The organism is Amycolatopsis rubida, assembly GCF_900115345.1.
Classification (GTDB): Bacteria; Actinomycetota; Actinomycetes; order Mycobacteriales; family Pseudonocardiaceae; genus Amycolatopsis; species Amycolatopsis rubida.
In genome coordinates this window covers 1-57,671 of the sequence record NZ_FOWC01000013.1, presented here as the reverse complement: position 1 = coordinate 57,671, position 57,671 = coordinate 1, and the positions used below count along the sequence as shown (strand labels likewise).

General features: G+C 69.6%; 45 protein-coding genes, 3 tRNA genes, 1 rRNA gene and 2 pseudogenes (1 of these 51 running past the window's edge). 30 read left to right on the top strand and 21 right to left on the bottom strand.

The features are described 5' to 3' along the window. The 4 genes from BM362_RS35340 to BM362_RS35325 all read right to left on the bottom strand — a co-directional run. Positions 1–2,709, bottom strand: the 5' portion of a protein-coding gene (locus BM362_RS35340) for an NAD-glutamate dehydrogenase (RefSeq protein WP_093576115.1). It extends 2,274 nt beyond the left edge of the window; the window shows 2,709 of its 4,983 coding nt (coding positions 1–2,709); it begins with the start codon at positions 2,707–2,709; its stop codon lies off the left edge, out of view. Positions 2,710–3,354: 645 nt separating this feature from the next. Continuing rightward, positions 3,355–5,946: a hypothetical protein gene (locus BM362_RS35335; RefSeq protein ID WP_093576114.1), complete on the bottom strand. Its 2,592-nt coding sequence runs from the start codon at positions 5,944–5,946 to the stop codon at positions 3,355–3,357. Positions 5,947–5,964: 18 nt separating this feature from the next. Beyond that, positions 5,965–7,641: an energy-dependent translational throttle protein EttA gene (gene ettA / locus BM362_RS35330; protein WP_093576113.1), complete on the bottom strand. Its 1,677-nt coding sequence runs from the start codon at positions 7,639–7,641 to the stop codon at positions 5,965–5,967. 102 nt (positions 7,642–7,743) lie between these two features. Then, a complete protein-coding gene (locus BM362_RS35325; RefSeq protein WP_208865430.1) occupies positions 7,744–9,762 on the bottom strand; it encodes a bifunctional copper resistance protein CopD/cytochrome c oxidase assembly protein in 2,019 nt (672 codons plus the stop codon). A gap of 156 nt (positions 9,763–9,918) precedes the next feature. On the opposite strand from BM362_RS35325, the gene BM362_RS35320 reads away from it, so the two are divergent. The 3 genes from BM362_RS35320 (at position 9,919) to BM362_RS35310 (ending at position 12,412) form a co-directional block, all read left to right on the top strand. Beyond that, a complete protein-coding gene (locus BM362_RS35320; RefSeq protein WP_093576198.1) occupies positions 9,919–10,959 on the top strand; it encodes a LacI family DNA-binding transcriptional regulator in 1,041 nt (346 codons plus the stop codon). A 187-nt stretch (positions 10,960–11,146) separates the two neighbouring features. Beyond that, positions 11,147–11,569 (top strand): peptidase inhibitor family I36 protein, encoded by a 423-nt coding sequence (locus BM362_RS35315; RefSeq protein WP_208865429.1) that lies wholly within the window; start codon positions 11,147–11,149, stop codon positions 11,567–11,569. A gap of 769 nt (positions 11,570–12,338) precedes the next feature. Beyond that, a tRNA-Arg gene (locus tag BM362_RS35310) sits at positions 12,339–12,412 on the top strand. A gap of 864 nt (positions 12,413–13,276) precedes the next feature. Here the strand turns inward: BM362_RS35310 and BM362_RS35305 are convergent. Next, the gene (locus tag BM362_RS35305) at positions 13,277–14,473 is read right to left on the bottom strand and encodes a citrate/2-methylcitrate synthase (RefSeq protein ID WP_167545562.1); all 1,197 of its coding nucleotides are present in this window, start codon (positions 14,471–14,473) and stop codon (positions 13,277–13,279) included. A gap of 65 nt (positions 14,474–14,538) precedes the next feature. On the opposite strand from BM362_RS35305, the gene BM362_RS35300 reads away from it, so the two are divergent. Beyond that, positions 14,539–15,759, top strand: coding sequence for an MFS transporter (locus BM362_RS35300; protein ID WP_093576110.1), 1,221 nt, complete (start codon positions 14,539–14,541; stop codon positions 15,757–15,759). Positions 15,760–15,808: 49 nt separating this feature from the next. Here the strand turns inward: BM362_RS35300 and BM362_RS35295 are convergent, their stop codons facing one another. Continuing rightward, on the bottom strand, positions 15,809–16,588 hold the full coding sequence (locus BM362_RS35295; protein WP_163069772.1) for a hypothetical protein: 780 nt from the start codon (positions 16,586–16,588) through the stop codon (positions 15,809–15,811). Between BM362_RS35295 and BM362_RS35290 the strand changes: the two genes are divergently transcribed. Then, complete coding sequence (locus BM362_RS35290; RefSeq protein ID WP_157905144.1) at positions 16,524–17,021, top strand: G1 family glutamic endopeptidase; 498 nt, start codon at positions 16,524–16,526, stop codon at positions 17,019–17,021. The two genes, BM362_RS35295 and BM362_RS35290, sit on opposite strands and share 65 nt — an antisense overlap. Before the next feature lie 141 nt (positions 17,022–17,162). Here BM362_RS35290 and BM362_RS35285 read toward each other — a convergent pair whose 3' ends face one another. Then, the gene (locus tag BM362_RS35285; RefSeq protein WP_067594431.1) at positions 17,163–18,056 is read right to left on the bottom strand and encodes an NADP-dependent oxidoreductase; all 894 of its coding nucleotides are present in this window, start codon (positions 18,054–18,056) and stop codon (positions 17,163–17,165) included. Between the two features lie 92 nt (positions 18,057–18,148). Here BM362_RS35285 and BM362_RS35280 point away from each other — a divergent pair, with 92 nt between their 5' ends. Together BM362_RS35280 and BM362_RS35275 are read left to right on the top strand one after the other, a co-directional pair. After that, positions 18,149–19,846: a CocE/NonD family hydrolase gene (locus BM362_RS35280; RefSeq protein ID WP_167545561.1), complete on the top strand. Its 1,698-nt coding sequence runs from the start codon at positions 18,149–18,151 to the stop codon at positions 19,844–19,846. Positions 19,847–19,862: 16 nt separating this feature from the next. Beyond that, a complete protein-coding gene (locus tag BM362_RS35275; protein ID WP_067594437.1) occupies positions 19,863–20,204 on the top strand; it encodes a putative quinol monooxygenase in 342 nt (113 codons plus the stop codon). Between the two features lie 30 nt (positions 20,205–20,234). Here the strand turns inward: BM362_RS35275 and BM362_RS35270 are convergent, their stop codons facing one another. Beyond that, a complete protein-coding gene (locus BM362_RS35270; protein WP_067594440.1) occupies positions 20,235–21,182 on the bottom strand; it encodes a DMT family transporter in 948 nt (315 codons plus the stop codon). Between BM362_RS35270 and BM362_RS35265 the strand changes: the two genes are divergently transcribed. After that, the gene (locus tag BM362_RS35265; protein WP_067594442.1) at positions 21,181–22,590 is read left to right on the top strand and encodes an aminotransferase-like domain-containing protein; all 1,410 of its coding nucleotides are present in this window, start codon (positions 21,181–21,183) and stop codon (positions 22,588–22,590) included. The two genes, BM362_RS35270 and BM362_RS35265, sit on opposite strands and share 2 nt — an antisense overlap. 128 nt (positions 22,591–22,718) lie before the next feature. Here BM362_RS35265 and BM362_RS35260 read toward each other — a convergent pair whose 3' ends face one another. Together BM362_RS35260 and BM362_RS50800 are read right to left on the bottom strand one after the other, a co-directional pair. Continuing rightward, complete coding sequence (locus BM362_RS35260) at positions 22,719–24,221, bottom strand: class I adenylate-forming enzyme family protein (RefSeq protein WP_067594445.1); 1,503 nt, start codon at positions 24,219–24,221, stop codon at positions 22,719–22,721. Positions 24,222–24,669: 448 nt separating this feature from the next. Further along, positions 24,670–24,969 (bottom strand): annotated as a pseudogene (locus BM362_RS50800) (alpha/beta hydrolase); the annotation flags it as partial. A 274-nt stretch (positions 24,970–25,243) separates the two neighbouring features. On the opposite strand from BM362_RS50800, the gene BM362_RS35250 reads away from it, so the two are divergent. Next, on the top strand, positions 25,244–25,780 hold the full coding sequence (locus tag BM362_RS35250) for a TetR/AcrR family transcriptional regulator C-terminal domain-containing protein (RefSeq protein WP_244287390.1): 537 nt from the start codon (positions 25,244–25,246) through the stop codon (positions 25,778–25,780). Positions 25,781–25,816: 36 nt separating this feature from the next. Here the strand turns inward: BM362_RS35250 and BM362_RS35245 are convergent, their stop codons facing one another. Further along, entirely contained in the window at positions 25,817–27,634 is a 1,818-nt protein-coding gene (locus BM362_RS35245; RefSeq protein WP_067594452.1) for an NAD(P)/FAD-dependent oxidoreductase, read from the bottom strand. A 174-nt stretch (positions 27,635–27,808) separates the two neighbouring features. Here BM362_RS35245 and BM362_RS35240 point away from each other — a divergent pair, with 174 nt between their 5' ends. The 3 genes from BM362_RS35240 to BM362_RS35230 all read left to right on the top strand — a co-directional run bounded on the left by BM362_RS35240 (position 27,809) and on the right by BM362_RS35230 (position 29,254). Beyond that, a complete protein-coding gene (locus tag BM362_RS35240; RefSeq protein WP_093576105.1) occupies positions 27,809–28,993 on the top strand; it encodes a sigma-54-dependent transcriptional regulator family protein in 1,185 nt (394 codons plus the stop codon). An 83-nt stretch (positions 28,994–29,076) separates the two neighbouring features. After that, positions 29,077–29,148, top strand: a tRNA-Val gene (locus tag BM362_RS35235). Between the two features lie 34 nt (positions 29,149–29,182). After that, positions 29,183–29,254 (top strand) — tRNA-Val (locus BM362_RS35230). 16 nt (positions 29,255–29,270) lie between these two features. Here BM362_RS35230 and BM362_RS35225 read toward each other — a convergent pair. Further along, positions 29,271–29,678, bottom strand: coding sequence for a YbaB/EbfC family nucleoid-associated protein (locus BM362_RS35225; RefSeq protein ID WP_093576104.1), 408 nt, complete (start codon positions 29,676–29,678; stop codon positions 29,271–29,273). 287 nt (positions 29,679–29,965) lie between these two features. On the opposite strand from BM362_RS35225, the gene BM362_RS35220 reads away from it, so the two are divergent. From BM362_RS35220 to BM362_RS50795, 4 genes and pseudogenes are all read left to right on the top strand, one after another. After that, entirely contained in the window at positions 29,966–32,101 is a 2,136-nt protein-coding gene (locus BM362_RS35220; RefSeq protein WP_093576103.1) for a phosphocholine-specific phospholipase C, read from the top strand. 109 nt (positions 32,102–32,210) lie between these two features. Next, a complete protein-coding gene (locus tag BM362_RS35215) occupies positions 32,211–33,011 on the top strand; it encodes a 6-phosphofructokinase (protein WP_244287389.1) in 801 nt (266 codons plus the stop codon). A 10-nt stretch (positions 33,012–33,021) separates the two neighbouring features. Further along, on the top strand, positions 33,022–33,294 hold the full coding sequence (locus BM362_RS35210; RefSeq protein WP_244287388.1) for a GntR family transcriptional regulator: 273 nt from the start codon (positions 33,022–33,024) through the stop codon (positions 33,292–33,294). A gap of 116 nt (positions 33,295–33,410) precedes the next feature. Continuing rightward, a pseudogene (locus BM362_RS50795) lies at positions 33,411–34,730 on the top strand (MFS transporter); the annotation flags it as partial. 78 nt (positions 34,731–34,808) lie between these two features. Here BM362_RS50795 and BM362_RS35195 read toward each other — a convergent pair. Next, positions 34,809–35,999 carry an acyl-CoA dehydrogenase family protein gene (locus tag BM362_RS35195; RefSeq protein WP_067594473.1) on the bottom strand — a complete coding sequence of 397 codons (1,191 nt, stop codon included), beginning with the start codon at positions 35,997–35,999 and terminating at the stop codon, positions 34,809–34,811. Next, complete coding sequence (locus BM362_RS35190; RefSeq protein WP_067594476.1) at positions 35,996–37,117, bottom strand: CaiB/BaiF CoA transferase family protein; 1,122 nt, start codon at positions 37,115–37,117, stop codon at positions 35,996–35,998. The genes BM362_RS35195 and BM362_RS35190 overlap by 4 nt, the downstream gene beginning before the upstream one ends. Positions 37,118–37,223: 106 nt before the next feature. Here BM362_RS35190 and BM362_RS35185 point away from each other — a divergent pair, with 106 nt between their 5' ends. Both BM362_RS35185 and BM362_RS35180 read left to right on the top strand, forming a co-directional pair. Next, positions 37,224–37,970: a helix-turn-helix domain-containing protein gene (locus BM362_RS35185; protein ID WP_093576102.1), complete on the top strand. Its 747-nt coding sequence runs from the start codon at positions 37,224–37,226 to the stop codon at positions 37,968–37,970. 76 nt (positions 37,971–38,046) lie between these two features. Further along, positions 38,047–38,529, top strand: a complete 483-nt coding sequence (locus tag BM362_RS35180; protein WP_093576101.1) for a hypothetical protein — start codon at positions 38,047–38,049, stop codon at positions 38,527–38,529. Between the two features lie 5 nt (positions 38,530–38,534). Here BM362_RS35180 and BM362_RS35175 read toward each other — a convergent pair whose 3' ends face one another. Continuing rightward, the gene (locus BM362_RS35175) at positions 38,535–38,936 is read right to left on the bottom strand and encodes a MarR family winged helix-turn-helix transcriptional regulator (protein WP_093576100.1); all 402 of its coding nucleotides are present in this window, start codon (positions 38,934–38,936) and stop codon (positions 38,535–38,537) included. Positions 38,937–39,030: 94 nt separating this feature from the next. Between BM362_RS35175 and BM362_RS35170 the strand changes: the two genes are divergently transcribed. From BM362_RS35170 to BM362_RS35140, 7 genes are all read left to right on the top strand, one after another. After that, the gene (locus BM362_RS35170; RefSeq protein ID WP_067594487.1) at positions 39,031–40,101 is read left to right on the top strand and encodes a substrate-binding domain-containing protein; all 1,071 of its coding nucleotides are present in this window, start codon (positions 39,031–39,033) and stop codon (positions 40,099–40,101) included. 88 nt (positions 40,102–40,189) lie between these two features. Then, positions 40,190–40,816, top strand: a complete 627-nt coding sequence (locus BM362_RS35165; protein ID WP_093576099.1) for an AmiS/UreI family transporter — start codon at positions 40,190–40,192, stop codon at positions 40,814–40,816. A 24-nt stretch (positions 40,817–40,840) separates the two neighbouring features. Continuing rightward, a complete protein-coding gene (locus BM362_RS35160) occupies positions 40,841–41,878 on the top strand; it encodes an aliphatic amidase (protein ID WP_093576098.1) in 1,038 nt (345 codons plus the stop codon). 49 nt (positions 41,879–41,927) lie between these two features. Further along, positions 41,928–42,974 carry an AAA family ATPase gene (locus tag BM362_RS35155; RefSeq protein WP_093576097.1) on the top strand — a complete coding sequence of 349 codons (1,047 nt, stop codon included), beginning with the start codon at positions 41,928–41,930 and terminating at the stop codon, positions 42,972–42,974. 80 nt (positions 42,975–43,054) lie between these two features. Then, a complete protein-coding gene (locus tag BM362_RS35150; RefSeq protein ID WP_093576096.1) occupies positions 43,055–44,245 on the top strand; it encodes a sialidase family protein in 1,191 nt (396 codons plus the stop codon). Then, complete coding sequence (locus BM362_RS35145) at positions 44,242–44,976, top strand: thioesterase II family protein (RefSeq protein ID WP_093576095.1); 735 nt, start codon at positions 44,242–44,244, stop codon at positions 44,974–44,976. The genes BM362_RS35150 and BM362_RS35145 overlap by 4 nt, the downstream gene beginning before the upstream one ends. 851 nt (positions 44,977–45,827) lie before the next feature. Further along, the gene (locus tag BM362_RS35140) at positions 45,828–46,307 is read left to right on the top strand and encodes a nitroreductase family deazaflavin-dependent oxidoreductase (protein ID WP_093576094.1); all 480 of its coding nucleotides are present in this window, start codon (positions 45,828–45,830) and stop codon (positions 46,305–46,307) included. Between the two features lie 328 nt (positions 46,308–46,635). Here BM362_RS35140 and BM362_RS35135 read toward each other — a convergent pair whose 3' ends face one another. Beyond that, positions 46,636–46,872, bottom strand: coding sequence for a hypothetical protein (locus BM362_RS35135; RefSeq protein ID WP_093576093.1), 237 nt, complete (start codon positions 46,870–46,872; stop codon positions 46,636–46,638). A 123-nt stretch (positions 46,873–46,995) separates the two neighbouring features. Next, a complete protein-coding gene (locus tag BM362_RS35125) occupies positions 46,996–47,976 on the bottom strand; it encodes a TetR/AcrR family transcriptional regulator (RefSeq protein ID WP_143132577.1) in 981 nt (326 codons plus the stop codon). A 95-nt stretch (positions 47,977–48,071) separates the two neighbouring features. Here BM362_RS35125 and BM362_RS35120 point away from each other — a divergent pair, with 95 nt between their 5' ends. After that, positions 48,072–49,619: an FAD-dependent monooxygenase gene (locus tag BM362_RS35120; protein WP_167545560.1), complete on the top strand. Its 1,548-nt coding sequence runs from the start codon at positions 48,072–48,074 to the stop codon at positions 49,617–49,619. Between the two features lie 858 nt (positions 49,620–50,477). On the opposite strand, the gene BM362_RS35115 is transcribed toward BM362_RS35120, so the two are convergent. Next, a complete protein-coding gene (locus BM362_RS35115; RefSeq protein WP_037814148.1) occupies positions 50,478–51,098 on the bottom strand; it encodes an L-threonylcarbamoyladenylate synthase in 621 nt (206 codons plus the stop codon). Positions 51,099–51,182: 84 nt separating this feature from the next. Between BM362_RS35115 and BM362_RS35110 the strand changes: the two genes are divergently transcribed. The 3 genes from BM362_RS35110 to BM362_RS35100 all read left to right on the top strand — a co-directional run bounded on the left by BM362_RS35110 (position 51,183) and on the right by BM362_RS35100 (position 53,590). Then, positions 51,183–51,902, top strand: coding sequence for an MgtC/SapB family protein (locus BM362_RS35110; protein WP_067594511.1), 720 nt, complete (start codon positions 51,183–51,185; stop codon positions 51,900–51,902). A 119-nt stretch (positions 51,903–52,021) separates the two neighbouring features. Continuing rightward, entirely contained in the window at positions 52,022–52,915 is an 894-nt protein-coding gene (locus BM362_RS35105) for a DivIVA domain-containing protein (RefSeq protein ID WP_244287385.1), read from the top strand. A gap of 393 nt (positions 52,916–53,308) precedes the next feature. Next, positions 53,309–53,590, top strand: coding sequence for a metal-sensitive transcriptional regulator (locus BM362_RS35100; RefSeq protein ID WP_009081418.1), 282 nt, complete (start codon positions 53,309–53,311; stop codon positions 53,588–53,590). 552 nt (positions 53,591–54,142) lie between these two features. On the opposite strand, the gene BM362_RS35095 is transcribed toward BM362_RS35100, so the two are convergent. Continuing rightward, a complete protein-coding gene (locus tag BM362_RS35095; RefSeq protein ID WP_093576091.1) occupies positions 54,143–56,374 on the bottom strand; it encodes a heavy metal translocating P-type ATPase in 2,232 nt (743 codons plus the stop codon). 11 nt (positions 56,375–56,385) lie between these two features. Continuing rightward, complete coding sequence (locus BM362_RS35090; protein ID WP_067594541.1) at positions 56,386–56,592, bottom strand: heavy-metal-associated domain-containing protein; 207 nt, start codon at positions 56,590–56,592, stop codon at positions 56,386–56,388. 114 nt (positions 56,593–56,706) lie between these two features. Here BM362_RS35090 and cobF point away from each other — a divergent pair, with 114 nt between their 5' ends. Beyond that, positions 56,707–57,468, top strand: coding sequence for a precorrin-6A synthase (deacetylating) (cobF, locus tag BM362_RS35085; protein WP_093576090.1), 762 nt, complete (start codon positions 56,707–56,709; stop codon positions 57,466–57,468). Between the two features lie 113 nt (positions 57,469–57,581). On the opposite strand, the gene rrf is transcribed toward cobF, so the two are convergent. Beyond that, positions 57,582–57,671: ribosomal RNA gene (rrf, locus tag BM362_RS35080) — 5S ribosomal RNA — on the bottom strand; the annotation flags it as partial.

Genomic DNA, 57,671 nt, shown 5'->3' with positions numbered 1-57,671 from the left:
GTCGACCCCGGCGTCGCCGGTCGGGGCCGGCGGGCGCTTCACCACGAAGCCGCCCTTCGCGCCCACCGGCACGATCACCGCGTTCTTCACCGCCTGCGCCTTGACCAGGCCCAGGATCTCGGTGCGGAAGTCCTCCCGCCGGTCCGACCAGCGCAGGCCGCCGCGGGCGACCTCGCCGAACCGCAGGTGCACGCCCTCGACGCGCGGCGAGTACACGAAGATCTCGTACTTCGGGCGCGGCTCGGGCAGCTCCGGCACGCCGCTGGGGTCGAGCTTGAGCGCCAGGTACGGCCGAGGGTTCCCTTCGGCGTCGCGCACGTGGTAATTCGTGCGCAGGGTCGCGTTGATGACCGCGAGCAGCCTGCGCAGGATCCGGTCCTCGTCGAGGCTGGTGACCTCGTCGACCATCGCGGAGATCTCCGCGGTCAGCGATTCCGCGTGCGTCTTCCGGTCCACATCGGACAGTTGCGGATCGCAGCGGGTTTCGAACAGCCGCACCAGTTTCGTCGCGACCTCGGTGTGCTTGACGACCGAGTTCTGGATGTAGGCCTGGGAAAACGGGCTGCGCGCCTGCTGCAGGTACCGGGAGTAGGCCCGCAGCACCGCGGCCTGACGCCAGGTGAGCCCGGCGCGCAGGACGAGACCGTTGAGGTCGTCGACCTCCGCCTCGCCCTGCCACGCCGCGTGGAACGCGTCCTGGAACCGCTCGCGCACCTCGAACGCCGCGGCTTCGTCGGCTTCTTCGAGGCCCTTCTTGTCGACGCGCAGGCCGAAGTCATAGATCCAGCTGGCCCCGCCGTCCTCGCGGAACAGCTCGTAGGGCCGCTCGTCCACCACCTCGACGCCCATCGCCTGCAGCACCGGCAGCACCTTGGACAGGGTGACGCCCTCGCCGCGCAGGTAGAGCTTGAACCGCCGCTCGCCGGGTTCGGCGTCGGCGGGCAGGTAGAACGACAGCGCCAGGTCGCCCTCGTCCGCGAGGGTGTCGAGCTTGGCCAGGTCGGCCAGCGCCTCCTCGGCGGTGAAATCTTCCTTGTACGCCTCGGGGAACACCGCGCCGAAGCGCTGCCCCCGGTCGACCGCGGACTCCTCGCCCATCATCCCGGTGGGGCTGCCGTCGCCGACTCGCTCGCGGCGTTCGGCGATGATCGCCTCGACCAGCCGGTCGTCCCAGCTGCGCACGACGGTGTTCAGGCGTTCCTGGATCCGCAGCGTGTCCGGTTCGACCGCGTTCGACGGGTCGGTGTGCACCATGAAGTGCACCTGCGCGAGCAGCGTTTCGCCGACGCGCGCGCTGTACTCCAGCTGTGTGCCTTCGAGTTCCTCCAGCAGCACTTCCTGCATCGCCAGCCGCGAACGCGTGGTGTAACGGTCGCGCGGGAGGTAGACCAGGCAGGAGTAGAAGCGGCCGTACGGGTCGCGGCGCAGGAACAGCCGCAGCCGGCGGCGGTCGGACAGGGTGATCGCGCCGGTGGTGGTGTAGAAGAGCGAATCGGTGTCCGCGGAGAACAGGTCCGCGCGCGGCCAGTTCTGCAGGACCTCCAGCATCCGCTGGCCGGAGAACGACTCCATCGGGAACCCGGCGCGGTGGATCACCTCGCGCACGCGCTGGCCGACCACCGGGATGTCGAGCACGTTCTCGTGCAGCGCGGTGGTGGTGAACATGCCGAGGAACCGGTGTTCGCCGGTCACCCTGCCGTGCTCGTCGAACGTCTTCACGCCGACGTAATACGGATAGACCGGACGGTGCACCGTGCTCGGCGCGCTGGCCTGGGTGAGCACCAGCAGCGACGGCGCGAGCGCGTCGACCGAACTGTCCGGCCCCGCGGTGAGGCTGCGCGCGGCGAGGCTGTCCTGGCGAAGCACGCCGAGCCCGGACGCGAGAACCGCGCGCAGGGCGGGCTCGTCGCTGTCGGCTTGCGGACTGTCGACCAGTTCGTACTTGCGGTAGCCGAGGAAGGTGAAGTGCCCGTCGGCGAGCCAGCGCAGCAGGCGCGCGCCCTCGGCGACCTCCGCGTCGCTGGGCAGCTTCGGCGGGTGCTGCTCCAGCGATTCCGCGAGCGAGCAGGCCGTCTGCGCCATCTTCTCGGCGTCCTCGACGACCTCGCGCACGTCGCCGAGCACCGACGTCAGCCGGTTGTCCAGCTCGCGCGCCCGCTGCGGGTCGGTGACGAGGTCGATTTCCACCAGCATCCACGATTCCGCGGACGCGCCGGCCGGCGGATCGGCCGGGTCGGCGTCCAGGTGCAGGCCCTCCAGCTCGCCGGTCAGGCCGCGGCTCACCACGACGATCGGGTGCACGATGCGCTGCACCTGCACGCCGTCGCGGGCGAACTCCGCGGTGACGCTGTCCACGAGGTAGGGCATGTCGTCGGTGACGACCTGCACGACGGTCGCGTCGCGCGTCCAGCCGTCCTCGGCGGTGGTCGGGTTCAGCAGCCGGACCGCCGGGCGCCCGGGCATGCGCTGCTTCGCCAGCTGCAGGTGCGACCGCACCGCGCCGACGAGCGCGACCGGGTCGTCGCCGACGATCTCGTCGGCCGGGATGTGCCGGTAGTACAAGCGGATCAGATCCGCGATCTCCGGCGCCTGCGCCGCGGCGGTGTCGATCAGCTCGTCCCGGATCTGCTCCGGGCTGGCCGTCGTGCGGCGGGCGGCGCCGGCTTCGGTGCCGACATCGGGCGGGGACGAAACTCCCGTCGAGCTCATTGAGCAACTCTCCAGTATGCGAGACCGAGATGCGTCCGTCACCACAACGTGCCGGACTTCCCTCACCCTAATCCGCTCTCGACGGCCCCTGTGCGCGGCGGGGAAAGACTTAAGGTTCGGTTCAGGGGTCCCTGCCGACGGGCTCGGGCGGGATCGGTTCAGCTACCGGCGGGTTCGGCGCGGGCGGTTTCCGGCAAAAGGCTTGGCACGAGGCCGGAGCGCCGGTTCCGCGGGCACGGCGGCCGCTTCGGGATCGGTTCAGTGCCCGTATCGCCCGCGGCGAGAACGGAAAAGGTTGCGTCCCTCCCCTGCGAGAATTCCCACCCGGACGGGCTAATTCTTCCGTCGCGGCGGAGGGAGCCGGGGCTTGCGGATGGGGCGACCGCGGATCGGCGGGGCCGGGCGGCTTGTGCCGCCTGATCTCGGCGCGTCCAGCCAGTGACTGGGAAAACCGCTTGGCGCAGCGCAAAACGCGGCGACGTTCCGGCACGGAGGACTCCCGCAGCGGGTCCTGAGGGGAACCCTGAGCGCCTCACGGACCTCGCTGGACCGCGTCCGCGTCGGTGCGCGATCCCCTGCCCTGCCGCGGAATCCACCCGGCCAAGCCAGCGCTTCCCCTGCGGCGCAAGAAATTTCCGGCGCGCGTCAGTCGCCGTTGTTGCGGTGACGGTCCGCGGTCGCGCGGCCGTTGATCGGCTTCGGCTCGTCGTTCGGGCCGAGACGTTTCATCAGCGCGGCCGCGCTCGCGGTGCCCGCCTGGTGTTCGGCGAGGGCGCGGGCGAGCAGTTCGGCGAGACCGGCGTCCGGCGGCGGTTCGTCCTCCGCGATGGCTCGCGCGTAGCCCTCCGGGAACGGCTGCTCCGGCGGCGTCCACGCATCGACGTCGGACAATGGGTCCAGCGCAGGCGGCATCCGCAGTCGCGGCAGCCACGGTTCCTCGACGACCGGCTCTGGTTCCTCCGGCCGCGGCGCGGGGGCCAGTTCCGGCTTCTCCGTCGCCGCGGTTTCCGGTTCCGGCGCGACGGATTCGGGACGTCCGGGCTCGTCGGCCCGGCGCCGTCCGCCGCCTCCGCCGCTCGCGGTGATGCCCAGCCGGTCCAGCACGGACTTCGCGGCGACCGACCCGTGTTCGGCGTCGTGCCGGGTCTTGCGGCCGCGCACGTCGCGGCGGGCCGCTTCTTCCCGGGCCCACTCGGCGCTTTCCCACAACGGCGCGGCGGGCTCGTCCGCGGGAGCCGGGGCGAGCGGCAGCTCCGGCAGGAGGTCCGACAGATCCGGCATCCGCAGCGAGAACCGCGGCGCCTCCTCGGCCGGGGCCCGCGCTTCTTCCGCCGCGCGACGAGGGGCCTCGGCCCGCGCTTCGTCAGCCGCCCGCACCGGTGTCTCCTCGGACTTCGCTTTCTCGTCCCGACCGGCGGGCGCGTCCGCCGCCGACCGACGCGCGGCCGGCGGCTTCTCCGGCCAGCTGACCGGCGTGTTCTCGGCAGGCTGCGCCGTCTCCGCCCGGCGGCGACCCGGCGCGGCCTCGGCGGCCGAGCTCTGCACCGACACGTCCTTGGCGGCCCGTGCCCCAGCAGCGCTGTCCGCTCGACGCGCCGCCGAGACCTGCGCCGACGCACTCTCAGCGACCTGCGCCGGACGTTCTGCCGCAGCTTCCGTCCGGCTGCCCGGCTCCGCAGCCGCCCGCTTCCGCGGCGCGGGCGCTTCGGCGCTCTTCCGCCCGAACGGCCGCGTCCATCCCGGCAGCACCGGCGACTTGCGGTCCTCGGCCCGCCGCCGTCCGCCCGTCCGCGGGGTCTCTTCGGCCGTCTCCCGGATCGCCGGCAGCACCGAGGTCTGCTCGGCCTCCGTCTCCGCCGCGGCCCGCCGGAACGACCACGCCGGCTTCTTGTCCGCCGCCGCGACCCAGGCCGCGGCCGAAACCGGCGCCACCGGCACCTCGACCTGCGCCGGAACGACCGGCAGCGGAGCCGCGACCGGGTCGGGCCGCTCGGCGGGGAGGTCCCGGACCGCCGGCAGCACCGAGGTCTCCTCGGCGGCGACCCTCGGCTCGACCTCCATCGACACCGGACGGCCGTCGCGCGGGGCGGACGCGGCGAGGACGTCGTCGAGGTCCATCGACGCGACCGATTCGGCGCCCAGCTCGCCCGCGATCAGCCCGCAGGCCTGGCGCCGGGCCCGCGCGTGCACGTGTTCCGCGGCCCGCGCCCGGTGCAGGCAGCCAATGGCCTCTTCCGCGCTGCCGAACCGTTCCTCGATCTGCGCCAGCTCCAGCCACAACCGCGCGGTGACCGCCGCGAGCCCGTGCCGGTCGGTGGCCGCGACGGCCTCCCCCACCAGCTCGGCCGCGGCGTCGCCGGCTCCGGAAGGCAGGTGAATGCGCGTCGCCACCGCCAGCCGCAGCCAGGCCGCGGGCGCGACTCCGGCCGCACGGACCGGTTCCCGCAGCACGGGTTCGGCGATGTCGTAAGCCATGTCGGCGTCGCCGCGGTCGAGCAGCGTGCTGACCAGCTGCAGCACGAGCCGGATCCGGACGAGACCGCCGTCGTCGCCGGGCCGGTCCATCTTCTCCAGGAACCCGAGCCCGGTCCGCGCGGCGTCCGCGGCCGCGGTGAGGTCGCCGTGCCGGCGCCGGTGCGCCGCGGTTCCGTTGCGCAGCAGGGCACGCATCAGCAGCCGGTCGTCCGCGTCGAGCGAATCGTCGGCCACCAGCAGCCGGTCCGCCTCGACGAGCACCCGGTCCAGTTCCGCCTTCCGGCCGAACTGGGCGAGGCACCCGACCAGATGGCACAACGCTTCCGCGCGCAGCGACGGCGGCACGTCCTCGGACAGCACCGGCCGCAGCGCGGCCAGCCCCATCAGCGGAACGCCGAGGCTGCGCGCGCAGACTGCGAGGTCGACGCGCAGCCGCGCAGCCGTCGTCGCGTATCCGGCGTGTTCAGCCGCGCGCAAAGCCGCGACCGCGCGGCCGACCGTGGACGTCCGTGCCCCGGTCCGCACGCGAGCGGACACCACGAGCGCTTCCGCCCGGATCCAGTGCCCGTCCGCGCCCGCCGTCTCCGCGAGCGCGGCCGAGCGTTCGCCCAGAACCAAGGACAGCTCGGGCGCCCGCAACCGCAGCGATTCCGCCCGGTCGATGAGCCGGCCGAGGTCGGCGAGGGTCCCGCCACGGGCAACGGCGGGCCGCCCGTCCGCGGTCGCGGACGGGCTGGGCCGGTTGTGCCTGCTGGTTTCCACTCGGGACCCCCGCGCCGGTCAGTCGCGCTTCAACTTGCGGTGGGTGACCCGGTGCGGACGAGCCGCTTCGGCGCCGAGGCGCTCGACCTTGTTCTTCTCGTAGCCCTCGAAGTTGCCCTCGAACCAGAACCACTTCGCCGGGTCCTCGTCGGTGCCTTCCCAGGCGAGGATGTGCGTCGCGACCCGGTCGAGGAACCACCGGTCGTGGGAGATCACGACGGCGCAGCCGGGGAACTGCTCCAGCGCGTTCTCCAGCGAGCCCAGCGTTTCGACGTCCAGGTCGTTCGTCGGCTCGTCCAGCAGGATCAGGTTCCCGCCCTCTTTGAGCGTCAGCGCGAGGTTGAGCCGGTTGCGCTCGCCGCCGGACAGCACGCCGGCCGGCTTCTGCTGGTCCGGGCCCTTGAAGCCGAACGCGCTCACGTAAGCGCGCGAGGGCATTTCGGTCTGCCCGACGTGGATGTAGTCGAGCTTGTCGGACACGACCTCCCACACGGTCTTCTTCGGGTCGATCCCGCCGCGGCTCTGGTCCACATAGGACAGTTTGACCGTCTCGCCGATCTTGACCGAGCCGCCGTCCGGCTCCTCCAGCCCGACGATGGTCTTGAACAGCGTGGTCTTGCCGACGCCGTTCGGGCCGATCACGCCGACGATGCCGTTGCGCGGCAGGTCGAAGGAGAGCCCGTCGATCAGCACCCGGTCGTCGAAGCCCTTGCGCAGCTTCTCGACCTCGACCACGACGCTGCCCAGCCGCGGGCCCGGCGGGATCTGGATCTCCTCGAAGTCGAGCTTGCGGTGCTTGTCCGCCTCCGCGGCCATCTCCTCGTAGCGGTCGAGCCGCGAACGGGACTTGGTCTGGCGCGCCTTGGCGTTGGACCGCACCCAGTCCAGCTCGCTCTTGAGCCGCTTGGCCAGCTTGGCGTCCTTCTTGCCCTGGACTTCGAGCCGCTCGCGCTTCTTCTCCAGGTACGTGGAGTAGTTGCCCTCGTAGCCGACGACGCGGCCGCGGTCGAGCTCCATGATCCACTCGGCGACGTTGTCCAGGAAGTACCGGTCGTGGGTGACGGCGAGGACGGCGCCCTTGTAGCTGGAGAGGAACTGCTCCAGCCACAGCACGCTTTCGGCGTCCAGGTGGTTGGTGGGTTCGTCGAGCAGCAGCAGGTCGGGCGCGGACAGCAGCAGCTTGCACAGCGCGACGCGGCGGCGCTCACCGCCGGAGAGGTGGGTGACCGGCTCGTCCGGCGGCGGGCAGCGCAGGGCGTCCATCGCCTGCTCGACGGTCGAGTCGAGCTCCCAGGCGTCGGCGTGGTCCAGCTCCTCCTGGAGCTGGCCCATCTCCTCCATCAGCGCGTCGCTGTAGTCGGTCGCCATCAGCTCGGCGATCTCGTTGTAGCGGTCGAGCTTCTGCTTGGTCTCGCCGAGGCCCTCCTCGACGTTCTGCCGGACGGTCTTCTCCTCGTTCAGCTCCGGCTCCTGCATGAGGATGCCGACGCTCGCGCCCGGCTGCAGGAACGCCTCGCCGTTGCTGGCCTGCTCGATCCCCGCCATGATCTTGAGCACGGTCGACTTGCCGGCGCCGTTCGGGCCCACGACGCCGATCTTGGCTCCGGGGTAGAACGCGGTGCTCACGTCGTCGAGGATCACCTTGTCCCCGACGGTCTTGCGCACCTTCTTCATGGTGTAGATGAACTCGGCCATGCCATCGATCGTAGAGTGGCTCCTCCGGCGGCCTGACGGCGGTCACCACCGCGCTACCGAGGGTCAGGTCATCCTCACTCCGGCGATATCACCTCCGGGGAGTCATTCCGCCCGTTTGCCCTCGGCGAGGTTCTTCAGCATCGCGTTGTAGGCAGCGAGTTCCTCGCCGCCGGTGGTCTCCTCGCGCCGGTCGCGCCGCTTCGCCTCGCGCTCGTCCTGGCGCGCCCACTGCACCAGCAGCGCGATCAGCACCAGCAGCACCGGCACCTCGCCCGACGCCCACGCGATGCCGCCGCCGAGCCGCTGATCGGTCAGCAGGTCGCCGACCCACGGCAGCTTCAGCGAGGTGTAGAACTCGCGGCCGATCACCGTCTGCATGTTCATCAGGATCACGCCGAAGAAGGCGTGGAACGGCATGGCGCCGAACATCATCCCGAGCTTGCCGACCGGCGGCAGCCGCCGCGGCGCCGGGTCGACGCCGATCACCGGCCAGTAGAAGACGTAGCCGACGAGCAGGAAGTGCGCGTTCATCGCCAGGTGCGCCCAGTGGTAGTTGAGCGCGTTGTCGAAGAGGCCGGAGAAGTACAGCCCGTAGAAGGACCCGACGAACAGCAGCAGCGCGACGATCGGGTTCGTCAGGAACCGCGAAACCGGCGAGTGCACGGCGGCCAGCAGCCATTCGCGCGGTCCGGGAGGGGCGTCTCGGCCGGCGGGAGGGAGCGCGCGCAGGGCGAGCGTGACCGGGCCGCCGAGCACCAGCAGGACCGGCGCGACCATCGACATCAGCATGTGGGTACCCATGTGCACGCTGAACATCGCGGGCGCGTACCGGCCGATGCCCGACGAGGTGGCCAGCAGGATCACCACGCAACCGGCGAGCCACGCGACGGTCCGGCCGACCGGCCAGGCGTCGCCGCGCTTGCGCAGCCGCCGCACGCCGAGCAGGTAGAGGCCGGCGAGAACGATCGCGAGGGTGCCGTAGATCAGGTCGAACCGCCAGTCGGTGAGCAGCCGCCAGAACGTCGGCGGGCCCTGGAGGTCGTAGCCGATGAGGAGTTCGACGGTGCCCGGCTGGGTGACCGCGTCCGGCGGCGGTGGCGTCCGAGCGAGCCCGGACGCGATACCGATGGTGACGAACATGATCAGCACCTCGACCGCGGCGAGCCGCAGCAGCTGGCTGCCGCCCTTGCCGTCGACGAGGTTCGCGACGCCGCGGCTGCGCTGCTGCTGGCCGAAGACACCGAGCAGCAGCAGCGCGACGATCTTGGCGACGACGAGCAGGCCGTAGTCGGTGGTGAACAGGTCGCCGAGGTTGATCCGGACCAGCGCGTTGACGATGCCGGACACCGCCATCACGACCCAGCAGACCAGGGCGAGCTTGGAAAACCGCTGCGCGGCGAGGCTGAGGTTCTTGCCGCGGCGCCAGCCGAGCGCGAGCACGGCCAGCAGCCCGCCGACCCACAGCGCGGCCGCGACGAGGTGGAACAGCAGGCTGTTGGTGGCCAGGTCGTGCGAACCGCCGCTGGCCGAGTGCCCGGTGACCGCGACCGGGACGAGCCCGGCGACGGACAAGAAGAACAGCACCGCCGTCCAGCCCCAGCTGAGCACCAGGCGGCAGCCGAGGGCGAGCAGGATCGCGATCAGCGCCGTCCACAGCCACGCCTTGGGCTGCTCGATCGCGCCGACGAGGCTCAGCAGGGTGTCCGGGGAAAGGACGTCGCCGAACGGCTTGCCCGCGCTGTCCGCGGCGGTGAAGGCGACCGACAGGATCGAGGCGGCGAACCACACCCACGCGGCGATTCCCGCGGTGCGGACCGCGGCGTACCCCTCGGGCGCGAGCGTGCCGGATTTCTGTGGCGGCACGAGGAAAGCGGCCAGCAGCAAGCCGCCGACGCACACGACCGAGGCCGCTTCGGCGAGCACCCGGACCACCGTGACGCCGTAACGCGTGACGAGTCCCGGGTCCGGCAGTCCGGCGATGACGTAGCCCGCGCCGCCGGTGAGCGCGACGAGCCCGACCGCGACGACCGCGCCGAGCACGACTCCGACCGAAAGCAGCGGGAGCACGCTCGTCTTGCGTCCGCGGTTCGGGGCGGGTTTCGTCACAGGTTCCGAGCTCACGGTACGAGAGTAGGCCGGTCGCGCGCGCGACCGTGCGCGGGGCGGGGCGCTCGCCGGGTTTCGCGCCGGATCGCTCGCTTGCGGTGTTTGCGCTGGTCGAGCCGGGTTCCCGGACGGAATCCGGTGCGCGGCAAGGCTTTCCTCTATGCTCCGCCGATGACCAGCAGCCGTCGCCGCCGCCCGACGCTGGACGACGTCGCGGAGGCGGTCGGGGTGTCGCGCGCCACTGTGTCGAACGCCTACAACCGGCCTGACCAGCTGTCGGCGCAGTTGCGGGAGCAGATTCTGCGCGCGGCGGGTGAACTCGGTTACCCCGGCCCGAACCCGACCGCCCGCAGCCTCGCCACGAGCCGCACCGGCGCGATCGCTTTCCTGCTCGATTCGTCGCTGTCAGCGGCCTTCTCCGACCCCGCGCTGTCGATCACCCTGGACGCGCTCGCGAAAACCGTGGAACCCACTGGCAACGCGCTGTTGCTGCTGCCCGGCCGCGAAGCCCAGGAGGGCCCGCCCGCGTCGCGTGTCCTGGCCGCGCAAGCGGACATCGCCGTGGCGTACTCCCTCGCCGACGGCACTCCCGCGCTGGAAGCCGTGCGGGCACGAGGTTTGCCGCTGGTAGTCATCGACCAGCCACCCCTCCCGGACACGGCCCGAGTCGGCTGCGACGACCGCGGCGGCGCTTCGTTGGCCGCACGCCATTTAGTCGAGCTGGGACATCGCCGCTTCGGAATCCTGGCCGCCCCGCGCCTTTCCGCGGTTACCAGCCCTTTCCACGGCACCCGCGAACGCCTCGCCGGTTACCTCGGCACTCTCTCCGCCGCCGGAATCACCGACATCACCATCACCGAAGCCCCCTGGCTCTCCGCCTCGACCGCCCGCGCCGCCGCGACAGACCTGCTCACCGTTTCCGTGCGGCCGACGGCCTTGCTGTGCATGTCCGACCAGCTGGCCTTCGCCGCGATCGCCGCCGCCCACCGGCTGGGCCTGCGCGTGCCCGCCGACGTCTCGATCGTCGGCTTCGACGACACCCCGCAGGCCGTGTGGTCTGAACCACCCCTCACCACCGTGCGGCAGGACCTGGCGGGCAAGGGCCGCGTCGCGGGGGAACTGGTGATGGACCTGCTGGCGGGGGAACCGGTCCCGCCGCCGGTCGAACTCCCGGTGTCGCTGGCCGTCCGCGAAAGCACCGCGGCGATTTAGCAAGACCGCTCGGCGATCTGTGGACAACTAGGTCTCGTCCGGGTGACGGGAAACTACTTGTCCACAGACGCGGGAATGCGGGCAGACAAATCGCACGAAACCCGCCAAGGTGGAGACATGCCCGGTTTCCCGGGATACCGCCGGCTTCTTCGCCCGGCATCGCTTCGATTGAGGGGGAGTTCCCACGATGTTCCGCCGCCTGCTGCCGTCCCTGCCCTTCCCCGGCCGCCGCGCCTGGCCCACCGCCGCCCCGTCCCGCCTGCCCGGCGTATTGCTGCTGGTCACCGCCGGTCTGCTGACCACTTCCGGCCTGGCCCAAGCCGCTCCCCCCGCCCCCGCCTGCGGTGCGGGCGAGTTCTGCCTGTGGGACACCGAAACCTATTCCGGCGGCGTGCGGAGTTATGACCTGCGCGCGGCGAATCCGGGTGATTGCATTCCCCTGCCCGAGGGATTCCAGGGCCATTCCTTCGTCAATCGGATGACCCGCGACGTCACCATCTACCAAGGAGCCGACTGTTCCACCGAGGGCGATTTCATCACCTATCCGGGCGGTGGCACGTACGTTCCGCAGTCCCCGTTCGCGGTGCGTGCCCTGAAAGTGTGGGAATAACCCCTCCTCCGAGACCGGGCCAGGCGAACGAGGCAGCTCCAGGCCGAGTCGACTCGCAGCCCCAGTTCGCCGGCCCGGGGGCCGCACCCCCGAGCGGCCCCTAGGCCCGTGGGCGCGCAGCCCGGAAGATCCGCGCCCACGGGCCGCTGCCCCTCGCCTCCCGCTCCCGGCCCCCGACCTGGGAACGGGAGGCGAGGCACGGACTCCGTCTGCGTTCCACCGAAGCTCAGGCGGCTCGGCACCGTTCGGGTGCGAGTCTGCCGTGCTCCGTGGCTGCCCGCTTCCCCGTCGCAGCAGACCAGCATCCACCTGGCGTCAGCTTCACGCACGGACCTGGTGGCAGGGTCCCGTGCGCGGCCCTCCGCCACACCGTTTGCCCGGACGACGTGGTCCAACCCCAGCGCCGGTCGGACGCCTCGGAGCCTGACCGCAACCGCCGAACCGCCGAATCGCCCCCGCCCGGCCAGCCGCCGTACATCACAAGATCGCCACAGTCTGCCCAGCCGCACAGCCCGCCCCCGAGCCCCGTCCCGCCGCCCCGTCCAGGAGATCCAGGTGCCCAAGCTGCACAAACCGCCGCCCGCCCGCCACAACAGGCCGCTCCCCCGCGCAGTGCGTACCGGAACCGTCGCACGCTGTGGCATTCCGCCTCCGGAGACCCGCAAATCCGACGAACGGAAGCTGAAACGATTCGACGGTGTCGAACGATCGAGAGATTGGCGATGACTAAGCTGCCCATGCTGGAGGTCAGCAGCTGTCAGCCACCCGGGCCCTCGTAGCTCAGCTGGATAGAGCAAGAGCCTTCTAATCTCTAGGTCGCAGGTTCGAGTCCTGCCGGGGGCACAAACGGCCTGGTCAGGGGAACCCCTGGCCAGGCCCGGCCGAGGGCCGGAAACCAGGCGGCCCACCCCTTTGCCGTACGCAGCGCACCGGCGATCCCGCTCGCAGGCCTTGACCCGAGCCGACACTCCTCCTCATTGAGCCGTACCTCGCCGCACGGCTGCACCACCCGCCATCACGACGCCTCAACCAGGCCGAAACGCATTCGTGATCTCGCCCGCAACCAGCTCGCCTACCCCAGGAATCCGCCATGCCCGACCGCCCCGACCCCAGCAGACGAACTCAAAACCGAGCCGCCAGAGCCCTCTTCGAGCAAGCCCGGCGCGCCGGTCTAGTCCAACGACACCTCCGCAAGCTCCACCACTTCGCCCGGCACCCGAACCCGCCCACAGCAAGCACACCGCAACCAACCGCCGCCACGGCACCCACACACCTCAGCCAACCGCCCCGGACGCAGCGACAACTCGCCCTTGGCATAGACCTCGCCCACCGGCCCGCAACACCGCCACCCCGACAGTCCACAAAGACCACCGCATCGGACGAAGCCGCGTAGCCGCCTAGCAAAACGGCTTTCGACTCAGGTGGTGGCGCCGGACCGACCTGTCTCGCGTTCCCCCGGGGTGCCACTACCCGTGCCGCGCGGTACATCCGGGGAAGGCCAGTGCCGACAACGGCCAGCGGGAACTCCGCCAGGAAGACTTCGACAACGAGGACACCACCAACGATGGCGGACTGATTGCACAACCAAGCGGCAGCAAACTGACTTCCACCGTCCCTGGAAAGCCGGAGCAGCCGGCCTCATCGGCAAGGGCCTCGGCGTCGAAATCGCGCTGGACCGATGACCGACCGCGCCCTTCGGACAATAGGTCAGCGGCGACGTCGCGGTCCAATGTAGACCGCTCGGGGCCGTAGCCGGGACGGCCGTTCGCAGGCTTCCGCCGCATGGGCGAGCCAGCCTGCGGTCCTGGCCACGACCACCAATCCCGTCGAAGATTCCTCGGGCCAGCGGTGGAGCCAAGCCATGGCACCGAGTGCGAAGTCGATATTGGGCGCAGGCAGGCCACGCCGGGTTGCCGACTCCAGTACCGACCGCACGAGGTCCTGCCGATCGCTGCCCGCGTGGACCCGCTCAAGAGCGGCCAGCAGATGCGGAGCCCGGGGGTCGCAGTCGGTGTACACCGGGTGCCCGAATCCCGGCAGCTCACCCGCGCGCCGGTCTGCTGAGGCCACAACGGACAGTCCTTCTTCCGCGACCCGTCGCAGCATCCGGTGAACGTCGCGGGCAGTTCCGCCGTGATCGACCGCTCGCATGGCCTGAATTCCGATGCCCACCACGGCGTAGGGATCCGCGCCGACGGTGGCGGCGATTCGCGACGCGAAGGTGGACGCCGCGAGTTCGTGGTCGGCCAGCAGGCACAGGGCCAGGTCGACCGGTGCGGAGGGAAGGCTGTCCTCGCGGGCGAGCCTGTCGGCGAGGACGGCCGCGACCGGTCCTGACGCCGGGCGCGGATCCGGGTGCGCCGAGATCGCCGAGGCCATGGCTGGGATGAGCCGCCTGCCGACGCCGGCGACCGCGTCCGGTCCGAGCTCATGGCGTGCCGGATCCACCATGCCCAGGACCGATGCCACCGCGCACATCCGGTCGAGCACCCCTGCGGCCGAGGGGAGCGCGGCGAGCACGCGGGTGGCCTCCCGCCGATTCGCGCTCGGCCAGAAAACCGGGCCGTCGGGCAACTCCGCGGTCCAGAGCAATTCCGCGACGTCCTCGAAACTCCGGTCCAGCAAGTCCTCGATCGGATAGCCGCGAAACGCCAGCGCGCCCGCCGGTTTGAGATCGGTGACAGCGGTCTCGACGCGGATCTCGACCTGACCGGCTCGTTCTCGTTTCGCCGTACGGGCGGCGAGAGCCTCGACCTGTGCTCGTTCGTACTCGGAACGGCGGCCGCCACCGCCGCGCACGGGCCGCGCGGTCAGGACGCCCCGGCTCGCGTAGGCGTAGAGAGTGCGCACGGTGACGCCCAGCCGATCCGCGGCTTCGGCCGCAGTCATCCACTCGCAGGCCATGTCCCGGACCATAGTGCAGTCAATCAACGTTGACAACGTTGATTGTCGCTGGTCAGAGTCAGTGCATGGCCATCTCGAACAGGGGCGGACTCGGTCCGCGTTTTCGTGGCTTGTGGTGCTCGACCGCGCTCTCCGACACCGGCAACGGCATTTTCCTTGTCGGCGCGACACTTTTCGCCATCCGCACCTGGGAAAGCCCCGCCCTCGCCGGGCTCCTGTTCACCCTGGCGACCATTCCCTGGCTTGTCGCGGCCATCCCCGCGGGAATCGTCGTGGACCGCATGGAAGCGCACCGCGTGATCCAGGTCGCCAACCTCGCGCGCGCGGCAACGATGCTCGCGGTCGGCGTCGTCAGCGCCACCGGGCACATCTCCGCCGTTGTTCTCGCCGTAGCTGTTTTCGCTTCGGGCGTGCTCCAAACCTTTGTCGACGGTGCGGCAGAAGCACTTGTCCCCGAACTCGTCGCCCGCGAACGACTCTCGGACGCGAACGGCGCGCTGTCCGTGTCGACTCGGGTCTTCTACCAGTTCCTCGGGCCCCCGATCGCCGGTCTGGCCTACGCGCTCTGGCCGTCGGCAGCGGCTCTGCTCTCCAGCACTCTCTGCGGGCTCTCGACGTTGTGCATCGCCGCCGTACGGCAGCCATGGCCGCACCGGCGCGGAGCCAGAGGCAAGATCGACATCCGGAGCGGCCTGCGTGTAGTGGGCCGGAACCGGACCCTCAAAGCCGCTATCGCCATCAGCGGCCTCACGAGCATCGCCAACGGCAGCTATCTGACCGCCTTTGCCGTCTACGCCAACTCCGGCACCGGCCTCGGCCTCACCCCGGCGGCCTACGGAGTGCTCACCGGCCTCGTCGGCGCCGGAGCAGGCGTCGGGGCCTGCCTCACGAGCCGGGCCGAACGGCTCTTCGGAGAGGTCGCCACGATGCGGCTCACCCGCCTCGGCTGGGCTTTGCTGTTTCTCAGCCCATTATTGCGCTCTCCCTGGCTCATCGCGCCTGTCATGGTCGTGGGGAGCGCGTTCGGGGCGATGTGGGCTGTGCAGGCCATGAATCTGCGGCAACGCGCCACCAGCCCTGGCCAGCGAGCGCAAGTCCTTGGCGTTTTCCGAGCCCTGGCTTATGGAGCCACACCGCTCGGGAGTCTCACCGCCACTACCTTCCAGAACACCGTCAGCAGTCAGTTACTGCTCTGCGCTGCCGCAGCGCTCACTGCTGCCACCGTCGCCCTTGTCCCCAGCAGCGAAAGCCTCCGGAGCGAAACTCACCGCACGGACCTCACTTGACGAAGCAGTTCACGCTCGCACGAAGCGAATCCGTTCCTGCAAAACTTCTTCAAGCATCACCAGCCCGGGACACCTCCGCATTCAAACACATGGTTATCGCCGGCTCGATCGTCACAACCGGTGCTGAAACCAGCTCCGCCAGCCGGTCGAGGACCGCCAGGAACGCATCTTCCGGCACCACCGGAACACCGAGCTCACGTACCTTGCCCGGCAACGAGTTCGGGTCCGCCGCCGCGACCACGCGAGCCTGCCTGCAGACGCGCCCGGTCACTCTGACGCCCGCGGACGCGGCCTGCTCGACGATCTCCTCGCGTCCCCGCGCCATGCTCCCGGTCAGCACCACCTTGTCCCCTGGTCGCAGCGCGAGCCCGCCGAGTCTGCTGCCGGAAGACGCCGCAGCGCGTTCCTCGTCGAGGATTTGATCCACCACCGCGTGATCGAGCGCGAGAAGCGTCGCGACAGTGAGCAAATCGTGTCGCTCCTCGTCGGTGACGACCTCGTCGGCCCCTGCCTCGCGGGCAAGATCGCGCTCATAGCTCACATGCAGTGCGACCAATTCGTTCCGCCCCAGATCGAGATCCAGCGCGAGGTCGACAAGCATTTCCCCCTTTGTCGACGACATGTCCCGGTCGGGCAGCAGGGCGTCGAGCATCGCCAAGTACGCGTCGGCGACAGGTTCCTCGTCGCGCGGCATCCGCTCTGCCAGGCGGGCGAGAAAGTGCGGTTCCGCGTGTCCTGGTTCTCTGCGCCGCACCGCCGTTGCAGTGCCGGCTGGAATCCGCGGCCAGTCCCCGAATGCGGCGCGCACCTGCGCTTCGGCGAGCGTCACCGCACTGGTTGAGCGTCGGCGGCCGCCACCACGATCGCGGGCGAGCGCGGCCCACCCGACCGATTTCCGGTCGGCGCACGCGCGCTGGATCCAACCCAAGATCAGCTGCCCGGCCGCGCAGGACGTCTGGGGCGTCTCTTGGGCGGGCATGGACGGCTGGTGGAACGACGTCGTCGAGCAAGGCGGTTCGTCGGCGCGCCGCGTGAACGGGATCGCGCAGTACGTGCTCTGGTGGGAGATGTTCCCGCACAACGACATCCACATTGCGAGCCCGGCCGAACCGGGCGACCCGATCGACGCCGCCGTCACCTGCGAGCCCGCGACCAGGAAGTTCCGCATCGTCGTCAAGGACCTCATAACCGGCAGACGCTGGTGCCGGTCCAGCCCTGCTACCCGGAAACGGGCGGATGCCCTCGCGTCAACGCCGAGCTGATCGCCGAGACACCGCTCGGCGGGACCTCGGACATGTCAGCCAAGTCAGCCCGTCGAGCGGTGTCCTCAAGCAGGCGGACCGCGGGGCGCGTCCTTCAACACGGTGTGGGTCTACGAGTAACGCCTGCTCGGTTCGCGATCGTCAGACCAGCAAGACCCGCCGTCCACGAGTGTGTCCCGCCTGACTGTCCGCGTGTGCCGCCGGAGCCTCGGCCAGCGGGTAGGACTTGGCGACTGGGATGCGGAGCTTTCCGCGCTCGACCAGGTCGACTGTCTCGGCCAGGGCTTCCTTCATGTTCCCGCCCGTCCCGGCGAACCGGATGCCCAGCATCGGGGCCTCCAGGTCGGCGATCGTGATCACCTTGTCCGGGTCCCCGGTCAGGTCGAGCAGGCCGCGGATCACCCCGGTGCCGTTGAGGTCGAGGGCGGCGTCGACCTGGCCGAGCCGGCGCACCCGGTCGACCCAGCCCTCGCCGTAGGTGGTCGCGATCGCGTCCAGGCTTCGCACGTAGTCCTGATTCGCGGCGCTGGCCGTGCCGATCACCTTGATTCCCCGGTCACGGGCGACCTGCAACACCGCCGATCCGACTCCGCCCGCGGCGCCGCTCACCAGCAGGGTCTGTCCAGTTTGGACACCCACCAGCCGGAGGACGCGGAGCGCGGTCTCGACCACCGACGGGTACCCGGCCGCTTCGGCGAAGGTCAGCCCGGACGGCAACGGCGCCCAGGAATTCAGCACGGCGAACTCGGCGTAGGTATTCGAACCTCGACCCAGCACCGGGTCCCCCACCGCGACGCCGGTGACGCCTTCGCCGACCTCGTCGACCATGCCGGAGGCGTCCTGGCCGACGCCGGAGGGCAGTTCGATCGGGCGGATCCGCTGGAACTGGCCCTCGCGAGTGCGCCAATCGTGCGGGTTCACGCCTGCCGCGCGCACGGCGACGCGGATCTGGCCGGGTCCGGCGTGGGGTTCGGGGACTTCTGCCAGCTCAAGGACTTCGGGGCCGCCATAGGCGGCGAAGCGCACTGCTTTCATGCCGCCAACTTAACAACAACGGTTAGTGTTTTGCAACGGTTAGTGCTATGGTCGGCCGCACCGAGCCAGCTCCTCTCCGAACGGGAGTAACCGTGCATCCACCTCGCATCGACGCCGGCATCGAAATGAAGACCCGCGACGGCGTCACCCTCGCCGGCGACCTGTACCGACCGGCAACGGACGGCCGCTGGCCCGTGCTGCTGCACCGGACCCCTTACGACCGCACCGGCGTTTTCCGCGTTTCGGGGCTCGTGGCCGATCCGGTCTGGCTGGCCCGCCAAGGCTTCGCGGTGCTGGTGCAGGACAGCCGCGGGCGGTTCGGGTCCGGCGGCGAGTTCGACTTCATCGCGCAGGAGTACAACGACTCCTCCGACGCGATCGACTGGGCCGCGGCGCAGCCCTGGAGCGATGGCAACGTCGGGATTTACGGCTCGTCCTACCTGGGCATGACCGTGCTGCAGGCGGTCGCCGCGCGGAATCCGCGGCTCAAGGCGGCCGTCGCGATGATCGGGACCGCTGACCTGCGCCACACCGCGCGTCCGGGCGGGCTGTTCGAGCTGGGCTTTCTGACGCTGTACGCACTCGGGATGGTGCAGGAAGGTCTGGACCACACGTCGTTGAGCGCGGCCGAACGGAAGCGGGTGCGCGAACTGCTGGACGAGGCCTTCGCCGATCGCCGTGCCGCGGTGAGCCAGTTGCCGCTGACCAGTCTTGCCCCGCTCGACGACCGCCGTGTCGCGCCGTTCTGGACGGATTGGCTGCGGTCGCCGCACGACCCGTTCTGGGATCGGCCGACGCTGCTCACCGAGCCTGAGCGGGTCGACATTCCGTTTCTGCAGATCAGCGGGTACCGGGATTTCACGAGTCCTACCCAGTTCCGGCTCGCGACCCGGTTGGCCGACAACGAAAAAGCGGGGCTGATCGCAGGGCCGTGGACCCACGCGGGCACCTACAGCGCGTTCAGCGACGTCGGTGCGCGCGTGTTGCCGAACGCAGCGGCGGGGGTGCCGACCTGGAGCCCGGTGCTCGCCGCGTTCTTCGACAGGCATCTGCGCGGCGGAGACGGCTCGGATTACCCGGCGGCTGAACCATATCTGTCCGGGCGGGTCCGCTATTTCGTTGGCGGATCGAATACCTGGGCAACCGCGCCGGCGTGGCCGCCCGCATCGACAGTCGAAGAATGGGCGCTTTCCGCAGCCGGCCTGCTGACACAGGAGGGAGGGCACGGTTCGGAAACATTCACTGCCGATCCACATGATCCATTTCCCACCCACGGCGGGGTAGTCGCGTTCGAAGGCGATCCAGCCTCGGCACCGGGCGGCATCCAGGACCAGCGCGCGGTCGATAAGCGCGAAGACGCACTCCGCTACACCAGTGCCCCGCTGACCGAGGAAGTGACGATCGCCGGGCAGGCTGAACTGATCGCGTACGTCACCAGCACCGCGCCGGATGCCGACATCTGCGTCACCTTGGTGGACGTCGAGCCCGGCGGTTTCGCGCTCAATGTCGCCGAGGGCGCGCAACGGGCACGGTATCGCAACGGCGGAGACACTGACTGGCTCGATGCCGAAGAACCCAGCCGCGTAACGGTTGCCCTGCACGACGTCGCGCACCGATTCGCCCGGGGACACCGAATCAGGGTCCAGCTCGCCGGGTTCAGTTTTCCGCGCTACAGCCGCAATCTGCACACTCGCACGGTGCCGGAATTCGGCACTCTCGACGAGGCGGTCGTCGCGCAGCACACCGTGCACCACACCTCAGCGCTGCGCCTTCCGGTGCTCGGCGCGTAAGAACCAGGAGAATTCCATGTCCGAGATCGTGGTTATCGCTCGCCTCCAAGCCAAACCTGGCCGCGGGTCCGAAATGCTCGCACTGTTTTCCGAACTGGTCCCCGAAGTGCTGCGCGATGAGCCGGACACGTTGCGGTATGCCTTTTACGTCGAGCCGGATTCCGACCCGTTGCGAGTGACAGTGGTCGAGAAGTATCCCTCGCGCACGGCACTCGACGCGCACAACACCGGCGTGCTGACCAAATACCTGCCCCGGCTGCTCGAATTGCTCGACGGCGCACCCGAAACTGTCGAGCTGCGACCGGCGGAGCTGGCGGTCTCGGTCAGCACGGACGACGCGGCCCGGCTGGGCCTCTAGCCGGGAAAAGCAGGCCACCAGATCCCGCCCTCAGCATTGTCCGCAGGACGACCTGCTGCTTCGCGTAGCAGTCCGCACCCGCACCGCGCTCCCCGCGCAGACGATCACGGCCAGCCCGCCCAGAATGGTCTGCCAGGTCAGCTCCTCGCCGAGGAATACCGCTGCCCACAACAGATTCAGCACCGGCTGCACCAACTGCACCTGGCTGACCTGAGTCATCGGCCCGATGCCCAGCCCGCGATACCACGCGAAGAAACCCAGATACATGCTCACCACCGCCAAATAAGCGAAAGCGGCCCACTCGCCTACGGTCGCATGTGGAGGGTGGCTCGCCACCGACACGACGGTCAACGCGACCATCAAGGGCGAGGCGACCACCAGCGCCCACGAAACGGTTTGCCAGGCGCCTAATTCCCGCGCCAGCAAACCGCCTTCTGCGTAACCGACTGCGGCGGCCAGCACCGCGCCGAAGAACAGCGCGTCCGACCACTGCAGTCCACTGAGGCCACCGCCCTGCAGGACGGCGAAGCCGATCGCCGCGACGGCACCGACGATGGCCAGGGCCCAGAAAGTCGCGGGTGGACGTTCGCGGGTGCGGAGCACCGCTGCTACCGCGGTCGCGGCGGGGAGCAGCGCGATGACGACGGCGCCGTGGCTGGCGGAGGCTGTGGTGAGGGCGTACGAGGTCAGCATCGGGAAGCCGATCACCACTCCGCCCGCGACGACGGCGAGGCGGAACCACTGGGTGCCGCGCGGGAGTCGTTGTTTGGCGGCGATCAGCGCGACGCTCGCGAGCACCGCGGCGGCCGCTGCCCGGGCAGCGCCGATGAACATCGCCGAGAGGCCGCCGTTTTCCACCGCGACCCGGGTGAACGGCACGGTGAACGAGAACGCCACGACACCGAGCAGGCCCCACCAAAGACCGGTCCGGGGTAGCGCCGGTGCTTCTGGGAGAGTAGCGCTATCATTCAGTTTCATGTCCGACGATAGCAGCTCTCGGATCGCTTCGACACTGCGCGAGTGGATCGCCACCGCCCCGGCGGGAGCGAAGCTGCCCTCGTCGCGGGAGCTGGTCGCACGGTATTCGGCCAGTCCGGTGACTGTCCAGAAGGCACTGCGCAGCCTGTCTTCCCAAGGACTGGTGGAGAGTTTGCCGGGAGTCGGCACGTTCGTCCGCGCGGCGCCCGCCACCGGGTCCGGCGACTACGGCTGGCAGACCGCGGCGCTGGGCACCCCGGGGCACGGGCTGCTCAAACAGCCCGCGTCGCTGCAGCCGGTCTCCACTGGCTCAGTAGCGCTTCATTCCGGCTATCCCGACCCAGAGCTGCTGCCGGAGCGTCTCGTCCGGAGCGCGTTCTCCCGGGCCGCACGGACGGCGGCGCTGGTCGGACGGCCGCCGACCGCGGGTGTTCCCGAACTCCAGGCCTGGTTCGCCGCGGAACTGCGCGCGGCGACCCCGGCCGATATCGCCCCGGTGACCCCGCGCGACGTCGTGATCACCCCGGGCAGCCAGAGCGGCCTGGTCACCGCCTTCCGCGCGCTGGTCGGCCCGGGACAGCCGCTGCTGCTGGAATCCCCGACGTACTGGGGCGCGATCCTCGCGGCGGCGAAAGCGGGCGTCGCGGTGGTTCCGGTGCCGAGCGGCCCGAACGGGCCGGATCCCGACGCACTGGCCAGGACGTTCGAGCAAACCGGCGCGCGGGCCTTCTACGCGCAGCCCAGTTTCGCCAGCCCGACCGGTGCGCTGTGGCAGCCCGGCCTGGCCGGCCGCGTCCTCGACACCGTCCGCCAGCACGGCGCTTTCCTGATCGAGGACGATTCCGCGCACGATTTCGGCATCACGGCGGAACCGCAGCCGCTCGCGGGCCGCGACGACGACGGCCACGTGGTCTACCTTCGCTCCCTCACCAAGAGCGTCTCCCCCGCGATCCGCGTCGCCGCGCTGATCGCCCGCGGCCCGGCGCGCGACCGGATTCTCGTCGACACGCTGGCGGAATCGATGTACGTCAGCACGGTGCTGCAGACCGTCGCACTCGACGTCGTGACCCAGCCCGCCTGGCGCACCCACCTGCGCCGGGTCCGGCACCAGCTCAAGATCCGCCGCGACCTGCTGCTCACCGGCCTCCGCGAACACGCGCCCGCGGTCCAGGCGGAATCCGTGCCGCAGGGCGGACTGAACCTCTGGGCGCGCCTTCCCGGAACGGTCGACCTGGCACGGGTGGTCCGCGATTGCGAATCCGCCGGTGTGGTCATCGGCCCTGGCGACGAATGGTTCCCCGCCGAGCCGACCGGACGGTTCATCCGGCTCAACTACGCCGGGCCGAATCCGGACGCGTTCGCCGACGCCGCGCGGGTGATCCAGGCGGCGGTCCTGGCGAACGCCTGACCACGGTTTCTCAGCAGCGTGTGCGGACTCAGCGGCGTTCGGGGCCTTCCCCCGCACCGATTGGCCCGGCGCGCGACGCCCGGACGGACTTCTCGCCAGTGAAGCCTGCGGCCCGTTTCGTCCGGCCGCTAGCCGTTTTCCGCGCGCAGAGCCGCTTTTCGCACCTTCCCGGCCGGCGTCAGCGGCAGGCTGTCCCGGACCACGATCTGGCGCGGAACCTTGTAATCGGCCACCTGCACCGCGCAGAACTCCTTCAGCTCCGCTTCGGTGACCGCCGATTCCGGTGCCGGGACAACGTAATACCGGCCGATCTCCCCCAGCACCGGATCGGGCACGCCGACCCCGGCCGCCAGCAGCACCCCGGGATGCGCGGCGAGGACGTTCTCCACCTCGACCGGATAAATGTTGAATCCGCCTTGGACGAACATGTCCTTGGCGCGGCCCTGCAGCGTCAGGCAACCGTCCTCGTCCGCGCGGGCCATGTCGCCGGTGTGCAGCCAGCCGTCCGCGTCGAGCGCCGCGGCGGTTTCCGCCGGCAGATTGTGGTAGCCGGCCATGATCGACGGGGTCCGGAACAGCAATTCGCCGGTTTCGCCGGTCGGCAGTGCTTCTCCGGACGGGGACGCGATTTTTGCTTCCACCCCGGGGAAAGGGACGCCGATCGAGCGTTCGGTCGCTTCCGTGCCGGCATTCCACGGCGTCATCACCACGGCACCGGACACCTCGCTCAGCCCGTACAGATTCATCACCGTCGCCTTCGGGAACGCAGCCGTAAGGCGTTGCAGCAAAGCAGGTTCCGCATTCGCGCCACCGGTGACGACTACGCGGATCGCGGAAGTGTCGATACCGGCGAAACGCTCGTGGTTCAGCAGCAGCGTGTGCATCGTCGGCACGCCGACCCACATCGTCAGCCCAGCCGTCCGGAACAGATCAGCGGCAGCACCGGCGTCGAAGGACGGCAACAGCACCGTCCGGCTGCGCGCGACCAAAGCGGACAGGATGCAGCAGGTGATGCCGCTGACGTGGTTCAGCGGAACGGCCACCGGCAGCACGTCGTCGGCGCTCAGCTGCAGGTGATCGGCTTCCGCGGCGGCGGACGCCAGCTGGCCGCGATGAGTCAGCGTCGCGCCTTTGGGACGGCCGGTGGTGCCGGAGGTGTAAATGATCATCACCGGATCGTCCTTCTCGACTGCCGCCGACGCGGCCGCCAGCGCCTCGGTGTCCGGCTCCGCTGCGCCCAGTTCGGCGAAAGTCGCCGCGGAAACGCCAGGCAGCTTGAGGTTTCCCAGCAGGGCGAGGAAATCGACGTCCCCCGCCGAAGGTTCGGTGACCACGAGACGCGCGCCGGAATCGTTCAGGATGTGCGCGAATTCGGTCTCCCGGTACCGAGGACTCAGCCCGACGACCGCCGCGCCGATCTTCGCGGCGGCGAAGTACACCGCCAGCCACTCCGGCGTCGTGCGCCCGTTGACCGCGATCCGATCGCCGCGCCGCACGCCCCGCCGCAGGAAATCGGCGGCGATCCGGTCCGACCAGGCGTCCATCTCGGCGAACCGGAGGTCCTGGGAACCGGCCGTCCAGCCGACGGCGTCCGCAGGCGCGGTGCGGAGCAGGTCGTGAATACGCGTCATCGCTCGTCCTCACTGGGTCAGGTGGACGGCGAGGAAGTCGAGCTGATCCGCGACGACCTTTTCGACCACAGGCGGATGGTAGACGGTGAAGTGATCCGCATCGTAGTGCTTCAGCACGGCCCGCGGCGGCGATCGACGGGTCGATGGGATTCTCGCGGTCGCAGGCGCAGATCAGCAGCGGACACCGCACCCGCGAGGCCCGCGCGGCGGCGTTGTAGAACACCATGCCCAAGCCGGACGCGGCGGTGATCCGGTTGTCGAACTCACCGCCCTCCGGCGTGACCGATTCCCCGCCCTCCAGCGCGCCGGGCTGATTCACGAAGGCCAGCTCGCCCGGACGGCCGGCCAGCGGAACGTACCGGCGAGGCAACCGCAACGCGGACCGCACCAGGTCCGCCACGATCGGCCCGGCGAACCGCGCCAGGTGCCGCGGCCCGGCTCGCGCCACGACGGCCCGGCCGCTGAACACCGGACCCTGCACGACCGCCGCGGCCAGCGACGGATCCCGCGCCGCCGCGGCGAGCACGTGACTGGACACGAACGAGGTTCCCCACAACGCGATCCGGCCCGCCTCGATCTCCGGCCTGCCGCGGGCGAACGCCAGCGCGGCGTCGACGTCCTCGGCGTACCGGCGCTGGCTGACCCGTTGCCGGGGCTCGCCGCCGGATTCGCCGAGGTGCCGGAAATCGAACGCCAGCACGGCGAAACCCGCTGCGGAGAACCAGGTTTCGTACTGGCCGAGCGTCATCTCGTGCGTCGCGCCGCCGCCGTGCACGAGCACGGGCGCCGGATGCGGCCCCGGCCAGTCCGGGACGGTGAGCCAGGCCGCGCACTCGTCGCGGCCGGAACGAAAGGCGGTGCACACCATCCCTCCATCAAGTACGTTGTACGTGAACCCAGCTGAACACGTGCCTTGCACTTAATCAAAGAGATTCCTGCCCGCACCGCGGAAGTTCACGCGCGCACGGCTGCAGGCCGCCGCGCTCGCGCTGGTCGACACCGCCGGACTGGACGGCCTGACGATGCGCAGCCTCGCGACCGAACTGGGCACCGGGCCGATGACGATCTACAACTACGTCGACGGCCGGGACGGGCTGGAACAACTCGTCACGGAAGCGGTGCTGGCCTCGGCGACTTGGCCGGATCCCTCCGGCGACTGGCGCGCCGACGTCCATGCCGTCGCCGAGGGAATGTGGCGGGCGGTGCGGGCGCATCCGCACGCCATCCCGCTGATCCTGACCCGCCGCAGCTTCGACCTGCCGGCCCTCCGGCCGGCCGAGGCTCTCGTGCAAGCGCTCGCGCGGGGCGGACGGTCCGGCACGGAACTGCTGGTCGCGTTCCGGACCGTGGCGGCCTTCGTCACCGGGCTTGCGCAAGCCGAACTGGCCGGTCCGCTGTTGCGCGACACGGACGTCAGCGAGACCACCGGCAGGATCGCGGAGCTGCCGTTCGCCGGACTGGCCGAGATCGCCAAGGCCGCCGCGGCAAGCGATCCGGAAGCCGAGTTCGCCGAGGGAATGCGCATCATTCTGGCTGGCCTGCACGAAAAAACCCGGTGACCGCCCCAAAGCGGTCACCGGGTCTCCCGCACCGCGTCAAGACAGGTGATGCACGTCCTGCAGCCCGTACACCGGCGTCTCAAGCCCTTCGAAGCGCGCCTTCAACTGCAGCGCCAGATACAGCGAGTAATGCCGCGACTGGTGCAGATTCCCGCCGTGGAACCACAATCCCTCCTGCTGGGTGGGCTTCCACATGTTGCGCTGCTCGCCCTCCCACGGGCCGGGATCCTTCGTCGTCTCCGAGCCGAGGCCCCAGCATTTGCCGACCTTGTCCGCGGTTTCCTGGCCGGCCAGGTCGGCGACCCAGCCGTTCATCGAGCCGTAGCCGGTCGCGTAGACGACCACGTCGGCCTCCAGTTCCGTACCGTCGGAAAGCACCACCGAGTTCGCGGTCAAGCGGTCGACCTGGCCGTGCGCGAGCTTGATGCTGCCGTTGGCGACGAGTTCCGAAGCGCCCACGTCGATGTAGTAGCCGGAACCGCGGCGCAGGTACTTCATGAACAGGCCGGAGCCGTCGTCGCCCCAGTCGTGCTTGAAGCCCGCTGCCTCAAGCCGGGCATAGAAGTCCTTGTCGCGCTCGTGGATCGCCTGGTACACCGGGATCTGGAACTCCGGCATGATCCGGTACGGGATCGAGGCGAAGATCAGGTCGGCCTTCTCGGTGGTGACGCCCGCGGCGAGCGCGCGCTCCGAGTACAGGTCGCCGAGGCCGAGATCCATCAGCGAATCCGACTTCACGATGTGCGTGGACGAGCGCTGCACCATCGTCACGTCCGCGCCGTGCTCCCACAGCGCCGCGCAGATGTCGTGCGCCGAGTTGTTCGACCCGACGACGACCGCCTTCTTGCCCGCGTACGCGTCCGGGCCGGGGTGCTGCGACGAGTGGTGCTGATCGCCCTCGAACTCGTCCATGCCGGGGAACGACGGCAGATTCGGCTTTCCGGACATCCCGGTCGCGAACACGACGTGCCGCGGCGTGAGGACCACCTGCTCGCCGTCGCGGTCCACCGTGACGTGCCACTGCTTCGCGTCGTCGTCCCACACCGCCGAGGTGACCGCCGAACGCGTCCAGTACGGCACCTCCATCAGCCGCGTGTACATCTCAAGCCAGTCGGCGATCTTGTCCTTCGGCGCGAACACCGGCCAGTTCTCCGGGAACGGCAGGTAAGGCAGGTGGTCGTACCAGACCGGGTCGTGCAGGCAGAGGTTCTTGTACCGCTTGCGCCACGAATCGCCGGGCCGGTCGTTGCGCTCCACCACCAGCGACGGCACGCCGAGCTGGCGCAGCCGGGCGCCGAGCGCGATCCCGCCCTGGCCGCCGCCGATCACCACGACGTAGGGCTGCCGGTCGTAGCCGAGCGTCTCCTGCTCCTCGGCCCGCTTCTCCGCCCACGACCGGCGGCCGCGGACCACGCCGTGCTCGACGCCCTTGGGCCGCCGTTCCCGCTGCGACTCCTCGAAGCCCTTCAGCTCACGCAAGCTGGTGAGCAGCGTCCACGCGCCTTCTTCCTTCAGCCGCAGATGCCCCTTCGCGCGTCCGGCGGCGGTCTCGAACTCGATCCACGCCTCGGTGACGCCGTCGGCCTCGGTGGCCGGTTCGGTGGTGCGGAAGCCGCTCGGGCCGGTCGCTTCCAGACAGCCGCCGAGCAAGCTGGCGACCCCGTCCCGGCCCTCGACGGTCTTGAGGTTCCAGGTGAACGAAACCAAGTCGCGCCAATAGGAATCGACGGCGAACAACGCCGAGGCAGCCTCGATGTCGCGGGCGGCCAGCGCGGCCTCGAACCGGGCCAGCCAGTCCTCGGCCCGGGCCTGCGGCGTGCCCGCCCGCGCGGGCCGGTCGACCGTCTGTGTCATGGCTGCTCCTCCATCTGCTCGCGATGCCAGCGTCGTCGGTGGTGTAGCGCCGATCACACTCCCCGGGCAGGGCGTGCGGCAAGGGTTGCAGCGAGTTGCACGCGCCCGGTGCGTGGAAACATCGGCGCAGGTCACCTATGCTGGGCGGCTAACGCGACGGTGCGGGAGGTGACTGTGGTGGTGCACAGTGCGGTGCCTCCGGGCCGCAACCTGCCCACCCACGCCCGCGACCTCGTCCGCATGCACGAGGCGGTCATCGGCGGCAGCCGTCCCGCGGTGCCGCCGCGGCCGCTCGTCTCGCGCTCCTGGTCCCGCGTGCTGAGCCTCGGCCTCACCGCCGACGGGATGAACGCCCGCGATTCGGTGCCCGGCGACGAGGTCGAACGCCGCAGGCACGGCTCCCCGCTGCGGCACGTCATCGAAGACCTCCGCCAGGTCGTCGGCGCGACGTCCGATTCGGCGCACATGCTCCTGGTAGTCACCGACGCCGACGGCATCATCCTGTGGCGCGAAGGCTCGTCCGCCGTCCGACGGAAGGCGGACACGCTGGGCTTCGTCGAAGGCTCCGAATGGACCGAATCCCGCGTCGGCACGAACGCGATCGGCACCGCGCTCGCCGAAGCCGCGCCGATCGAACTGCTCGCCGGCGAACACTTCGAGCAGAACCAGCACCCGTGGTACTGCACCGCCTCGCCCATCCACGACCCGCGCACCGGCGAACTGCTCGGCGTCATCGACGTCAGCGGCCCCGCGCTCACTCTGCACCCCGCGATCGGCGCCCTCGTCGAAACCGGCAAGCGCCTGGCCGAATCCGAACTGTGGCGCACCCACCGCCAGCGCCTCGAACGACTGCGCCAAATGGCTGAACCTGTCCTCTCCGCCGGCCCCGCCCTGGTCGTGGACGAGGACGGCTGGGTCGCCCACAGCGTCGGCGTCTCCGCGGGAGAACGCATCGCCGCCCCCCGAGCAGGCCAGGTAGTCGCCGTCCCCGGCCTGGGAGCCTGTCTCCCCGAACCCATCGCCGACGGCTGGCTCGTCCGCCCCGCCGACACCGCCCGCACCGTCCGGCTCGACCTGGACCTCACGCCCGCTCCCCTGCTGAGCTTCCGGGCAGGCGACACCGGCTGGCGCCGCCCGGTCACCAAACGGCACGCCGAAATCCTGGTCCGCCTCCACAAAGCAGGCCGCGAAGGCCTGTCGGCGGTCGCGCTGAGCCACGCCCTCTACGGCGACGCCGAACACCTGGTCACCGTCCGCGCCGAGGTGTCGCGCCTGCGCCGCCTGCTCGGCGCCATCGTCGACACCCGCCCCTACCGCCTGGCCGAAGGCGTGCGCATGACTGTCCACGCAGGACAGTGACCAGCACAGTCCGGCAAACCGGCCCCCAATGCGGGCGTCGCCGAGGCGTCCGCTAATGTTTACGACACGTTGCACAGCAGCAAGCGCGATTAGCTCAGCGGGAGAGCGCTTCCCTGACACGGAAGAGGTCACTGGTTCAATCCCAGTATCGCGCACTCCAGTCCACCCCAGGCTGGTGCGTTGCACAACGGGCGATTAGCTCAGGGGGAGAGCGCTTCGTTCACACCGAAGAGGTCACTGGTTCGATCCCAGTATCGCCCACTCGACTTGAGGCGAGCTATGCCCGCACAGAGCGCGGGCCTGCTCGTCTCGTCGTGTTTTCTGGGGGTGCGACCCCCAGGCCCCGCCCGGAGGGGCTTCGCCCCCCGGACCCCCCAAGGTGCGTGGTCCCGTCGATTTTGTGGGTTTCGGTTTGGCGGGGTCGGGCTTCGCGTGTGAGCGTCGCCGCGGCGGCGATCCGGTCGCCCGAGAGTTCCCGGACCCGGTCCGAGATGCGCAGGTCGGTGAGGTTGCCCGCCGAATCGACCGTGACGGCGACCAAGCCGTCCTTGCCGGTCTCGGTCACCGACACCTGCCCGGCCGCGGCCTGCATCGCCTGGTACCGCTCGGCTTTCGCTTTCGCCTGGGCGACCATCTGGTCGATCCGCGCGGTGGGGCCGGGCCCGTTCGGCGGCGGATCGCTCATGGTGTGCTCCTTCTTCCGTCCGGACCGTCCGCCAGGAAAGCACAGTTCGGCCCGCTCAGTCGAAGTGCTTGTGCGCCAAGAAGCACCCATGACTTTTTTGCCCGGAAACCTGGTCCCGAGTCTCGCCCGGCGCACCGCGGCGATCACGAGAAGCCGTCCCCGGACGGAGTATTCACCCGCGCGCCAGATCCGGGACACTCAGCTCGTTCATGCTCTTCCCCGGGCGAGCGGCGGCCGGTGACTCCGGGCGACCGCTGTCTCGCCGCGAACACGTGGAGGAACGCACCATGGCGGGTACGAGTCGCCGGAATTTTCTCGGCATGGCGGGCGCATCGCTCGCCGGAGCAGCGGCAGGCGGGCTGCTGCCCGGGTCTATCGGGAAGGCGCTCGCGGTCGAACCGGCCCGCCGGTCGGGCACCATCGAGGACGTCGAGCACGTCGTCGTCCTCATGCAGGAGAACCGGTCCTTCGACCATTATTTCGGCACCATGCGCGGCGTGCGCGGCTACGGCGACCCCCGGCCGCACCTGTTGCCCGGCGGGCGGCCGGTCTTCTACCAGCCGCCGGCGAAGGTGCGCACCTCCGCCTACCACAGCCGCGGCCTGCCTGACGACGCCGAGTACGTACTGCCGTTCCCGCTCGACGCCCTGCGCACCAGCGAGCACATCGCCGGCACCCACCACGGCTGGGGCAGCGGCGAACCGCTGTGGAACGGCGGGCGTTACGACGGCTGGGTGAACGAAAAACAAGACGTGTTCACCATGACCTACCAGCAGCGGTCCGAGCTGCCGTACCACTACGCGCTCGCCGAAGCGTTCACTATCTGCGACGCCTACCACTGCTCCGTCCCCGCGGACACCGCACCGAACCGGATCCTGCTGTGGTCCGGCACGATCGACACGCAGAACCGTCTCGGCAGCAAAAAGAACGGGCCCGGGCTCGGGGAACGGCCGGGCACCAACGGCTACAGCTGGACGACCTACCCCGAACGGCTGCAGCAGGCCGGGGTGAGCTGGAAGCTTTACCAGGGCGGCAGCGGTATCCCCGGCGAGCCGACGGACAACTACACGGACAACTCGCTTGAGTTCTTCGCGCAGTACCACCCGCAGGAAGGCGCGTCCGGGCCGCTGGTCGAGCAGGGCGTCTCGACGCACACGCTCAAGGAGTTCCGCGCCGACGTCCAGGCCGGGAAGCTGCCGCAGGTCACCTGGATCGTCCCGCCGTACAAGTACAGCGAGCACGCCGCCGCTTCCGCCAGCGACGGCGCGTACTACCTGAACCTCGTCCTCGACGCGCTCGTCTCGAACCCCGAGGTGTGGAGCAAGACCGTCTTCTTCATCAACTACGACGAGAACGACGGCCTGTTCGACCACGTCGTCCCGCCGATGCCGCCGCTGCTCAACCAGGCGGGCACGGACGGCCTGGTCTCGGGCTCGCTCGCCGCGAGCCTGCCCGATGAGACCCTCGATTTCGACAAGCTCCCGAAGGGCACCGGCGGCGCGCCGACCGGCGTTGCACTCACCGGCAAACACCCTGCCGGGCTCGGTTCCCGGGTACCGATGCTCGTCGTGTCGCCGTGGTCGCGCGGCGGCTGGGTCTGCTCGGAAACCTTCGACCACACCTCGGTGCTGCGCTTCCTCGAAGCCCGGTTCGGCGTGGCGGAGCCGAACATCAGCGCGTGGCGGCGGTCCGTCTGCGGCGACCTCACCTCGGCGTTCGACTTCTCCCGCCCGCAGGCCAAACCGGTCGTGACGCCCACGCCCGCCCCGCTGCCGAGCAAGAACCAGCCGTTCTCGGTGAAGCTTCCGCAGACGATGCCGAAGCAGGAGCCGGGCGTCCGGCCCGCGCGGGCGCTGCCGTACCGGTTCACCACCGCGCTCGCCGGAAAGCGCGACGGGCGCTCGGTTTCGGTGCGATTCACCAACGACGGCACCGCGGGCGCGTACTTCTACGTCTACGCGCACGGCGACTCGCCCCGCCGTTACACGGTCGCCGCGCACGACACCATCAGCGACATCTGGGAGGGCGCGCCGGGCGCCGACGAGCACGGCAACTACGACCTGCGCGTCACCGGCGCGAACGGTTACCTCGCGCAGTTCACCGGGACCACCGCGGACGCCACCGAACCCGAGGTCTCGGTGTCCACGAACAACTACGGCGCCCCGCTGCTGACCCTGACCGTCACGAACCCGGGCCGTCAGCGCCGGAAATTGAAGCTGCGCAACGATTACAGCCGTGGCACCGCCCGCACGATCGTGCTCGGTCCTGGCGAAACCCGGCGGGCGCCGTGCGAAACGGCGTCCGCGTTCGGCTGGTTCGACATCTCGGTGACCGACCCCGCCTCGCCGGGCTACCTGCGCCGGTTCGCCGGGCACAACGAGACAGGCCGGCCGAGCTTCAGCGACCCCGGTCCGCGCCGGTAGTCCCGCCGGAAAACCACGAAAGAGAGCGGAAACGCCCGGCCGGGTGGACCCTGCCGGGCGTTTCCGCATTCCGCTCGCTTCATCGATTCAGTCGTGCCACGCTCGGCGCATGCGGATCGGCGACCTCGGCTGCCCCGGAGCGAACGCGGTGCTCCGGGCTTTCGCCCGCAAAGGCATTCACGTGCACGGCTGGGAAATCTCCGGCATCCAGGACGGCGGGGCCGGGCTGCGGGAGAACCGGAGCGTGCCGATCGGGTCTCCCGAGATCGGCGAAATCCGCCACCGGCCCTTTCTCAGCTCGTCGCGCGGCCCGGTCAAGCCGGGCGATTCGCTGCACAACCTCGTCGTGCTCGGCTCGGCGGATGCCCTTGCCGGGGCAGCGAAACTCGCCGCCGACGCGCTCGACCGCTGTCGCACTACCGCCGAATCGCACGAGCGCGCGCTGGTCGTCGAGGTCGCCGGCCAGGATTCCGGCTGGCTGGCCCTGCACGCCGGGCTGGCCGGCGGCGCGGACGTGATCCTCGGCCCGGAGCACCCATGCGGTCTCGACCGAGTGCTGCCCCGGGTGACGCGCCGCTTCGACCGAGGCCGCGCGCCGATCATCGTGGTCTCCGAAGGCGCGCTCCCGGACGGGATTCCGGTACCGAACGGCGTGGCGACCTGGCTGTCCGAGGAGATTTCGCGGCGAGCCAGGAAGGCGGACGGCCGACCGCGTCCGACCGGGAACTGGGCATCCGGTTCGGCCTGCGCGCGGTCGACGCGGTGCACTCCGGCGAGTCCGGCGTCATGGTCGCGTTGCGCGGCACCGATGTCATCACCGTCCCGTTGGCCGCGGCAGCCGTGCGCAAAACGGTCTCTCCCGAGCGCTACCGCGAAGTCGACGCTCTGCTCAGCTGACGAAGCGGGCTAAAGTCCGGCGCATGAAGCGCGCATCGGCGGCCGACGGGCTCGACCTCTACCTGCCCGCGTCCACCACCCGCCCAGCGCACGCGCTCGAAACGGCTTTGCGCGCCGCAGTCGTCGACGGCCGTCTTCCGGCAGGCACCCGGCTGCCCGCTTCGCGCGCGCTAGCCACCGACCTCGGCATCGCCCGCAGCACCGTCTCCGAGATCTACTCGCGACTCGCCGCCGAAGAACGCACGCTCGCCCTCGCCTTGGCTGCCGACGCCCTGGCAAATGGACTGAGTTCTTAGCTCCGGATTGGTCGAGAATCCGGTCCATTCGCGACCTAGCCTAGGTCCGTGACCACGCCGATCCCATCCCATCACGCCTCGATTTCGACGCTCTGGCCCCGATTTTCTCCCGTGCGATGAGCACTTTGGACGACGCCGCGACCCAGCAGCTCGACCACGCGGGCATCGACCCGGCCCTGCGCGAACTGGTCCGCCTCCGCGCGTCCCAGCTCAACGGCTGCGCATACTGCGTCGACATGCATTCGCAAGCCGCACGCAAGGAAGGCGTGCCAGCACAGCGGGTCGACGCGCTCGCGGTCTGGACGGAATCCGGCCTGTTCACCGCTGCCGAGCGAACCCGCGCTCGCGCTCACCGAGGACGTCACGCGCCTCTCCGAAACGCACGTGCCCGAGTCGACCGTTTCCGAGGCCGTCACGGCATTCGGCGAGGAAGGCGCGGCCGCGCTGATCGCGCTCCTCACCGCCATCACCATGTGGAACACGGTCGGCGTGACGACCCGTTGCTGGTCGGTCAGCCCGGCATGACCACCGCGCGCACGGCGATCCGGCGGCTCGCCACCGCACAAGCCCTGACCTCGGCGGGCGACGGCGCGGTGCTGGCCGTGTCCGCCGTCCACTTCACCACCAGGGTCGGCCTGCCGGCGGGAATCGTGGCGCTCGGGCTGTCGCTCGGCGCCGCGACGAGCCTGACCACCACCGTTCCGTTCGGGACGCTGCTGGACCGGATCGGCGCTCGCCGAGCGCTCGCCGCGGCGACTGTCGCCGCGGTCGCGGGCCTGCTGTTGTTCGCCGTCGCGCGCTCTGTTCCGCTGTACATCGCCGCTTGCGCGCTCTTCGCCTGCGGGCAGGGCGCGCTCGCGGCGGGCCGCCAAGCCGTCGTCGCTCCCGAAGGCCGCGTCCGAGCCCGTGCGTTGCTGCACACCGCCGTCAACATCGGCATCGGCGCGGGCTCCGGACTCGGCGCACTCGTCCTCGCCGCAGGCACGAACGCAGTCACCGTTTTTGTTGCCGATGCTGGATTATTCGTCTTCGCCACCGCGCTGTACCTGCACGCCCGACCGGACGCACCGGCCGAACGCCAGACCGGCTGGCCAGCCTTGCACGACCGCCGCTACGTCACCTTGACGGTGCTGGCGGCGGTCACGCAGCTGACCATGCCGATCCTCAGCGTCACGCTTCCACTGTGGATAGTCACCCGCAGCTCCGCTCCACAATGGACGTCCGCAATGGCGCTGCTGGCCAATACCGTCCTCGTCGTACTCCTCCAGCTGCCGATCAGCCGACAGGTCCGCGACGCCCGCACGGCCCGCCGATCCCTTGCCGTGGCCGGAATCTTCCTGATCGCCGCCTGCACCGTCTTCGGCTCGCTCAGCGCTTCCGAACACCCGGTGGTCCCGGCACTGGCCGGCGCACTCCTGCTCACCCTCGCCGAAACGACCGCCTCCGCCGGGGCCTGGCATCTCGCGTTCAGCCTTGCCCCCGGCGGCAGCCGCGCTGGCGGCCATGGCCGTCCCTCAGCGGAAAGCCGACTGCCCGGTGATCGCCTGACCGACCACGAGCGTGTGCATCTCGACAGTGCCCTCGTAGGTCAGCACCGATTCGAGGTTGTTCATGTGCCGGATCACCGGGTACTCCAGCGAAATCCCGTTCGCGCCGAGGATCGTGCGCGCGGTGCGGCAGATCTCGATCGCCTCGCGGACGTTGTTCAGTTTGCCGAGGCTGACCTGTTCCGGCCGCAGCACCCCGGCGTCCTTGCGCCGTCCCAAGTGGATCGCGAGCAGCAACGCCTTCGTGTACTCCAGCGTCATGTCGACAAGTTTCTGCTGCGTCAGCTGGAACGCGGAGATCGGCTTCCCGAACTGCGTGCGGTCCTCGGCGTAGGACATCGCCGCTTGCAAGCACGAACGCGCCGCGCCGACCGAACCCCACACGATGCCGAAGCGGGCCTCGTTGAGGCAGCTCAACGGTCCCTTCAGCCCGGTGACCTCAGGCAGCACCGCGTCCGCGGGCAGCCGCACGCCGTCGAGAACGAGTTCGCTCGTGATCGAAGCGCGCAGCGACAGCTTGTGCTTGATCTCCGGAGCCGAGAAGCCCGGAGTGTCGGTGGGCACCACGAAGCCGCGCACGCCCTTGTCGGTCTGCGCCCACACCACCGCGACGTCGGCGACGCTTCCGTTGGTGATCCACATCTTCCGGCCGTCGAGGACCCAGTCGTCGCCGTCGCGCCGCGCGCGGGTGCGCATGCTGGCCGGGTCCGAGCCGGCGTCCGGTTCGGTCAGCCCGAAGCAGCCGATCGCCTCGCCCGCCGCCATCGAGGGCAGCCACTGCTGCTTCTGCTCCTCCGAACCCCATTTCCAGATCGCGAACATCGCCAGCGAACCCTGCACCGACACCAGCGAGCGGATGCCCGAGTCGGTCGCCTCCAGCTCAAGGCAGGCGAGCCCGTACTCGGTCGCCGACATCCCGGCGCAGCCGTAGCCCTCCAGGTGCATGCCGAGCACGCCGAGCGAGCCGAGGTCCTTGGCGAGGCCGCGGACGTCGGGCAGTTCGCCGCGCTCGAACCAGTCGCCGACGTACGGGTCGATCCGGTCGGCGCAGACCCGGCGGACCGCGTCCGCGATCGCCTTCTCGTCTTCGGTGAACAGGTCGCCGAGCCCGGCGGGGTCGCGCGGATCCAGCGGCGGCAGGGACTTCGTGGCGCTCATTTCTTCTCCTCTGCGAGCCAGCGGCGAATCTCGTCGCTGTGCTGCCCCAGCCGGGGCGGGGCGGTGTAGCGGGCGACCGGCGTCTCCGAATAGCCGATCGGGTGACGGACCTGGGGCGGCGAGTCGCCGACCGGCACGATGGGAGCCAGACCGAGCGATTCCGCGAGCTTGAACCCGTCCGCGAGATCGCCGACCGGACCGGCGGGCACGCCGGCCTCGGTCAGCCGCTCAGCCCACGCGACCACAGTGTCGGTGCCGAGCCGCTGTTCGAGAGCCGCCCTCAGCTCCGGACGATGGCGCACGCGTTCGGCATTCGTCGCGAACCGCTCGTCGTCGGCCAGCTCCGGAACGCCCAGCACCTCGGCGAGGCGGCGGAACTGCCCGTCGTTGCCGCAGGCCAACGCGAGCACGTCGTCCTTGCAGCGCAACGTTTCGTACGGCGCGATCGATGGATGCGAGTTGCCCATCCGCCGCGGCGCGCGTCCGGTCGTGAGGTACGAGGAAGCCTGGTTGGCCATCGAACCGAGCAAACTGGACAGCAGATTCACCTCGACCCGCTGTCCCCGTCCGCTCTGCTCGCGGGCCCGCAACGCGGCGAGAATGCCGATGGTGGCGTCCTTCGCGGCGAGCACGTCCACCAGCGCGACACCGACCTTCGCCGGTTCGTCGGTGCCGGTGACGCTCATCAGCCCGCCCATCGCCTGCACGAGGAAGTCGTAGCCGGGCAGGTCCGCGTCGCCGCCGAAGCCGGAAACCGAGCAGTACACAATGCCGGGATTACCCACGCGGACGGATTCGTAGTCGAGCCCGCGCCGCCGCAGCGCGCCGGAGCGGAAATTCTCCACGAGCACGTCGGCGCGGCTGGCGAGTTCGCGCGCCAGGACCAGGTCGTCCGGATCGCCGAGGTCGAGCGCCACGGACTGCTTGGACCGGTTCGCGCATTCGAAGTACGAGCTGGAGTGCGCCGTCCACGGCGGCCCCCAGCCACGGGTGTCGTCCCCGGAACCGGGCCGTTCGACCTTGATCACCGTCGCCCCGAGGTCGGCCAGGTTCACGCACGCCAGCGGACCGGCGAGCACCCGGCTGAAGTCCGCGACGACGACACCGTCCAGTGGCATGCTCACGAGCGCACCTCCTCGCTACGCATACTGGCATCAAAATACGTATTTACGCAACCCGCAGGTCCGGGTAGAGTTCCCGATCACCCGAGGAGAGAAAGCACCGATGCCGACGCACCCCACGCCGGACGGCCGCCCGAGGCCGCACCACCGGATGATCGACCGGGTGTCGACCATCCTGGAGCGGGCCGCGCGCTCCCGGAACGGGGTCACGCTCACCGAGTTCGCCCGCGAGCTCGACGCGCCGATGAGTTCGATCCAGGGCCTGGTCAACGGCCTCGTCGCGACCGGTTACCTCGACGAGCACGACCGCCGCTACTCCCTCGGCCCGGCTCCGTTCCTGCTCATCCGGCTGGTCGGCCGCCCCACTGTCACCACGGTGTCGCACGAGGATCTCGAAGCGCTGCACGCGGAAACCGGGATGACCGCGGTGCTGGCGATCATGGTGGGCAGCGACCTTTATTACGTGGACTACGCCTCGCACGACCCGCGCTACGCCTATCTCGCCGAAGGGTTCGTGCGCCGCTCGCCGATCCGCACGTCGACCGGCTGGATCTTGCTGGCTGCCATGGAAAACCGCGATCTGTGGCCGCAGATCGGCGCTCTGCCGCCTTCGGACGCCGAGCTGGTCGAGCGTTTTCTCCAAGACCTGACCCGGATCCAGGCCGAGGGCCTGGTCGCCGCGCCGAGTGCGTCAACCGAAGCGGACGGCGTGTCGGTCGCGGTCGTGGAGGACGGCCGGACGGTCGCCGCGGTCGGGATCATGGGCAGTCACACCGAAGTGGCCGAGCGCAAAGCCGAGCTGATCGACGTGCTGACCCGGCATCAGCGCGAATGGCGGAAGCGGCCCTAGCCTCAGGGAATTCCGGGGTCGTCATCCGGGGCTCGTACCGGATGTCCGCGAGCACGAACCGGGCAAAGCTGGACTCATGTCGCACCCGCTTGTCCGGAAGCACCACCCCACCGCGTGGACTCGTCCGCTGCAGATCGCCACCGTCGTCTGTTCACTGGTCTTCACTGTCGGCACGATCCTGCAGAACTTCGTGATCATCGACCTCGACATGCTTCGCCTCGCAATGCGGTCGGCCGGAGCCAGCGCCTCCGACGCACCGGGATTCCTGACCGGGCTTCGCACCGTCGGCTGTCTCTACATCGTCGGCAACGCGGCCGGCCTGCTCGCGCTGCGGGGCCGGACGTGGACGTTCTGGGTCGTCGTGGCCGTCAACGTCACCCAAGCCGCCGGGGTCTTCGCGATCCCGCCCGCGGTCTTCGACGCCTCCGTCACCCTCTACGGACCGGCGGGAATCCTCCCGTCAGTGATCACCGACGGCGGCGCGGCATTGCTCTCCCTGGCGTTGCTCGGCAGTCTCGTCGTCTTCCGAACGCCGTGGGCACAACGCCGGGAGAACTGACCGCACTACTCGACTTCCGAGAGCTTCGCCAGCACCCCGCCGTCCGGATCCAGTTCGCGTTCCACCTCGGCCAGCCGAGCCGTCGCCCGCTGATGCGCGCCGCGTCCGCGCGGCGCGAGATACACCCGGACCCGCCGCCGGTCCTCCGCGTCGACCTCGCGATACGCGGCCGCGGTGGTGACCAGCCGGTCGACCACGCGGGTCAGCGTCGGCCCGGTGACCAGCGTGCGCCCGGCCAGTTCGGTCATCGTGAGGCCGTCGCCCGCGGCGAGCGCGTCCAGCACCAGCCAGCCGTCGAGGGACAGCCCCTCTTGTTTGAGCAGCGGCTCGATCCGCAGCGTGACCGCGCGTGCGGTGCGGGTGAGGGCGCGGATCAACGACGCCTCGGCCGCCTGTGCCTGCCTCATCCGCCCGCCCTCGTTCCGCCCTTGCGCAAATGCCTCCGCATTGTAAGACTTCCAAATGGAAGCAAGTCAACCGGCGAAAAAGCCCGGAGCCGGCATGGGACTCGGAGTCGCCAGCCGCGCGAGCGCGCTGCGCGTCGCGCTGGTCGTCCCGCTGCAGGGACCGGCGGGCCTGTTCGGGCCCTCGTGCGAGGCGATCAGCGAACTCGCGGTCCGGGAACTGAACGACGCGGGCGGAATCCTCGGCCGCGAGGTGACGCTGGAAGTCGTCGACGGCGGCGCTCCGCCCGCCCAGGTCGCGTCGGCCGTGCGGCGCTTGGTCGACGCGGGCGAGATCGACGCGGTCACCGGTTGGCACATTTCCTCAGTCCGCAACGCGCTCGCGCCGGTCCTCGCCGACCGCGTGCCGTACGTGTACACATCGCTCTACGAAGGCGGCGAAAGTCGTTCTGGCATCTACTGTTCCGGCGAAGTCCCACGCGTGCAGATCCAGCCCGCGCTGCGGTGGCTGCGCGACAACTGCGGCGCGCGCAGCTGGTTCGTGGCGGGCGACGACTACGTGTGGCCGCGCGGTTCCGCGGACGCGATCCGGCGCTACGCAAGAGAACTCGACCTCCGGATCGCCGGAGAGGCGTTCGTCGGACTGGGTTCGGGCGACATGGCACGGCTGGTCCGGCGCGTCGAAACCTCGGCGTGCGACGGTGTTCTGATGCTGTTCGTCGGACAGGACGCGGTCCGGTTCAACCGCCGGTTCGCCGCCCGCGGACTTCACGAGCAGATGCTGCGCTTCAGTCCGTTGATGGAAGAAAACATGCTGCTGGCCAGCGGAGCCGAGGCGACCCGAAACCTCTTCGCGTCCGCCGCGTACTTCCGCTCCCTGGTCACCGCGGACGCGATGGACCTGCTCGGCCGCTACGTCCGCCTGCACGGCCCGGCCGCGCCGCCGCTCAACAACGCGGCCGAATCCTGTTACGAGGGCTTGCATACGCTCGCCGAACTCGCTCGCCGGGCAGGCACTCCGGACATGCGCGCCTTCAACGCCGCCATCGACGGCGTCGCCTACGACGGACCGCGCGGCACGGTCGAATTCCACGGCCAGCAAGCCGCCCAGCACGTGCACCTCGCCGCCGCGCGCGGCTGCGACTTCGATCCGATCACCCGGCTCTGACCCGTTCCGTTCCGGTCTTGACGCCCGCCGTCCGGCCATTTATTTTCACTTGACAGTATTTCATCTGGTACCAACTGAGGAGCGTGCGATGAACAACGTCGGCCTGCTCTACGTCGGGGCGGTACTGCTGGTCAACGGGCTGATGCTGCTCGGGCGAGTGCCCGCGCGGTCGGCCGCCGCGCTGAATCTGTTCGTGGGCGGGCTCCAGTGCGTGACGCCGACAGTGCTGATCGTCCAGGCGCACGGGGATTCCGAAGCGATCCTCGGCGCGTCCGGGCTGTTCCTGTTCGGCTTCACCTATCTGTACGTCGGGATCGCGAACCTCGCCGGGCTCGAACCCGAGGGCATCGGCTGGTTCTCGCTGTTCGTCGCGGGCGCCGCGCTCGTGTACGCCGGCATAGCGTTCTGGCGGCAGCACGATCCGGTGTTCGGCGTGATCTGGCTGTCCTGGGCGCTGCTGTGGGGCCTGTTCTTCCTCGTGCTCGGGCTCGGCCGCGAGGAGCTGACCCGGTTCACCGGCTGGACGACCGTCCTGCTCAGCCAGCCGACCTGCACGCTGCCCGCGTTCCTCGCGCTCACCGGCGGCTACCGCTCCACCGCGACCGCCGCTCTCCTCGCGGCGGCGGCCGCTGTCCTGCTCGTCGCTCTCGCCGCGGTGCTCGGCTTCCGCGGCCAGTCCCGCCCCGTCCACGACCGCGCCGCGGCCGCGGCCTGACCCGCCACCTGAAGGAGAAACCCCATGCGACACGGTGACATTTCCTCAAGCCCGGACACAGTCGGCATCGCGGTCGTGAACTACAAGATGCCGCGGCTGCATTCGAAGGCCGAGGTGCTCGACAACGCGCGCAAGATCGCCGACATGGTGGTCGGCATGAAGGGCGGCCTGCCCGGAATGGACCTCGTCGTGTTCCCCGAATACTCGACCCAGGGGATCATGTACGACGAGCAGGAAATGTACGACACCGCGGCGACTATCCCCGGCGAGGAGACCGCGATCTTCTCCGCCGCCTGCCGCGAAGCCGATACCTGGGGCGTCTTCTCGATCACCGGCGAACAGCACGAGGACCACCCGGACAAGCCGCCGTACAACACCTTGGTGCTGATCGACAACCACGGCGAGATCGTGCAGAAGTACCGGAAAATCCTGCCGTGGTGCCCGATCGAGGGCTGGTACCCGGGCGACACCACGTACGTCACGGACGGCCCTAAGGGCATGAAGATCTCGCTGATCATCTGCGACGACGGCAATTACCCGGAAATCTGGCGGGATTGCGCGATGAAGGGTGCCGAGCTGATCGTCCGCTGCCAGGGCTACATGTACCCGGCGAAGGACCAGCAGGTGCTGATGGCGAAGGCCATGGCGTGGGCCAACAACTGCTACGTCGCGGTCGCCAACGCGGCCGGATTCGACGGCGTGTACTCGTATTTCGGCCACTCCTCGATCATCGGTTTCGACGGCCGGACGCTCGGCGAAACCGGCGAGGAGGAATACGGCATCCAGTTCGCCCAGTTGTCGCTTTCGGCGATCCGGGACGCCCGCGAGTACGACCAGTCGCAGAACCACCTGTTCAAGCTGCTGCACCGCGGTTACTCGGGCGTGCACGCGGCCGGCGGCGGCGACAAGGGCGTCGCGGACTGCCCGTTCGAGTTCTACCGCACGTGGGTCACCGACGCGCAGAAGGCGCAGGAAAACGTCGAGGCCATCACGCGCAGCACGATCGGCGTGGCCGAATGCCCGGTCGGCCAGCTGCCCGCGGAAAAGACCAAGCAGGCCTGATCCTCCGCTGGCCGCCGGTTCCGGTTTTTCGGTTCAGGGAAAGGACACCATGCCGTTCATCACCGACAGGTACCACGACCAGAACCGGAACCGGCAGCCAGCCGCTCCGGCCGCCTGCCCCGTTCCGTCCGCGCCGGACACCCCCGATGCTTTGGCGCGACGCCTGCGCAGCCGCGTCCTTGGCCAAGACCCAGCCATCGACGCCGTCGTCCGGGCCATCACCCTGGCCCGCGCGGGCGCGACGGAACCCGACCGTCCACCCGCGACAGTCCTGCTTCTCGGCCCCACCGGCGTAGGCAAAACCGAACTGGTCCGCCAAGTAGCCGCCGCCCTGCGCTCCGGCCCGGACGACCTGTGCCGAGTGGACATGAACTCTCTCGCCCAAGAGCACTACGCGGCCTCCTTCAACGGCGCCCCGCCCGGTTACGCGGGCAGCAAGGAAGCCTTCACCGTCTTCGACCGGTCCACTGTGGAGGGTGACCCGTACACTCCCGGAATCGTCCTCTTCGACGAGGTGGAAAAAGCCCACCCCACCGTCCTGCGCGCGCTTCTGGGCGTCCTGGACAACGGAATGCTGCGTCTCGCGAACGGCCAGGAGAAGATCTCCTTCCGCAACAGCTTCGTCTTCCTCACCTCGAACCTGGGCTCGAAAGAACTGGCTCGCCGCCGAGGTTCCCGCTGGCGCGCGCTCCTGGACCGCGGCCACACCCGCCGCACCGTTGTCGACAAAGCCCTGCAGTCGTTCTTCGACCCGGAATTCCTGAACCGCATCGACGAAACGGTGATCTTCGACGAACTGGACCGCACCACCATCGAACAAGTCGCCCGCCTCGAAACCGACCTGCTGCGCACGAGACTCCGCCGCCGCGGCGTCGACCTCCAGGTAGCCGAGTCCGCCGTCCGCCTGCTGGCCGATCAAGGCTTCGACCCGGTATACGGCGCCCGCGGCCTGCGCCGGACCCTGCGCACCCGCCTGGCCGCCCCGGTAGCCGCGGAAATCATGCGAGTACGCCCGACCGGCACCGCCCCGCTGCGGATCACCGCGACCGCCGAGACCGGAACCGTCCGCGCGACCGCCACCGATCCGGAGTCTTGACGCCGCGCGACCGCCTCTCTAAGTTCTCCGGACATAGGACGTCGGACATCCCACGTCCGGAGCGAGAGGCGGTCCCCCCGGTGCTCCCGAGAACAATCACGCTCGCGCTCGCCGCAACGATCTTGAGCGTCGTCCCGGCCCCGCGGGCCAGCGCGCACGGCAGCTGCACGTCGTCGGCCCCGTTCGTCTCGGGCACCGAGGGCTACCACACCTTCCGCATCCCCGCGGTGGTCCGCGCGGCGAACAACTCGCTGCTCGCCTTCGCCGAAGGCCGCCGCGACTCCCCCGGAGACTCCGGCGCGATCCACACCGTCGCCAAAACCTCCCACGACGGCGGCTGCACCTGGGGCGAGCTGCGCGTAGTCGACAGCAACGGCGAGGCCACCGCCGGAAACCCGACCCCCGTCGCAGCCCGCAACGGCGACCTGGTGCTCTTGACTGTCCACAACGGACCCGTCAGCGAGAAAGCCATCATGTCCGGCACCGTGTCCCCCCAAGACAGCCGCCGGGTCTTCGTCCGGCGCAGCCCCGACAACGGCCGCACCTGGACCCCGGCCCGCGACCTCACCGCCACGGCAAAACTCCCGTCCTGGCGCTGGTATGCCACCGCCCCCGGCCACGCCACCCTCCTCCACCACGGCCGCCACGCCGGGCGAATCATCGTCCCCGCCAACCACTCCAGCGCCCCACCCGCGGGCTCCGCCGACGTGGGAACCGAAGCCAAGTACTACGGCGGCCACGACCTCTACAGCGACGACAACGGCCGCACCTGGCACATCGGCTTCACCGACGACCCGACCGACGGCGTCCTCGCCCCCAACGAAACCACCGCCACCGAACTATCCGACGGCACGGTGTATTTCTCGAGCCGCAACCAAGGCTCCGCGCCCGAGAACCGCCTGGACGCCTACAGCACCGACGGCGGCCGCACCCTGACCCGCCCCTACCAAGTGCAGCCAACCCTGTCCGGTCCGAAGGTAGAAGGCAGCGCCCTGCAAACGACGAACCGCCGCGTACTCCTCTACTCCGGCCCGTCCGATCCAGCGGTTCGCCGCACGATGCAACTCAGGACCAGCTCAGACCGAGGCAGAACCTGGCAACCGTCCACCGTTCTCGCCGACGCCCCCGCCGGGTACTCCGACCTGGTACAGCCAGACCCTTTCACCGTCGGAGTCCTGTTCGAGACCGGCGTCACCAGCGCGTACGAAAAGATCGAATTCCGCCGCTTGCCCCTGTACCCGCGGCCGTCCCCGGTAAAATCGCCCGCATGACGGACTCGTGGCTACGCCGCTTCCACCCCGCCGACGACGCCCCCGCCAGGGTGGTGTGCCTGCCGCACGCCGGCGGCGCAGCCCCGTTCTTCCACCCGCTGTCGAAGTCGCTGTCCCCAGCCGTCGACGTCCTGGCAGTGCAATACCCCGGCCGCCAAGACCGAATGGCCGAACCAGCGTTGCACACCATCGAAGAACTGGCGGACGGCGTCACCCAAGCCCTTCTGGCGTGGCTCGACCTGCCCGTAGTGCTGTTCGGCCACAGCATGGGCGCGACGCTCGCGTACGAGGTCGGCCTGCGCCTGGAGGCAAGGGGCACGCCCGCGGAAGCAGTGGTCATCTCCGGCCGCCGAGCCCCGTCCCGCCTGGTAAACGAACAAATCCACCTCCAAGACGACGACGGTTTGCTGTCCGAGATCGAAGGCTTGGCAGGCACTGATCCGAAGGTGCTGCGAGATCCCGAACTGAGAGAACTGTTCCTCCCGGCCCTGCGCGCGGACTACACGGCTGTCGAGACGTACCGCCCAAGCCCAGGCCCGCTAGCCGCGCCCATCCACGCCCACACCGGAGACGCCGACCCCCATGCCCCAGTGGACGACGTGCAAGCCTGGTCGTCCCACACCAGCGGGGACTTCACCCTGACCACCTACCCGGGCGGCCATTTCTACCTGGTGGACCACGCTGCCGCTCTGACCGACGCCCTCCTGAAGCTGACTACCAGCGGGTTCTAGCCCCTCGCCTCCTCGCCCTGCTCCGGTTCCCCCTGCCCGCCCGTCGTGCGGCCCCCTTACCTATGCCGTCGAGGAACCCCAACATTGAGGCGACGATCGTCAGCTCTCAACCGGCCGTGCTTCCCCACGCTCGCCCCGCCATCTGGCCCTCGTCACCTGCTAGCCGCGGATCGCGGGCAGGACTCCACCTATCTGCCTCCGCGACCATCGGCACCTATCCGCCTCCGCGACCATCGGCACCTACCTGCCACAAGCCACCCGCGAGCTGCGGACATTTCTCGCCCTCGACCGCCGCGCCCATGAGAGCCCGCCGCGCTCCCTCGGCCTGCCAGCCCACCGTGGCGCAGTTGGACGACTGACGTTCCTTTCGCCCGCCGCGACCACCCGGCCCTCAGCACCCTCCGCGATTTCCCGCCCGACAACCTACTGCGAGACTCAGCCGAACTGCCTGCCGTTCCGCCCGTCCGGCTACCGCGGGCTGCTGCTCGGCATCGCCGCCGCTGACCTCGGCCACCCGCCCAGCAGCACTCTCTGCGGTTCCCCGCCCGACAGCCCAGCGCGCGACTCAGCCGGGCTGCTCACATTCCTCCCGCCGCCCAACCATCAACGCCCCCGAGGCCGGTCTACCGAAGACCATGTTCCACGCACGAACCGCTGGCATTCCATCGCCAGCCGCCGCCCGGCTATCGGCCCGCTTCCGCCGCTCCGCTCGTCCCCTCGCCGCCCGAACCCCGCCCCGCTCGCCAACCGGTCCCGCACGGCCAATCCCGCACGACCGCCGCCCCGCCGCACTGTCCCGCCCAAGCCGCCGCCCACCAGCCTCCCCCTCACGGCCCCGTAGGCTGCGCCCCATGGAATTGCGCAGGATTTTCGCCGGTTTGGGCCGCAGCAAGGCATTCGCCGCGTTCGGCCAAGCGATGATGCCCGCCGACCGCCTGCTCCTCCGCATCAGCGGCGGCCGCATGGGCGTAGGCGCGGCAGTCGGATTGCGCACCCTGCTGCTCACCACGATCGGCCGCACCTCCGGCGAACCACGCCAGGTCCCGCTGCTGTACGTCGAACACTCCGGCGGATACGTCGTGATCGGCTCCAACTGGGGCGGCGAACATCACCCCGCCTGGACGGCAAACCTCCTGTCCCGCCCCGACGCGACAGTCTCCGTCCACGGCCGCACCGTGGCAGTCCGCGGCCGTCTTCTCAAAGACGCCGAACGTCAGGAAATGTGGGACGCCGTCGCCTCCTACTGGCCGGCCTACGACCGCTACGCCGAACGCGCCGCCCACCGCGAAATCCGGGTATTCCTCCTGGAACGCACAAACCCAGCCGCTTGACCGGTCTTGTTCCGTTCCGGAATCCCCGAGTCCTCCCGCTCACTCCGCTCCTCTTCGGCAAAGCTCACCCAGCCAACCCTCCCGGTTCACCACGAACCCGCCCGCCGCCAGCACACCTCCGGCATGCGTTAACCCGCCGCCAGCACACCTCCGGCATGCACTAATCCGCAGCTCACGCCCGTCGCCAGCTGGATCCGCAGCCAGCGCGCCGCACGCTCCGCGCGCGAGAAGTCCTGGCAGGGGCAGTCTCCGTAGCCTCAGGCGGTTAATCCGCTCCCCGCCGAGCTGACCGTCCCCCGCCGACTGGCCAAGCAACCCGCCAGCCCGCCTACTTCCCGTGCGGAAGGAACTTCGCCGCCGTCGACTGGAGGTACCGGTGCTCCGGAATGCTGCTCGTCCGTTTCGCCGCGCGCAGGTAATGCTCGTGCGCACCCGCGGGGTCGCCAGCGAGTTCGAGCAGGCCGTACAACTCCAGGGTCTGCGCCCAGTCAGTGGAATCGGCGCCAGCCGCCTGGTCGTGCGCTGTCCCCCGCCCGCCGGCGTGTTGATCACTCGCCGGACGCACGGATCTTGGCGATGAAGTCAGCGTGCCCGTCCATCACCTCCTGTCGGGTCTCCTCAGGGTTCATGTGCGTTACCAGCAGGAACTTCACGTCAACATCCCCAGCAGCCGGTCCAGGCGACCAACCTAGCGAAGCCGCGCGGCGATGCCGTCCAGCAGACATTCGAGGCCAAGCTCGAACTGCGCGTCCTCGGCCGCCGCCTCGGCCACCGTCCGCGCGTCAGCGGGAGCGTGCGCATCCGCCACCTGGCCCGAGCCTTCCTGGCCCGACCCAGCAACCTGAGCGGACCCGGCAAGCTCGCGGTCCGCCTCGACGACGCGCCTAGCCCCGGCCGCCTCCGCACCCGGCCGAGCGCCCGGCTTACCGGCACCAGCCACCCGGCCAGATGCGTCCGGCTCCACGTCCGGTCCGCCACCGTCCGCACTGACCGCGCCGCTCTCACCCGCCGCGTCGTGCCGCTCGGACAGAAAGCTCTCCAGCACCCGTACGAGCAGCGGATACGGCCCGTCCTCCGACACGACGTCGCCGAACCAAGCCCGCGCCTGCCGCTGCACGTCCACCACGTCGACGAACGCGTTGCGCTGCCACATCGCCCGCTCTTCCGCCCACTGCAGCGCCTGACCGGTGACGTATCCGTCGAGCAGCCGCGCGTACCCGAGTGCCGACGCGAGGTCCTGGCCCAGCCGGTCGAAGGTCGCCAGCACGAACTCGGTCCGTCTACTCGCGTTCGGCCCGGCCGGAGGTCGTTGGTGCACGAGCCGCGCGTACCACGGATGCCGCTTCGTCATCGCCCACGTGTCGACCGCGACGGCCGTCAGCTCGCCCCGCCAGTCCTCGCCCGGGACTTCCGGGGTGCGCACCTCGCCGTTCGCCAGGTCCAGCATCAGGTCCACCAGACCGTCTTTGCTGTGCACGTAGCGATACAGCGACATCGGGGTGGACGCGCCCAGCTCCTTCGCCACGGCCCGCATCGTGAGCGCCTCCGCGCCGCCGTGGTCGGCCAGTCGCACGGCTGCGTTGACGATATCTACTCGCCCGAGGCCCCATCCGCGTTCCGGCGGCTCGGGCAACAGCCAAATCGGCGGTGTCGGCCCTTGATCTCCCATTCATCTCCTTGTCTCCAGCCCGCTTGCGTACACAGTACATCGTCATGTACAACGTACACAAGATGTACAACGTACACGACCCTGGGGGTTATGAGATGACTGCACGAATTCCTGTTCTGATCTGCGGCGGAGGGATCGCCGGACTCACCGCGGCACTGCTGCTGCACCGCGAGGGAGCAGCACCGGTGCTGGTCGAGAAGCACGCGGGCACGTCCCCGCAGCCGAAAGCACGCCGGTTCAACCCGCGCAGCACCGAAGTGTTCCGCTGGCTCGGCCTCATGGACCAGGTCGAGCAAGCCAGCGCACCGCTCGCGTCGTTCACCGGAATGCTCTCCGGCACCACATTGGCCGACGCGACCTGGCCGGAGGTCACTGAAACCGTGCGCGAACGACTCGTCCAGCACGGCAAGATGCCCAGCCTCAGCCCAGCGCCAAGCGTGTTGTGTCCGCAGGACGTGCTGGAGCCGGTGCTGCGGCAGGCCGCTGCCGAGCGGGGCGTGTCGGTTCGCTTCGGCACCGAACTGGTGTCGTTCGACCATGACGACACCGGGATCACCGCCCAGCTGCGCCCGGCCGACGGCGAGCCGTACCAGGTCAGCGCCGAATATCTGATCGCGGCGGACGGCGCGCGCAGTCCGATCCGCACCGCGCTCGACATTCCGCGCAGCGGGCACGGGCACCTGGCCGACAACCTCGACGTCTGCTTCCGTGCCGACCTCGCCGAGCTCGTCCGGGACAAACCGTTCAACCTGTGCCGGATCGAAAACCCGGCCGCCTCCGGCGCGTTCGTGTCCGTCAACGGCACCGACCGGTGGCTCTTCTCCACCTCCGACTTCCCCGGTTCGGATTCCCTGGGCGAGGACGGCTGGCGCGCATTGCTGCGCACCGTCGTCGGCGTGCCGGACCTTGAGGTGGAAGTGCTCAGCCGGATGCACTGGGAGTCAGGGATGTACGTGGCCGACCGGTTCTCCCTCGGCCGGATCTTCCTGGCCGGCGACGCCGCGCACGCGATGCCGCCGATGGCCGCCGCGGGTGCGAATACCGCGATCGCGGACGTAGCCAACCTCGCCTGGAAGCTCGCCGCGGTACTGGCCGGCACGGCGACGCCCGCCCTGCTCGACACCTACCACGCCGAGCGGTACCCGATCGGGTACGCGACAGCGGAGTTCTCCAGCATGGCCAGCGGCCATCTCGGCACCATGCTCGCCACGATCACCAGCGACGACGCGCCGAGCGTCGACCCGCTCGCCGCGCTGTTCGGCGTGCAATACGAACACGGTGCCTTCGTCCCGGACGGACGCGGTCCCGCACCGGAAGACCGGTACGGCCCGGCCGGTCGTCCAGGCACCCGGGTGCCGCACGCTTGGCTCGACGCCACGACGTCCACAGTGGACTTGGCGGTGCCTGGCTTCACCTTGCTCTGCGGACCGGAGAGCACCCGGTGGACAGCCGAAGCCGACCGGCTGGGCCTCCGCCTCGTTCCCATCTCGGACGAGGAGTGGCTGGCCGAGACGGAACTGCCTTCAGACGGTGCGCTGCTGCTCCGGCCGGACGCCGTCGTCGGCTGGCATTCCTCGTCGGAGGTCCCGCTCGCGGACGCCCTGTCGCGCCTGCTCAACACCCCGGTGGAGGCAACCGTGTGACCTCTTCGGCGGCGCTCGGGTTCGCCCGCCCCGCGTGCTGGATCTGCCGCATCTTCGACGCGGGAAAGGAGCATTGATCGGACACACCTGAGAGCGCGGACCCCGGTTCCGGTGCCTGCCAGCCCGCTTCGGCACCTGCCCGGACGCGACCCGCCGCTGCTTCTCCTGACCAACTCGAACCGCGCCACCGTGCCAGCCCGCGCCTACGGCGGCTCGTGTCGGAAGGAGACTGCAGCTGGATGCCGCCGACGACAGCGAGGATCGCTGCGGACCGCGCCAACGGGACATTCCGCGCGCGAGAGGAATCCAGAGCGCCTTGGCCAGCGCCGACGGAGAGGTTGAAGCGGCTACCGGCTGTCTTGGGCGCTGGGTGTGCCAGCGGATCGTGGTGGTCGCCGCCGAGGATGCTCGGCGTCTCGGGCGACGAGAACCTTCCGCAGCCTGCATGAGGAGGAGATCCGCCAGCGACCTGCGCAACCGTCCGCCGACTTGCGCCGGTCAGCAGCACTTCGAGTGGCGTGCGCCGGCGTGTGCCCTCGTAGCCGCAGCAGGCCGGAGCGGTGACTGCCCGCCGCGCGACCTGCGCTGGCAGCCTCGCCGCAGCGGCCCGAGCCGAGCGGCACGCTCCGCGGGCAGGACGGTCGATCCAAGCTGCTGTCACCCGTAGGCGTCAGTTCATGCAGTTCGTGTCGGCAGCTGTCGAGACAAGAACCGTCGCGTCAAGAAGCTGTCCGGGGTAGCCGTCGAATCGACCAAACCGCATCAACAGCCGTCAAGCCGAGCGACTCGGTCCCGCCGCCCGCACCAGGATCGAAGACCACCCCGTCAAGGAGGAAACAAAACCGATGACGACCCCGCTCACTCGAACCGGGACGGGTCTCCCGCCCCGTGCCGCACGACCTCCGCCTCTCCGGAGGAGAAGTCGATCACCGTGGTGGGCTCCACGCCGCAGTCGCCGGAGTCGATGACGGCGTCCAGTACGTGGTCGAGTTCTTCCTTGATCTCCCAGCCCTGGGTGAGAGGCTCGCCGGAATCGGGCAGCAGCAGCGTGCTCGACAGGATCGGCTCGCCCAGTTCGCCGAGCAGTTCCTGGGTCACCACGTGGTCGGGGATCCGCACGCCGACGGTCTTCTTCTTGGCGTGCAGCAGCCGTCGCGGGACTTCCTTCGTCGCCGGAAGGATGAACGTGTACGCCCCCGGGGTGCTGGCCTTGATGGCCCGGAACACCGCGTTGTCGATGTGCACGAACTGGCCGAGCTGGGCGAAGTCCTGGCAGACGAGCGTGAAGTGGTGCCGGTGGTCGAGCTTGCGGATGGTGCGGATCCGTTCCATCCCCTGCTGGTTGCCGATGCGGCAGCCGAGCGCGAAGCACGAGTCGGTCGGGTAGGCGATGAGCCCGTCGTCGCGCAGCAGGTCGACCACCTGGGAGAGCGCGCGGCGCTGCGGGTTCTGCGGGTGCACGTCGAAGTAGCGGGCCATGGCCCGAGCTTAGGCGTGACCGCCGGGCCGGGCGCACGGGCTCTCCGGGGGCCGGGCACAGTGACGGGCGAGGAGGTTACGTCCGTGCATGCTCTCTGGTCCACTGGCGAACAATGGGAACTGCTGCCGCCGGTGCTGCTCGCGCTGCTGCTGAGCACGGTGATCGGCATCGAGCGCGAGGTCGGCAACAAACAAGCAGGCCTGCGCACGCACACGCTGGTCGGCGTCGGGTCCGCGGTCTTCATGCTGGTGTCGAAATACGGCTTCGCCGATTTGCTCGGCATCGAGCACGTGGCGCTCGACCCGTCGCGGATCGCCGCGCAGATCGTGTCCGGCATCGGATTCGTCGGCGGCGGGCTGATCTTCGTGCGCCGCGACGCGGTGCGCGGTCTCACGACCGCGGCGACCGTCTGGCTCGCGGCGGCCGTCGGAGTCGCGTGCGGCGCCGGGCTGCCGGTGCTGGCCGTCGCGACCACCGCCGGGCTCGTCCTGATCACTCGCGGATTCCCGCGGCTTTCCCGGTTCGTCGCGCGCCATCGGCGGCAGCCGCCGATCCTCCGGTTGAGTTATAACGACGGGCACGGCGTACTGCGGGCCGTGCTCGCGGCTTGCACCGATCGGGGTTGGGCCGTCCATCGGGTGGCGGTCGATCGCGAGACCGTTTCCGAAGAGGGGCAACGGATCGCGGTCGTCACATTGCGGCTGCAAGGGCGCGGCGATCTTGCCGACCTCACTGCGGAACTGGCCGAATTGCCCGGCGTGCGAAGCACTGCGACGGGCACCGAAGATCCGCTCGAAGATTGATCCGCCCCAGGCTCCCACGGATCGCCGGACTTCAGGCACACTGGAGGCAGTGCGGAAAACCCCGGTGCGGCAAGAAAAACGAGCGCCGAGGAGAAACCATCCAAATGGGAGGTGAGAGCATGGCCCCCGGCGGTGGCGAGGACCTGATGGCCGTCCGGCCGTCCTTCGACTCGGCTTGGCGCGGCTATCAGCGCGGCCAGGTCGAAGAATTCGTGACGTGGGTCGAGGCGGAATTCCGGCGCCTCGCCGCGGAACGCGACGCCGCGGCACACCAAGCGGCCGAGCTCGCCGAGCGCAATCGCGTACTGCGCGCGACGGTCGACCGGATCAGCCGCACCCCTATCGAGCCGGACGCATTGCAGGAACGCTCGCGCCGGATGGTCGAGCTGACGCGCGAGGAAGCCGCGGAGATCACCGCCCGCGCCGAAGACACCGCCGCGCGGATCATCGCTGACGCCAGGGCAGAAGCCGTCCGTCTCACCGAAAAGGAACACACGCTCGTCGAAGCTGTCGCCGCGGACCGCGAGCAACAGCGGCGAGAACACGAAGATCTGCTGCGTCGCGCAGTCGAGGAACGCCACGCCGCGGACGAAGCGGCGGCGAAGGAACGCCGTCGGCTCGAAGAACACCTCACGCGCACCTTGGCCGACCGCCGCACCGACGCACTCCGCGAAATCGCCGACCGCACCGCCGCCGCCCGAGCCGAAGCCGACGCACACGTCCGCCAAGCCACCGACCACGCCACCCGCGTCGTCGCCGACGCCGAACAGCGGGTCGCTGAACTCGCCGCCGTCCAGCAACGGGTGAGAGCCGCATTGCGCGGAGCCCGCGAACTCCTGGCGACCGCGAACGCCGACCTCGCCCCGGACGGCACTCCGGTGCCGAATCAACGACGCACCTCAGCGCTCACCGAAGTCACCGAAGTCACCAACGTCACTGAAGTCACCAACGTCACTGAAGTCACCAACGTCACTGAAGTCACCAACGTCACCGAAGCCGCCCCGACCGGCTGACCACCCGCCCGGGGACGCCGGGCACGTCTGTTCCGCGGGCAACCACCGCGAACACGGACCTCGTGCCGAACCGCCGCACTCGCCGACGTCACCGAGGCCGCCCCGAGCGGCCGAACCCAGCCCGATGCACTTCAGGCGCGTCTGCGCGGCGGGCACCATCGCGAAGCACGCTCCGCGTGCGAGAACGTCGGCCTTGCGACAGCGGCCGCAACAGCCTCGATGTCCGCGCTGGCCGCGATGAAACCGTCAAGCCATGTCGAACCGGTGCCGACCTCCGCGCTGACCGAAGTCGTGGAGGTCGCCACCGCTGGCCGAACACCGGCCCCCGGATACGCCGGGTGGGTATACTGGGTGGTAAACCAACGGGGATGCCGAGAAAAGGGACGATGTGCGATGACCGGCTACGGCAGTGAACGAGAGGCCTATCTCAAGCGCCTTCGCCGGATCGAGGGACAGATCCGCGGCCTGCAGCGCATGGTCGAGGAGGACAAGTACTGCATCGACATCCTGACGCAGGTGTCCGCGGCGACGAAGGCGTTGCAGTCCTTCTCGCTGGAACTGCTCGACGAGCACCTGGCGACTTGCGTCGTCCAGGCGGCGGCCGCAGGCGGGGAGGAAGCGGACCTGAAGGTGCGCGAGGCCTCCGACGCGATTGCCCGGCTGGTGCGTTCCTGAAGCAGTTTCCCCAGCGCGCGGCCCCGGCACGGTGTTTCTTCCCTGGCCTGGCCGGGAGAGCATCGAAGCGCTTGCCGCCGCAAGTGGAGAATGAATCCGGGTGCTCAGGAGCATCGGCGAGCGATCCGCGCGAACGGATCCGCCACGCGGTTGCCCGCTGAAGGTCGCTTCTGAGGCAGTTCCCGGCCGGTGCCGCAGCGCGAGCCAGCAAGGCCGCGGCGACGACCAGACCGATCAGCGCGGACATCCACCCAGGCCAGCGCCAAGGGCAGATTTCGGCGACGGGCCAGCAGCGGAAACTTCCGCCGCTGGCCCGTCGCCGTTAGATCAAGCCGACCGGAACCGTCGCAGCTGCTGGCCGGTCCCCAGACACATCACGCCAGCCAGAACCGCCACCGGCCCGTCCCCAGACACATCACGCCAGCCAGAACCGCCACCGGCCCGTCCCCAGGCACGTCCAGCCGCCCGGGACCAACCGCGGTCGACGGCCGTCCCCTAGGCACACATCACGCTGCCGGGACCGCCCCAACCGCTGGCCTGCCCTCAGGCACATCACGCTGCCCGGAATCGCCGCAGCCGAAGGCTGTTCGACACCACGAACACGGACGAGAAGGCCATCGCCGCGCCCGCGATCATGGGGTTGAGCAGGCCGAACGCTGCCAGTGGCAGCGCCGCGACGTTGTAGGCGAACGCCCAGAACAGGTTCCCCTTGATCGTGCCCAGCGTGCGCCGGGCCAGGCGGATCGCGTCTACCGCTGCGCGCAGGTCTCCTCGGACGAGGGTCAGGTCACCGGCTTCGATTGCGGCGTCCGTTCCAGTGCCCATGGCCAGGCCGAGGTCAGCTTGGGCGAGTGCGGCCGCGTCGTTGACGCCGTCGCCGACCATTGCCACCACTCGGCCTTCGCCTTGCAGGCGCTTCACCACAGCCACCTTTTCCTCGGGAAGCACCTCGGCGACCACCTCGGTGATGCCCGCGGCGTCGGCGATCGCTCGCGCGGCGCCGGTGTTGTCGCCGGTCAGCAGCACCGGCTGCAGGCCCAGCGACCGGAGCTCGGCGACCGCTTGGGCGGACGTCGGCTTGATCGTGTCCGCGACCACCAGCACACCCCGTGCGACGCCGTCCCATGCGACGAAGACTGCCGTCGCGCCTTGTTCTTCTGCCGCGGTCTTGGCCGAGGAGAGCTGGTCGTCGATCTTGACGCTCCAGTCGGCCAGCAAGGCCGCGCGGCCGGCTAGGACGGCTGTACCTTCTACCAAACCGGAGACACCTAGGCCTTCGGTGTTGCGGAACTCCGTCGCTGACGGGAGGTCGCCGACTCGTTCGCGGGCGCCGTCTGCGATCGCTTTCGCGATCGGGTGCTCCGAAGCGTGCTCGACCGCCCCCGCGTAGCGCAGCAGTTCGCGCTCCGTGACGCCTTCTCCGACGTGGACGTCCACCAGGCTCATCCGCCCGCTCGTGACGGTTCCGGTCTTGTCGAGCACCACGGTGTCGACCCGGCGAGTGGATTCGAGCACCTCCGGACCCTTGATGAGGATCCCGAGCTGCGCGCCGCGGCCGGTGCCGACCAGCAGGGCGGTCGGGGTCGCGAGTCCCAGTGCGCACGGGCAGGCGATGATCAGCACCGCTACCGCCGCGGTGAACGCCTCGGTGACGTTTCCGCTGGTCAGCAGCCAGGTGATCAACGTACCCAGAGCCAGCACCAGCACGATCGGCACGAACACCGCCGAGACGCGGTCGGCCAGTCGCTGGACCGCGGCCTTGCCGTTCTGTGCTTCCTCGACGAGCCGGGCCATCTGCGCGAGCTGCGTGTCCGCACCGACCCGCGTCGCGCGCACTGTGATCCGGCCGCCGACGTTCACTGTCGCGCCCGTCACGCCGTCACCCACTGCGACCTCGACCGGTACGGATTCCCCGGTAATCATGCTGACGTCGACTGCGGAGCCACCGTCGGTAACCACTCCGTCCGTGGCGATCTTCTCGCCAGGCCGCACCACGAACGTGTCCCCGACCCGGAGCTGGTCGACCGGGATCCGCTGCTCGCGACCGTCACGCAGTACCGTCACGTCCTTCGCGCCGAGTTCGAGCAGGGCTCGCAGCGCAGCGCCGGAGCGGCGCTTGGACCTCGCCTCGAAATAGCGGCCGGCGAGAATGAACGTGGTGACGCCCGCCGCGACTTCGAGGTAGATGTTGTCGGTTCCCGATCCCCCGGACACGCGGAACTCGAAGCCGTGCCGCAAGCCCGGCATACCCGCCATGCCGAAGAACAGCGCGTACAGCGACCACAGCGTGGCTGCCGAGACGCCGAGTGAGATGAGCGTGTCCATCGTCGCCGCGCCGTGCCGAAGGTTGGTCCAGGCTGCGCGGTGGAACGGCCACGCGCCCCAGACCACGACCGGCGCGGCGAGCGTGAGCGACAGCCACTGCCAGTTCGTGAACTGCAGCGCGGGGACCATCGCCAGCACGATCACCGGCACGGTGAGGATCGCCGAGTACAGCAGCCGGTCGCGCAGCGGCCGCGTCTCGTCCTGTTCTGGCTCTTCCGTCTTCTCCGGCTCCGGTGCCTGCGCGGTGTAACCGGTCGCTTCGACGACGCCCACCAGGTCGTCGACCGAAACGGTGGAGGGGTATTCGACGTGCGCCTTCTCGGTCGCGTAGTTGACGCTGGCGGTGACGCCGTCGACCTTGTTGAGCTTCCGTTCGACCCGAGCAGCGCACGACGCGCAGGTCATCCCGCCGATGGCGAGTTCGACTGACTGCGCGGAGGCTGGTGTCGTGGTGCTCATGTTACTCCTTTTTACGCGACGACCTGGTAGCCGGCCTCGGCGACGGCGGCCTTGACGGCTTCGTGCGAGATCGGCTCCGCACTGGTGACCTTCACAGCGCCGGTGGCGAGGTCGACGTCGACTGTCCGCACCCCGGCCAGGTCGCCCACCTCCTCTTTCACCGATCCGACGCAGTGCCCGCACGTCATGCCCTGGACGGTGTAAGTCGTTTCGGTCATCGCCACGCTCCCTATCGTGCTCGCCGCTTCTGCCTCCTTTATACCCCTAGGGGGTAGCGGCATGCCAGGGGACCCTGCCGTGAACCCGGTTACCCGCCGGGAGAGACTGCACGGATGCGGAAGATCTACGCGATCGGGATCGGTGCCGGCGACCCGGAACACCTCACGGTGCAGGCAGTCGACCGGCTCAATCGCGTCGACGTGTTCTTCGTGCTCGACAAGGGCAGTGCGAAGGCCGACCTGGTGCAGCTGCGTCAGGAGATACTGGAGAGGTTCGTGAGCCGGCCGGGGTATCGCGTGGTGAGCGCGAAGGACCCGGACCGTGACCGGAAGCCTGCCGACTACCGCACCGCGGTCGCCGACTGGCATCAGCTCCGCACCGATGTCTACGAGCGGCTGATCCGCGATGAGCTGGCCGACGGCGAGACCGGCGCGTTCCTCGTCTGGGGCGATCCGGCGCTGTACGACAGCACCATCGCGTTGGTCGAGGCCGTGCTGGCGCGTGGGAACGTGGCGTTCGACTATGAGGTTGTGCCGGGGATCAGCAGCATCTCCGCGTTGGTGGCTCGGCATCGCACGACGATGAACCAGATCGGCCGTGCCGTGCAGCTCACAACCGGTCGCCGGCTGTCCGAGGGCTGGCCGAGTGGCGCTGACGACGTCTTCGTGCTGCTCGACGCGCACACGACGTTCGATCAGTACGCGAACCAGGGGTTGTGGATCTATTGGGGTGCCTACGTCGGGACCCCGGACGAGATTCTGCTGTCCGGGCCGTTGGATGACGCGTTGGCGGCGAAGATCCGGGAGACGCGGGCCGCGGCTCGGGAGCGGCACGGGTGGATCATGGACACGTATTTGCTGCGCCGCCCGGAGTGAGGGCGGCGGGCCGCCTTTCGCGGCGCGCCGTTTTTGGGCATGAAAAAAGGGCGAGGCTCCGGGAAAACCCTTTCAGGTTCTCGACCGGGGCCCCGCCCCTTCTTTTATGTTGAGTTCGGCGGTGTCCTACTCTCCCACAACCCTTCGGTTGCAGTACCATCGGCGCAGTCAGGCTTAGCTTCCGGGTTCGGAATGGGACCGGG

Bases quoted from the DNA above. Each gene is read 5' to 3' on its own strand.
- ettA (WP_093576113.1), bottom strand. From the start codon at position 7,641: ATGGCCGAGTTCATCTACACCATGAAGAAGGTGCGCAAGACCGTCGGG.
- BM362_RS35320 (WP_093576198.1), top strand. From the start codon at position 9,919: ATGACCAGCAGCCGTCGCCGCCGCCCGACGCTGGACGACGTCGCGGAG.
- BM362_RS35315 (WP_208865429.1), top strand. From the start codon at position 11,147: ATGTTCCGCCGCCTGCTGCCGTCCCTGCCCTTCCCCGGCCGCCGCGCC.
- BM362_RS35305 (WP_167545562.1), bottom strand. From the start codon at position 14,473: ATGGCCTGCGAGTGGATGACTGCGGCCGAAGCCGCGGATCGGCTGGGC.
- BM362_RS35300 (WP_093576110.1), top strand. From the start codon at position 14,539: ATGGCCATCTCGAACAGGGGCGGACTCGGTCCGCGTTTTCGTGGCTTG.
- BM362_RS35285 (WP_067594431.1), bottom strand. From the start codon at position 18,056: ATGAAAGCAGTGCGCTTCGCCGCCTATGGCGGCCCCGAAGTCCTTGAG.
- BM362_RS35275 (WP_067594437.1), top strand. From the start codon at position 19,863: ATGTCCGAGATCGTGGTTATCGCTCGCCTCCAAGCCAAACCTGGCCGC.
- BM362_RS35265 (WP_067594442.1), top strand. From the start codon at position 21,181: ATGTCCGACGATAGCAGCTCTCGGATCGCTTCGACACTGCGCGAGTGG.
- BM362_RS35270 (WP_067594440.1), bottom strand. From the start codon at position 21,182: ATGAAACTGAATGATAGCGCTACTCTCCCAGAAGCACCGGCGCTACCC.
- BM362_RS35260 (WP_067594445.1), bottom strand. From the start codon at position 24,221: ATGACGCGTATTCACGACCTGCTCCGCACCGCGCCTGCGGACGCCGTC.
- BM362_RS35250 (WP_244287390.1), top strand. From the start codon at position 25,244: ATGCGCAGCCTCGCGACCGAACTGGGCACCGGGCCGATGACGATCTAC.
- BM362_RS35245 (WP_067594452.1), bottom strand. From the start codon at position 27,634: ATGACACAGACGGTCGACCGGCCCGCGCGGGCGGGCACGCCGCAGGCC.
- BM362_RS35225 (WP_093576104.1), bottom strand. From the start codon at position 29,678: ATGAGCGATCCGCCGCCGAACGGGCCCGGCCCCACCGCGCGGATCGAC.
- BM362_RS35220 (WP_093576103.1), top strand. From the start codon at position 29,966: ATGGCGGGTACGAGTCGCCGGAATTTTCTCGGCATGGCGGGCGCATCG.
- BM362_RS35215 (WP_244287389.1), top strand. From the start codon at position 32,211: ATGCGGATCGGCGACCTCGGCTGCCCCGGAGCGAACGCGGTGCTCCGG.
- BM362_RS35210 (WP_244287388.1), top strand. From the start codon at position 33,022: ATGAAGCGCGCATCGGCGGCCGACGGGCTCGACCTCTACCTGCCCGCG.
- BM362_RS35195 (WP_067594473.1), bottom strand. From the start codon at position 35,999: ATGAGCGCCACGAAGTCCCTGCCGCCGCTGGATCCGCGCGACCCCGCC.
- BM362_RS35190 (WP_067594476.1), bottom strand. From the start codon at position 37,117: ATGCCACTGGACGGTGTCGTCGTCGCGGACTTCAGCCGGGTGCTCGCC.
- BM362_RS35185 (WP_093576102.1), top strand. From the start codon at position 37,224: ATGCCGACGCACCCCACGCCGGACGGCCGCCCGAGGCCGCACCACCGG.
- BM362_RS35180 (WP_093576101.1), top strand. From the start codon at position 38,047: ATGTCGCACCCGCTTGTCCGGAAGCACCACCCCACCGCGTGGACTCGT.
- BM362_RS35175 (WP_093576100.1), bottom strand. From the start codon at position 38,936: ATGAGGCAGGCACAGGCGGCCGAGGCGTCGTTGATCCGCGCCCTCACC.
- BM362_RS35170 (WP_067594487.1), top strand. From the start codon at position 39,031: ATGGGACTCGGAGTCGCCAGCCGCGCGAGCGCGCTGCGCGTCGCGCTG.
- BM362_RS35165 (WP_093576099.1), top strand. From the start codon at position 40,190: ATGAACAACGTCGGCCTGCTCTACGTCGGGGCGGTACTGCTGGTCAAC.
- BM362_RS35160 (WP_093576098.1), top strand. From the start codon at position 40,841: ATGCGACACGGTGACATTTCCTCAAGCCCGGACACAGTCGGCATCGCG.
- BM362_RS35155 (WP_093576097.1), top strand. From the start codon at position 41,928: ATGCCGTTCATCACCGACAGGTACCACGACCAGAACCGGAACCGGCAG.
- BM362_RS35145 (WP_093576095.1), top strand. From the start codon at position 44,242: ATGACGGACTCGTGGCTACGCCGCTTCCACCCCGCCGACGACGCCCCC.
- BM362_RS35140 (WP_093576094.1), top strand. From the start codon at position 45,828: ATGGAATTGCGCAGGATTTTCGCCGGTTTGGGCCGCAGCAAGGCATTC.
- BM362_RS35125 (WP_143132577.1), bottom strand. From the start codon at position 47,976: ATGGGAGATCAAGGGCCGACACCGCCGATTTGGCTGTTGCCCGAGCCG.
- BM362_RS35120 (WP_167545560.1), top strand. From the start codon at position 48,072: ATGACTGCACGAATTCCTGTTCTGATCTGCGGCGGAGGGATCGCCGGA.
- BM362_RS35115 (WP_037814148.1), bottom strand. From the start codon at position 51,098: ATGGCCCGCTACTTCGACGTGCACCCGCAGAACCCGCAGCGCCGCGCG.
- BM362_RS35105 (WP_244287385.1), top strand. From the start codon at position 52,022: ATGGCCCCCGGCGGTGGCGAGGACCTGATGGCCGTCCGGCCGTCCTTC.
- BM362_RS35100 (WP_009081418.1), top strand. From the start codon at position 53,309: ATGACCGGCTACGGCAGTGAACGAGAGGCCTATCTCAAGCGCCTTCGC.
- BM362_RS35095 (WP_093576091.1), bottom strand. From the start codon at position 56,374: ATGAGCACCACGACACCAGCCTCCGCGCAGTCAGTCGAACTCGCCATC.
- BM362_RS35090 (WP_067594541.1), bottom strand. From the start codon at position 56,592: ATGACCGAAACGACTTACACCGTCCAGGGCATGACGTGCGGGCACTGC.
- cobF (WP_093576090.1), top strand. From the start codon at position 56,707: ATGCGGAAGATCTACGCGATCGGGATCGGTGCCGGCGACCCGGAACAC.